Annotated in this window: 50 protein-coding genes, 1 tRNA gene and 1 pseudogene (2 of these 52 cut by a window edge); 23 read left to right on the forward strand and 29 right to left on the reverse strand. The window is 58.9% G+C overall.

All coding sequences use genetic code 11. The features are described from left to right. The 5 genes from J9789_RS01645 to J9789_RS01665 all read right to left on the reverse strand — a co-directional run. Nucleotides 1-70: the start of a hypothetical protein gene (locus J9789_RS01645; RefSeq protein WP_209341601.1), read on the reverse strand. 851 nt of this gene lie to the left of the window's left edge; only the first 70 of its 921 coding nucleotides appear in the window; the start codon lies at nucleotides 68-70; its stop codon lies off the left edge, out of view. A gap of 20 nt (nucleotides 71-90) precedes the next feature. Continuing rightward, nucleotides 91-909 carry a hypothetical protein gene (locus J9789_RS01650; RefSeq protein ID WP_209341603.1) on the reverse strand — a complete coding sequence of 273 codons (819 nt, stop codon included), beginning with the start codon at nucleotides 907-909 and terminating at the stop codon, nucleotides 91-93. Next, nucleotides 875-1,114, reverse strand: coding sequence for a DUF2442 domain-containing protein (locus J9789_RS01655; protein ID WP_209341605.1), 240 nt, complete (start codon nucleotides 1,112-1,114; stop codon nucleotides 875-877). The genes J9789_RS01650 and J9789_RS01655 overlap by 35 nt, the downstream gene beginning before the upstream one ends. Nucleotides 1,115-1,208: 94 nt before the next feature. Next, complete coding sequence (locus J9789_RS01660) at nucleotides 1,209-3,680, reverse strand: LuxR C-terminal-related transcriptional regulator (protein WP_209341607.1); 2,472 nt, start codon at nucleotides 3,678-3,680, stop codon at nucleotides 1,209-1,211. Between the two features lie 139 nt (nucleotides 3,681-3,819). Beyond that, nucleotides 3,820-4,977: a hypothetical protein gene (locus J9789_RS01665; protein WP_209341609.1), complete on the reverse strand. Its 1,158-nt coding sequence runs from the start codon at nucleotides 4,975-4,977 to the stop codon at nucleotides 3,820-3,822. A gap of 277 nt (nucleotides 4,978-5,254) precedes the next feature. Here J9789_RS01665 and J9789_RS01670 point away from each other — a divergent pair, with 277 nt between their 5' ends. Both J9789_RS01670 and J9789_RS01675 read left to right on the forward strand, forming a co-directional pair. Next, nucleotides 5,255-5,575 carry a DUF6809 family protein gene (locus J9789_RS01670; RefSeq protein WP_209341611.1) on the forward strand — a complete coding sequence of 107 codons (321 nt, stop codon included), beginning with the start codon at nucleotides 5,255-5,257 and terminating at the stop codon, nucleotides 5,573-5,575. Next, a complete protein-coding gene (locus tag J9789_RS01675) occupies nucleotides 5,572-6,036 on the forward strand; it encodes a DUF6550 family protein (RefSeq protein WP_209341613.1) in 465 nt (154 codons plus the stop codon). The genes J9789_RS01670 and J9789_RS01675 overlap by 4 nt, the downstream gene beginning before the upstream one ends. A gap of 44 nt (nucleotides 6,037-6,080) precedes the next feature. Here the strand turns inward: J9789_RS01675 and J9789_RS01680 are convergent, their stop codons facing one another. Both J9789_RS01680 and J9789_RS01685 read right to left on the reverse strand, forming a co-directional pair. Next, nucleotides 6,081-7,040, reverse strand: a complete 960-nt coding sequence (locus tag J9789_RS01680; RefSeq protein ID WP_209341616.1) for a sigma factor — start codon at nucleotides 7,038-7,040, stop codon at nucleotides 6,081-6,083. Between the two features lie 17 nt (nucleotides 7,041-7,057). Beyond that, nucleotides 7,058-8,173 carry a DUF6076 domain-containing protein gene (locus J9789_RS01685; protein ID WP_209341617.1) on the reverse strand — a complete coding sequence of 372 codons (1,116 nt, stop codon included), beginning with the start codon at nucleotides 8,171-8,173 and terminating at the stop codon, nucleotides 7,058-7,060. A 194-nt stretch (nucleotides 8,174-8,367) separates the two neighbouring features. On the opposite strand from J9789_RS01685, the gene J9789_RS01690 reads away from it, so the two are divergent. The 6 genes from J9789_RS01690 to J9789_RS01715 all read left to right on the forward strand — a co-directional run bounded on the left by J9789_RS01690 (nucleotide 8,368) and on the right by J9789_RS01715 (nucleotide 14,714). Then, the gene (locus J9789_RS01690) at nucleotides 8,368-9,390 is read left to right on the forward strand and encodes an AAA family ATPase (RefSeq protein ID WP_209341619.1); all 1,023 of its coding nucleotides are present in this window, start codon (nucleotides 8,368-8,370) and stop codon (nucleotides 9,388-9,390) included. Nucleotides 9,391-9,814: 424 nt separating this feature from the next. Continuing rightward, nucleotides 9,815-10,120, forward strand: coding sequence for a MobC family plasmid mobilization relaxosome protein (locus tag J9789_RS01695; RefSeq protein ID WP_209341621.1), 306 nt, complete (start codon nucleotides 9,815-9,817; stop codon nucleotides 10,118-10,120). A 5-nt stretch (nucleotides 10,121-10,125) separates the two neighbouring features. Continuing rightward, nucleotides 10,126-11,451 (forward strand): relaxase/mobilization nuclease domain-containing protein, encoded by a 1,326-nt coding sequence (locus J9789_RS01700; RefSeq protein ID WP_209341623.1) that lies wholly within the window; start codon nucleotides 10,126-10,128, stop codon nucleotides 11,449-11,451. Between the two features lie 48 nt (nucleotides 11,452-11,499). Beyond that, nucleotides 11,500-11,676, forward strand: a complete 177-nt coding sequence (locus tag J9789_RS01705) for a hypothetical protein (RefSeq protein ID WP_209341625.1) — start codon at nucleotides 11,500-11,502, stop codon at nucleotides 11,674-11,676. A gap of 81 nt (nucleotides 11,677-11,757) precedes the next feature. Continuing rightward, a complete protein-coding gene (locus tag J9789_RS01710) occupies nucleotides 11,758-13,416 on the forward strand; it encodes a recombinase family protein (protein WP_209341627.1) in 1,659 nt (552 codons plus the stop codon). 14 nt (nucleotides 13,417-13,430) lie between these two features. Beyond that, nucleotides 13,431-14,714, forward strand: coding sequence for a recombinase family protein (locus J9789_RS01715; RefSeq protein ID WP_209341629.1), 1,284 nt, complete (start codon nucleotides 13,431-13,433; stop codon nucleotides 14,712-14,714). On the opposite strand, the gene J9789_RS01720 is transcribed toward J9789_RS01715, so the two are convergent. Together J9789_RS01720 and J9789_RS01725 are read right to left on the reverse strand one after the other, a co-directional pair. After that, a complete protein-coding gene (locus J9789_RS01720; protein ID WP_209341630.1) occupies nucleotides 14,699-17,236 on the reverse strand; it encodes an SIR2 family protein in 2,538 nt (845 codons plus the stop codon). The two genes, J9789_RS01715 and J9789_RS01720, sit on opposite strands and share 16 nt — an antisense overlap. A gap of 123 nt (nucleotides 17,237-17,359) precedes the next feature. Then, nucleotides 17,360-17,444, reverse strand: a tRNA-Leu gene (locus tag J9789_RS01725). Between the two features lie 432 nt (nucleotides 17,445-17,876). Here J9789_RS01725 and J9789_RS01730 point away from each other — a divergent pair. Then, nucleotides 17,877-18,716, forward strand: a complete 840-nt coding sequence (locus J9789_RS01730) for a pyridoxamine kinase (protein WP_209341631.1) — start codon at nucleotides 17,877-17,879, stop codon at nucleotides 18,714-18,716. Between the two features lie 71 nt (nucleotides 18,717-18,787). On the opposite strand, the gene gap is transcribed toward J9789_RS01730, so the two are convergent. Then, nucleotides 18,788-19,801: a type I glyceraldehyde-3-phosphate dehydrogenase gene (gap, locus tag J9789_RS01735; RefSeq protein WP_209341632.1), complete on the reverse strand. Its 1,014-nt coding sequence runs from the start codon at nucleotides 19,799-19,801 to the stop codon at nucleotides 18,788-18,790. A 258-nt stretch (nucleotides 19,802-20,059) separates the two neighbouring features. Between gap and J9789_RS01740 the strand changes: the two genes are divergently transcribed. The 6 genes from J9789_RS01740 to J9789_RS01765 all read left to right on the forward strand — a co-directional run bounded on the left by J9789_RS01740 (nucleotide 20,060) and on the right by J9789_RS01765 (nucleotide 27,097). Next, nucleotides 20,060-20,848, forward strand: coding sequence for an ATP-binding protein (locus tag J9789_RS01740; RefSeq protein ID WP_209341634.1), 789 nt, complete (start codon nucleotides 20,060-20,062; stop codon nucleotides 20,846-20,848). Between the two features lie 154 nt (nucleotides 20,849-21,002). Then, nucleotides 21,003-22,178, forward strand: a complete 1,176-nt coding sequence (locus J9789_RS01745) for a cation diffusion facilitator family transporter (RefSeq protein ID WP_209341635.1) — start codon at nucleotides 21,003-21,005, stop codon at nucleotides 22,176-22,178. Between the two features lie 143 nt (nucleotides 22,179-22,321). Beyond that, entirely contained in the window at nucleotides 22,322-23,017 is a 696-nt protein-coding gene (locus tag J9789_RS01750; protein WP_209341637.1) for a response regulator transcription factor, read from the forward strand. Next, nucleotides 23,014-24,471: a HAMP domain-containing sensor histidine kinase gene (locus J9789_RS01755; protein ID WP_209341639.1), complete on the forward strand. Its 1,458-nt coding sequence runs from the start codon at nucleotides 23,014-23,016 to the stop codon at nucleotides 24,469-24,471. The genes J9789_RS01750 and J9789_RS01755 overlap by 4 nt, the downstream gene beginning before the upstream one ends. A gap of 64 nt (nucleotides 24,472-24,535) precedes the next feature. Beyond that, a complete protein-coding gene (locus J9789_RS01760) occupies nucleotides 24,536-25,777 on the forward strand; it encodes a trypsin-like peptidase domain-containing protein (RefSeq protein WP_209341655.1) in 1,242 nt (413 codons plus the stop codon). Nucleotides 25,778-25,942: 165 nt separating this feature from the next. Continuing rightward, a complete protein-coding gene (locus tag J9789_RS01765) occupies nucleotides 25,943-27,097 on the forward strand; it encodes an amidohydrolase (RefSeq protein WP_209341657.1) in 1,155 nt (384 codons plus the stop codon). A gap of 47 nt (nucleotides 27,098-27,144) precedes the next feature. On the opposite strand, the gene rpiB is transcribed toward J9789_RS01765, so the two are convergent. The 7 genes from rpiB to hrcA form a co-directional block, all read right to left on the reverse strand. Beyond that, on the reverse strand, nucleotides 27,145-27,570 hold the full coding sequence (rpiB, locus tag J9789_RS01770) for a ribose 5-phosphate isomerase B (RefSeq protein WP_087188855.1): 426 nt from the start codon (nucleotides 27,568-27,570) through the stop codon (nucleotides 27,145-27,147). Between the two features lie 14 nt (nucleotides 27,571-27,584). Next, nucleotides 27,585-28,376 carry a histidinol-phosphatase HisJ family protein gene (locus J9789_RS01775; RefSeq protein ID WP_209341659.1) on the reverse strand — a complete coding sequence of 264 codons (792 nt, stop codon included), beginning with the start codon at nucleotides 28,374-28,376 and terminating at the stop codon, nucleotides 27,585-27,587. Between the two features lie 11 nt (nucleotides 28,377-28,387). Then, nucleotides 28,388-30,505 carry a glycosyltransferase family 39 protein gene (locus tag J9789_RS01780; protein ID WP_209341661.1) on the reverse strand — a complete coding sequence of 706 codons (2,118 nt, stop codon included), beginning with the start codon at nucleotides 30,503-30,505 and terminating at the stop codon, nucleotides 28,388-28,390. Between the two features lie 64 nt (nucleotides 30,506-30,569). After that, nucleotides 30,570-31,730 carry a molecular chaperone DnaJ gene (gene dnaJ, locus J9789_RS01785; protein ID WP_209341663.1) on the reverse strand — a complete coding sequence of 387 codons (1,161 nt, stop codon included), beginning with the start codon at nucleotides 31,728-31,730 and terminating at the stop codon, nucleotides 30,570-30,572. A 270-nt stretch (nucleotides 31,731-32,000) separates the two neighbouring features. Continuing rightward, nucleotides 32,001-33,860, reverse strand: a complete 1,860-nt coding sequence (gene dnaK / locus J9789_RS01790) for a molecular chaperone DnaK (RefSeq protein ID WP_209341665.1) — start codon at nucleotides 33,858-33,860, stop codon at nucleotides 32,001-32,003. Nucleotides 33,861-33,933: 73 nt separating this feature from the next. Continuing rightward, nucleotides 33,934-34,473, reverse strand: a complete 540-nt coding sequence (grpE, locus tag J9789_RS01795) for a nucleotide exchange factor GrpE (protein ID WP_209341667.1) — start codon at nucleotides 34,471-34,473, stop codon at nucleotides 33,934-33,936. A gap of 16 nt (nucleotides 34,474-34,489) precedes the next feature. Continuing rightward, entirely contained in the window at nucleotides 34,490-35,542 is a 1,053-nt protein-coding gene (hrcA, locus tag J9789_RS01800; RefSeq protein WP_209341669.1) for a heat-inducible transcriptional repressor HrcA, read from the reverse strand. A gap of 225 nt (nucleotides 35,543-35,767) precedes the next feature. Between hrcA and J9789_RS01805 the strand changes: the two genes are divergently transcribed. After that, a complete protein-coding gene (locus tag J9789_RS01805; protein WP_209341671.1) occupies nucleotides 35,768-36,235 on the forward strand; it encodes a GNAT family N-acetyltransferase in 468 nt (155 codons plus the stop codon). Nucleotides 36,236-36,268: 33 nt separating this feature from the next. On the opposite strand, the gene J9789_RS01810 is transcribed toward J9789_RS01805, so the two are convergent. Genes J9789_RS01810 through J9789_RS01820 form a run of 3 tightly spaced genes read right to left on the reverse strand, consistent with a single transcriptional unit; the run spans nucleotide 36,269 to nucleotide 39,561 of the window. After that, nucleotides 36,269-37,030, reverse strand: coding sequence for an MBL fold metallo-hydrolase (locus J9789_RS01810; protein ID WP_209341672.1), 762 nt, complete (start codon nucleotides 37,028-37,030; stop codon nucleotides 36,269-36,271). After that, nucleotides 37,027-38,424: an MATE family efflux transporter gene (locus J9789_RS01815; RefSeq protein WP_245184988.1), complete on the reverse strand. Its 1,398-nt coding sequence runs from the start codon at nucleotides 38,422-38,424 to the stop codon at nucleotides 37,027-37,029. Before J9789_RS01815 ends, J9789_RS01810 begins: the two co-directional genes overlap by 4 nt. Before the next feature lie 12 nt (nucleotides 38,425-38,436). After that, nucleotides 38,437-39,561 (reverse strand): cysteine desulfurase family protein, encoded by a 1,125-nt coding sequence (locus J9789_RS01820; protein ID WP_209341673.1) that lies wholly within the window; start codon nucleotides 39,559-39,561, stop codon nucleotides 38,437-38,439. Between the two features lie 199 nt (nucleotides 39,562-39,760). Here J9789_RS01820 and J9789_RS17230 point away from each other — a divergent pair, with 199 nt between their 5' ends. Beyond that, complete coding sequence (locus tag J9789_RS17230; protein ID WP_280842565.1) at nucleotides 39,761-41,131, forward strand: rubredoxin; 1,371 nt, start codon at nucleotides 39,761-39,763, stop codon at nucleotides 41,129-41,131. 68 nt (nucleotides 41,132-41,199) lie between these two features. Here J9789_RS17230 and J9789_RS01835 read toward each other — a convergent pair whose 3' ends face one another. The 9 genes from J9789_RS01835 to J9789_RS01875 form a co-directional block, all read right to left on the reverse strand. Beyond that, nucleotides 41,200-41,676 (reverse strand): hypothetical protein, encoded by a 477-nt coding sequence (locus J9789_RS01835; protein WP_209341674.1) that lies wholly within the window; start codon nucleotides 41,674-41,676, stop codon nucleotides 41,200-41,202. 106 nt (nucleotides 41,677-41,782) lie between these two features. After that, nucleotides 41,783-42,970, reverse strand: a complete 1,188-nt coding sequence (locus J9789_RS01840; RefSeq protein ID WP_209341676.1) for a hypothetical protein — start codon at nucleotides 42,968-42,970, stop codon at nucleotides 41,783-41,785. Further along, complete coding sequence (locus J9789_RS01845; protein ID WP_209341678.1) at nucleotides 42,967-43,455, reverse strand: RNA polymerase sigma factor; 489 nt, start codon at nucleotides 43,453-43,455, stop codon at nucleotides 42,967-42,969. Before J9789_RS01845 ends, J9789_RS01840 begins: the two co-directional genes overlap by 4 nt. Nucleotides 43,456-43,562: 107 nt before the next feature. Then, nucleotides 43,563-46,010 carry a glycogen/starch/alpha-glucan phosphorylase gene (locus tag J9789_RS01850; protein ID WP_209341680.1) on the reverse strand — a complete coding sequence of 816 codons (2,448 nt, stop codon included), beginning with the start codon at nucleotides 46,008-46,010 and terminating at the stop codon, nucleotides 43,563-43,565. Nucleotides 46,011-46,124: 114 nt separating this feature from the next. Continuing rightward, nucleotides 46,125-47,561 (reverse strand): glycogen synthase GlgA, encoded by a 1,437-nt coding sequence (glgA, locus tag J9789_RS01855; protein WP_209341687.1) that lies wholly within the window; start codon nucleotides 47,559-47,561, stop codon nucleotides 46,125-46,127. A 104-nt stretch (nucleotides 47,562-47,665) separates the two neighbouring features. Further along, entirely contained in the window at nucleotides 47,666-48,781 is a 1,116-nt protein-coding gene (glgD, locus tag J9789_RS01860) for a glucose-1-phosphate adenylyltransferase subunit GlgD (protein WP_209341688.1), read from the reverse strand. Further along, nucleotides 48,778-49,986 (reverse strand): glucose-1-phosphate adenylyltransferase, encoded by a 1,209-nt coding sequence (locus J9789_RS01865; RefSeq protein ID WP_209341689.1) that lies wholly within the window; start codon nucleotides 49,984-49,986, stop codon nucleotides 48,778-48,780. Before J9789_RS01865 ends, glgD begins: the two co-directional genes overlap by 4 nt. A 62-nt stretch (nucleotides 49,987-50,048) precedes the next feature. Next, the gene (gene glgB, locus J9789_RS01870; protein WP_209341691.1) at nucleotides 50,049-52,253 is read right to left on the reverse strand and encodes a 1,4-alpha-glucan branching protein GlgB; all 2,205 of its coding nucleotides are present in this window, start codon (nucleotides 52,251-52,253) and stop codon (nucleotides 50,049-50,051) included. Between the two features lie 255 nt (nucleotides 52,254-52,508). Continuing rightward, the gene (locus J9789_RS01875; protein ID WP_209341693.1) at nucleotides 52,509-53,660 is read right to left on the reverse strand and encodes a D-alanyl-D-alanine carboxypeptidase family protein; all 1,152 of its coding nucleotides are present in this window, start codon (nucleotides 53,658-53,660) and stop codon (nucleotides 52,509-52,511) included. A 135-nt stretch (nucleotides 53,661-53,795) separates the two neighbouring features. Here J9789_RS01875 and J9789_RS01880 point away from each other — a divergent pair, with 135 nt between their 5' ends. The 6 genes and pseudogenes from J9789_RS01880 to J9789_RS01905 all read left to right on the forward strand — a co-directional run. Next, nucleotides 53,796-54,383, forward strand: coding sequence for a molybdenum cofactor guanylyltransferase (locus J9789_RS01880; protein ID WP_209341695.1), 588 nt, complete (start codon nucleotides 53,796-53,798; stop codon nucleotides 54,381-54,383). A gap of 78 nt (nucleotides 54,384-54,461) precedes the next feature. Beyond that, nucleotides 54,462-55,310 (forward strand): transporter substrate-binding domain-containing protein, encoded by an 849-nt coding sequence (locus tag J9789_RS01885; RefSeq protein ID WP_209341697.1) that lies wholly within the window; start codon nucleotides 54,462-54,464, stop codon nucleotides 55,308-55,310. A 72-nt stretch (nucleotides 55,311-55,382) separates the two neighbouring features. Continuing rightward, nucleotides 55,383-56,021, forward strand: coding sequence for an amino acid ABC transporter permease (locus J9789_RS01890; protein WP_209341699.1), 639 nt, complete (start codon nucleotides 55,383-55,385; stop codon nucleotides 56,019-56,021). Between the two features lie 13 nt (nucleotides 56,022-56,034). Continuing rightward, a complete protein-coding gene (locus J9789_RS01895) occupies nucleotides 56,035-56,820 on the forward strand; it encodes an amino acid ABC transporter ATP-binding protein (RefSeq protein ID WP_209341701.1) in 786 nt (261 codons plus the stop codon). 66 nt (nucleotides 56,821-56,886) lie between these two features. Further along, entirely contained in the window at nucleotides 56,887-57,237 is a 351-nt protein-coding gene (locus J9789_RS01900; protein WP_209341703.1) for a hypothetical protein, read from the forward strand. Between the two features lie 44 nt (nucleotides 57,238-57,281). Beyond that, nucleotides 57,282-57,671 (forward strand): annotated as a pseudogene (locus J9789_RS01905) (peptidoglycan recognition family protein) (its annotated part continues 138 nt past the right edge of the window); the annotation flags it as partial.

Below are 57,671 nucleotides of genomic sequence, written 5' to 3' on the forward strand. Positions count from 1 at the left end.
CGGTGTCGCCGCAGGCGGCAAGACTCAGACACAGCGCCAGCGCCGTCAGGAGCGAAAAAAGCTTTTTCATGCGTTCCTCTTTCCGCGGCATTACGCCATCTTCTGATAGTAGTCGTATTCGCCGCCCCAGTAGATCACATCGTCGCCGACGAGGGTGAAGTCGTAGACAACATCTTCATACACGGCGGAAGCGGCAAAATACTGTCCGGCACCGTCCTGATTTACCTCAATGGTACCGCAGTCCACCACAGTGGGGTCACCGTCGCCGCCGGGCCGCTCCAGCAGCTCCCAGCTGCCGGAGGCGTCGAACGTAAGGATGCTGGCGGCACCGGGCTCGGCATCCTGATACCATGTACCGGCAAGGTATCCGTAATCGCCGTCGCCGATGTTCTCGCCCGGCGCATCGCCGGTCACCTTCGTAAATGTGCCAAGCTCGGCCACGTACAGTGCGCCGACCTCATCGAACCAACTGCGGTAGGCCACACCATCGTGCTCGTTGTAGAAATAATCACAGTCATGCTCCGGCACGAACTGAATAAAGCCGCTGGCGGTCAGCTCTTCGCCGACATCATACAGCGCAAAGCGCACCTCGTCACCCTCATCATTGTTGGCGATGATCAGCCTGCCACCGTCCTCGCCCGTCCATGCGCCGCCGAAGATATACAGGTTCGCCATCTGTTCGCTGTCCTTGACCAGTCCCTCAAAGGAATCTGGAGCATCGTAAAAATTGCCGTCGCTGCCGTCGTTGTCATCATAGTCGCCGCCGCTGCTGCCGCAGGCGGCAAGACTCGTACATAGCAGCAGCGCCAGTGCAAGCGCCAGATATTTTTTTAAGTGTTTCATCGCATTCTTCTCCTTTTTCAGATAAACAGTGTCAATGCTCCTGCTCCGCCATGGACAATATCTCATCGTGGCTCAACTCCACATCGCCGAAGCGGACAAAGATGCCGTTGGTCACAGCGCTGTTCCAGACCCGTGCATCGGCAAGCGGGCGAAACCGGATCTTATCAAGATACGGCTTCATGTCCAGCAAAAGTCGGCTGCCGGATACAAAATCCACCTGCAAAACATGGTCGGGCAGCGGTGTGACGGCTGTGAGATACCTTCGGTTCAAGTGTGCGTCCTCCTTTCTGCAAAAATAAAAATCCACCGTACAAACATTGTACGGTGGATCCTATGGGATAACCATTAACCAAAGGTTAGGCCTTTTATCTGAGCAGCTCGGCAAGCTGCTTTCGTTTGGTTCGGGTGTCGCCCTCGATATGGAGCTTGGAATAAATCTGATTGACATACTGCTTGACGCTCCCCTCGGAGAGATAGAGCTTTTCCGCAATCTCGCGGTTGCTGAGGCGCTGCGCCATCAGCTCCACGATCTCAAATTCCCGCGGTGTCAGCACGTCGAAGGCTGCCGGGCGAGTGCCGGCTGCGTTTCGCGCTGTTGCCGCTTCGCCAAGCTCAATGATTTTTGAGATCAGGTCATTTTTTATCTCCCGTGCCAACAGAGGCTTCAGGATATCATAGTTTTCTACAAACGGCATCACAAGACCGTCCGGAGCAGCGTCGGAAAGTGCTTTTTTCAGCCATGCGTGGGCTTCCTCACTCTTGCCCAACCGCTCATAGGCTGCCGCTGTCTGGATGCGTAGGTGCAGCGCCACCAGCGCATAGTGCATGGATTCGCAGACCGGCAGCAGTTCTGCGCTATACCCCACCACCCGGGCATAAGCGCCTTGGGCAAGATACACCTGATTTTCGATCATTTCCATCATAGGCTTACCCGGCGCAAGCATATTGATATCAGAGAGCCGGTGCTGCGAAAAGATTTCAGGGATACTGTCCGTTTCACCCCGCAGCGCATGGTAATAGGCACTGGTGGCGTTCCAAAGGTTGATCCATGAGGCGTCGTGATAGCGCAGCAGCGCCGCGTATCGCTCCTCAAAGGTATAGCGCTGCTCCACATCGGTATAGCGCGAGAGCCGCCATGACAGAAAGTCGCAGCAGAGCGCCATGTTGATTTGCCCGTTATTCTTCGCCTGCGCATAGGCGCGCTCCAGTTCGATGTGCGCATCGGTGAAACGTCCTTGACAGAGCAGGGCCTCCGCGCGCATGATGGTCTCCGCACCCTGCCCGTGGTGGTTGGTGACCTTATAGTAATGGGGCATACACTCGTCCATCTCGGCAAGCTCGCTTTCGAGTTCTCCCGGTGCGCGGTAGAACATCATCAGAACGGACGGCGAGCCAAAGGTCCAGCCGCCGCTATTCTGGATGCTGATGGCGGGGCGGGACATCTGCTTGCTGGCGCTGCGGTGCAGGCGGCTCATGGCGCTGATGTCGTTGTAGCAGAGAAAACTCAGAATGAGGTCGCACTCGCCCAGCAGGTTGCCGCGCTCTTCTTCGGAAAGCTCCGGGTGCTCCTCAATAGCTGACAGTAGCCGTGCCTTCAGCTCCAGCATTTTCGGAATCTGCCGCCATGTGAACATCCGGCGCATCAGCACCAGAATGGCGAAGGGATAGGCCTTGAGCGTTTCGGCGGGGCACTTATCCAGCGCCTCCAGAACGTCCTCAGGCTTTAGCGACGCCAGCAGGATGCCCGCATCACTGCGGATGACCCGCAGCAGCGCATCGTAATTCTCGCTCTTCCTGTAGGCGGCGATGGCATGGAGATACTGCCGATGCTCTTCATACCACAGGCCGAAGCGCTCCCAATAGAGCCGCTGTGTTTCAGCTTTCATTGCCAAGAAGCAGCGCTCGGCGCACTCCTTCATCATGTGGTGGAAGCGATAGGTCGCGCCATCCGGCAGTCGCGTGACAAAGGCATTCTGCTCGGTCAGCAGGGAGAGAATTTGCCCCGCATCCGCATCGCCTGTGATATACTGCGCCATTTCGACGGTAAATTCGTCGGCAAGCCCCATGACCGCCAGAAACTCCCGCTGCTGTTCCGGCAGCGGATCGATCATGGCGGCGGTAAAGGTGGCGTAGATGTCAGAATCGCGGCTGGGCAGCACGCCGCGCTCGGAGAGCGTCCGCAGATTCAGATATACGGCGGAGAACCAGCCCTCGCTGGAATAGAGAAGGCTTTCGATCTGTGCATCGGAAAGTTCTGTGCCGCAGCGATGGGCATAGACGGCAAGCTCCGTGTGGTTCAGGCGCAGCTGCTCCGTGCCGATCTGATAGACCTTTGCTCCCAGCCGCACCGTCTGTGCAGCAGGCAGGAAACGATCCCGGCTGGCGATGATCAAATGCACATTGATGGGCAGACGGTTTGCGAGCATACAAAGAAACAGCGAGGCGCGCTTGTCCGTCAGCAGATGAAAATCGTCAACAAAGATATAGCAGGGGGCTTTGCCTGCCAGCGCATGGCAGAGATCGTCCACCAGCAGCCCACCGCCCGCGGCGTCCGTAGGGCAGGGATACTCCCGCAGGAAGGGGAACCCTGCGCGGGCAAACGCCTCCTGTACGCTTTTCCAAAAAATCGCAAGGTTGTTTGAATATACACTGATGCGGATGATGTGCAGTGTCTCTGCTTTGGCGCGCTCACCCAAATACCAGTTCACCGCCGTGGTCTTTCCGTAGCCCATGGGCGCGACCACGGTCGTCATGGCGCAGCGGGAGACGGGCCGCAAGCTCTCTTGCAGCCGCTCAGATATGTAAACGGTGTTCAGGTTCCGTTTCGGTTTTGGCATGGTCAACACCTCCGCACGAGTAACAATCTGTGCAAATATTATAGCCGCATATGCAACCATAGTTCCCAAAATACATCATGGAAATATTATGCATACCATCAAAAGTGTGGCAATTATTCTTTTTCCGTTTTTTCTCCTTCTATCCAGCAATCTGCTGAACATAGACATTATCCCTGTCGAACAGGTATGCCGCAGGCTTGTTGTAGAGATCGTTAACCGCCCGGATATTTTCAACAAACGGAAGTGTCACGCCCATGCGTGTCTGCGCAAGTCCTTCCAATGCTACAGTAGCGCGTTTCTCCCCGTGACGACCCAGTCTGCCGCCTGCCTCGATCAAGTTCTCATCCAACTGGGATTTGCTGATAACCGGCACTTTGGCAATGGTTTCACCCATGAACTTGCTTGCCACAGCTAAACCGCTTAACATCCCGGACTGGATAGAGGACTTAGAGTAATCTTCCATCAGGGAGTAGCACTCAGTATATATGGATCGGTACTGGAAGGAATACTCCGAGATACGCTGCTCGACACTGTCCAGGTAGCCTTCGCTGAAGTTCCCCAAGAGCATTACTTCCAGGAAAGTGGAATAGGAGTACAGATATAGCGCCAACTGATAGTCTTTGAACTGCGCCTGAAGCTTCTTCAAGGTTCCCTTGACCTCCTGATCACTGTGGATCAAGGAGCGCTTTTTCAACTTTTTGGCAATCTGATCACGGTACAGAATAATACTTGCCTCGGCTTCTTTCTTAATTTGCTGAACGAGGATGTGTTTATTCGTCTTGTATGTATCGTTATTCCAGTTGTACTTAAAATTGCTCATAACATCGCCCAGAACATTGAGGTTTCCCTGCAGAACCGCACGCTCTTTTTCCTCCAAGAACTCCAGAATCTCCTCCTGAGTTTCCTGAATGGCATCAAGCTTCTTCTCAATATTCATCAGCGCAGCGGCCATGAACAGCATTGTAGGATCGCAGGCAAGTGCAGTCATTCGCGCCTGACCGCCGCCGACTGTTCCGGATGCAGTCTTCAGGGAGCCGATAAATCCCTCGCTGGTTGAAAACATCTGCATGCCTTTGGTGTTGACATAGTAAAGGCCAGATCCACCGCCGCCAGTGACTGCTGTCTGAATCGCTGTAGTAAGCGGCTGGAAGGCAACTCCGAGTGCGGACAGATTTGCCAATGGGATCTTTGTGGCATTATTCATAGCAAGGTCGAGATCCGGCATAGCCGGAAGACATTCGACATCCATCATGGACTGCAATGTTGTGTCACGTTTTTTATCAAGTTCGTTACTCATAATGGTTAGTCTCCTCATTTGTTAATTAGATATTTCCATAAGAGGATTTGTAAAAATCGCGAAAAGCAATCCGCTGCAACGTTTATGCCTTTGGCAGGCATTGTTGCAGGACACTGCTACCTGGATACAATTTTCTATGTTAAATAATAACATATTCTGCCGAAAAAGTATAGTTTTGCTGTAACCATATCAGAACATTTGCGGAAAAGAGAAAAAGTTTCAGTAGCTTTCCAAGCGGTTGTGTGGTAATGTGTGTTGCTACCAGGAGGTGCAATACATGAACAAACTACTCAAAGACCTGTACGATTGCTTCTATACTCCGCCAGAGCTCCTGGCACAGAAGAAGGAAATCGAGGAATGCCACCAAGCCCTCATCGAGGTTCTGGAAAAACCGGAACGGCGGCTGGTGCTACAAATCATCGACGCCAAAGACCGCATTGTGGAGGACACATCCATCGACAGCTTTATCTCTGGATTTGAGCTGGCGTGGCGGCTCTCTATGGAACTGAATCAACATGAAAAAGAGCGCTCAGTCTCTCGCTGTACGGCGAAAAGATTGGGCGCTCTTTCCATGTCCAGAAAGGAAGAAGCAAAATGAAGAAGCTAATCATTACTGTAGCCGCATCCGCCGCCTGTCTGGCCCTGTGTGCCGCTATGTGGCCGCAGAACGAGCCAGCCGTGGAAACATCCGCGCCGCCCACGCCGCCCGCCGTAATCGCCGCTCAGCCCGAAGTTCCGGAGATGCCAGAAATTGAAGAAATCATAATGCCAGAGGAAGAAAAGTCGGATGTAACGCAACCGGAGCCAGTCAAAGAAGCTGCCACTGCACTGGGGTCATCGCCTATTCAAGCGCCTCCGTCGGGTGAAGTACAGGCTTCCCCTGAACAGAATGCCACACCACCGCAAGAAACGGAGCCTGCCCCGGCATCACCTGACAGCGCTCCGGACAACATGGTCTATGTGCCGGGCTTCGGCTGGATAGAAAGTCAAGGCCCCAACCATGTTGAATACGCCGAGGACATGTACGAGAACGGCAATAAAATCGGCATCATGGGATAAACGAAAAGCAGTACGGTATCAGACCAAGCCTGGTGCCGTACCGCTCATTCTGTTTCCTTCTCCAATGTGTCACTGAAAATCTCATGGACACGGATCAACGCAGCGACCTCGCAGATAAACCGCACCACTAACTCCTTTTCATCCAGCCAAGTCCTCTGCGGCATTGTGTATTGCCCCGCGTCCTGCTCTGCTTCCACTTTGGCGGCGCGGATGGCCTTCTGCGCAGAGAGCCACCGACCGTAGGCCCCGCCATACAAGTCCTTCTTCAGTTTCCGCAGCGCGGACTTGTACGCCTTCTCCGCTCCGCTGGGGCCGTTGTAGTTGAGATAGATCGCCAGCTCCTGAAAGGTCATGCCGACCTTGTCCGGCTGACCGATGCCGAGGTAGCTTCGCACCAGATTCAGCTCTCTGGGCGTCAGCACCTCCTCCATCCGCTGCATCAGCAGCGTCCGGCGCATGAGACGGTCATAGGCAACAGCAGGATTGCCGCCGCAGCTGACGGAGAACATATCGTCACCTAACTGCCGGACGCAAAACAGCGTCCGGTATTCTTTTATCAACGCCCCAGCTACCTTGGCAGATACATTCAGTTCTCCGCACACCACCTTGACCAACTCAGCATCAGATGAGTCCCATCCCTCGGCACAGAGGTATGCCACCCTGCGCAGCTGATTGTACCGGCTGACGGGAATGGACAGAGAGGAAGAATACCGTGCGGCGTAGTCGGACAGTGTTGCTTCTATCGCTGGCGTCGCATAGGTTAGCAGCTTCGTTCCGTAGGCGGGGTCAAAGCGCCCAGCCGCGTCCAGCAGCGCCAGCGCCGCCTCCTGCTTCAAGTCCTCCAACTCACACCATGGTGTGTACGCCCGCGCCAGTTCGGTGAGGTAGCCCTCGTTCTGTGCGATGAGCCGCTCCGCGGCGTTTTTGTCTCCGGCTTGCATCCGCAAAGCCAGTTCTTCGTTGCAGGGGCCGTCCCCGGCAACGGTGTACATATTTTTCGGCACAGGAACGCCCCCCTTCCTCATTTCAGCCGCTTTTCCGCCTCCGCGTAAATGTGTTCCAATTCCATATCTCGCGCATATCCGTCAGCGGCATAGCCGTTGTCCATCAGCGCCTTGTCCCGATAGCTCTCCGCAAGATAAAGAGCCTCCCGCCGCAGGTCATCGGAGATTTTTCTTCTCTGGTGATGCTTGCGGATCGTCCCGGTTCGGGTATTGAACAGGCGGTAGACCGGGTGCTGTTTGTTCTGCTCCTTCTGGTGCATCATCGCGCCGTACTGCCGGCAGGTATAGCGGCTGTCCTGCGGGGCAACGCCGTCGCAGTATTTTGGAATGTGACCGTTGGTGGTCAGAAAATATTTCCCGCAGCCTTGGCACTGGCTGGGTGCGTGGCCGTGGTGCAATCCGTTCATCAGGTCGAATACATAAAAGTCAATGGCACGCTTGCAAATCACGCGCTGCGCCGTTTTCCATTTTTCCTCATTGTTCTCATCCTGAAAATATTTGAATCCTGTGATAACTCTTGGATAAGAGAAAAATTCCTCCACTCCGCCAAACGGCATTTGCTCCAGCAGGATCAGAAAGCTGTCATCCTCATCAAAGCACTCATGCGCCGCCTTTGCGAAGGCGTCTGCATTACGCCGCTTCAATCTGCGCAGATATTTCTTCTCGAATGCGCGGATGAGCAGGCAAAAATTATAGATCGCCACCAAGATTCTCAGGATCGGCTCGCAAAAGGAAAGCGCCAAGTACGGAAGATGCGCCTCCTCTTCCTCATAGTCCCGATCGAGCCGCTCCTCGCTCAAAGCATGTTCAAGAGCCTCATACGCGCGTTGCTCTTCGCAATAGCAAAACGGAGGGCAAGTATACAGCCAGGAAACCGTGTCATGCAGCAGCGGTTTCAATTGTGCCGCAATATCATGGCGCTTGCTCTTTTCGGCTGTGCTCAAATCGTCCACAAGCGCCGTCAGCACAGTGATACGCTCCAGAAGAGAATCGTGGATCTCTCCGGCAAAGTTCAAAATCTCCGCCGCAAAATATCCTGCCGGAAACTCCTTTCCCTCGTAGTACAAACGGTCATTCCAGCAGTCCATGGTCATGGTGTCAAACGTGTTATACTGATCCGTTCCGATCTTCAAAAGCCCGCCCCCCCTGTCCCATATCTGTTTTATGGCTGTCCGGTGATATTCTCATTCTATCAAAAAATACAGAATAATCAAGTGAAAGGGTTAGAACCTCGACTGCAGCGAGGTCTCTGCCCTTATCTTTTTATCCGGAGGAACAAAAATTGAAAAATGAAAACCGATTGCTGACCATCGACGGAGAAACGCTGATGAGTCAGCCGCTCACGCCGCTGAACTTCGTGGTAGATACGCTAATCTCTCAAGGTCTGCACATCCTCGCGGGCTCTCCCAAGGTGGGAAAGTCCTGGCTGGCGCTGTGGCTGGCCGTCACGGTGGCAAAGGGCGATCCCGTCTGGGGTATGGGCGTGAAGCAGGGCACCACGCTCTACCTCTGCCTGGAGGATTCCACCCTCCGCATCCAGAACCGCCTGTTCGAGATCACGGAGGACGCCCCCGCCAACGTCCACTTCTCCACCAACAGCGACATCCTTGGCAAGGGCTTGGAGGAGCAGCTCCGCGCGTTCCTCTCAGAGCACCCCGACACGGTACTGGTTATCATCGACACGCTGCAAATGATCCGCGGAGCCGGTTATGACAACACCTACGCAAATGACTACCGTGACCTCTCTGTGCTGAAGCACATCGCGGACACCCACGGCATTGCCATTCTGCTGATCCACCATCTGCGGAAGGAGCTTGCCGACGATGTGTTCAGCCGCATCTCCGGCACGACGGCTATCAGCGGCGCGGTGGATTCCAGCTTCACGCTGGTGGAGGACAAGCGCGGCAGCGGCAAGGCGACACTCTCCTGCATCGGGCGCGACATCGAGTACCGGGAACTGACGCTGGAGCGCAACGGTGAAAATGTGTGGGCGCTGGTGTCGGACAGCCGGACGCAGCCGGAGCTGCTGGGCAGCCGGATCGTCATTCTTCTCTCTGAGCTGATGCGTGACCGCGCGGAATTTGTCGGCACTCCCACGGAGCTGTCCGCGCAGATCGACCCTGCGGGCAGCGAGGGCATCACGCCGAAAAAGGTATCCCGCCTGATCCTGCAAAGCGTTGATACTCTAAGGGAAATCGGCATTTCCGCCGTGGTGCGCCGCAGCAACGGCAAGCGGCTCATTGAGCTGCGCCGTGCCGAAAGTGACGATGCGCAGGATACCCAAGCTGTTGACCCTATCGACCCTGCCGATGTCTCAGGCGGTGAAAACGCCCCGTGTTTCGCCCTGTGAGCCGCTGTGTGCGCGGTTAGGGGAACGGGTGGCGTGTGTACCCGCTGAGGGGATATTTTACCCACACGGGGCGAGCACCGCAGTGGCGCGACACAGAGAGCGAGTCCTGCCGCTTGCGGCGGGACGAGGGATTCGCCGTCCGCTCGGACGACGGCGAGGGATTCGCCGTCCGCTCGGACGACGGCCAGCATCGCATTTGTCTGGTCTGCGGCGAAGCCGCTGCCCTGCCAAACGCACTGGGCGGGGCATGGCCCCACACCCCATTTTCGGGCAGAAGCCCACACCCACCAAGCTGCGAGCGTTTCTGCGGAAACGCTTTTACCCGCCTCCGGCGGCGCAGCTTCAAAGGGGGACCAGTCCCCCTTTGAGGAACCCCCAGCTCTCCGAGGGGACGAGAGAAATCATTTCAGAAAGGTCATTGATTATGAAAAAAGATATCAAATTCAGCACGCGCATGGCGTCCACTGACCGCGAGAAGATCAGGGCGCTGGCGGCGAAGGCCCACATGTCCATGAGCGACTACGTCACCGCCTGCTGTCTCGGCAAGCGGATCGTCGTCATCGACGAACAGAAAGAACTGCTCCGCCAGCTCAAGGGCATCGGCAGCAACATCAACCGCCTCACCGTCCTCGCCAACATGGGCAAGGTGCAGGTTATCGGTCTCGACAAGGCTGCGCAGGAGCTGTCCGAAGTCAGCGCCGCCCTGCGGTCAGTCATGGAAGGTCGGTGAGCCGTATGGCCATCGTACATTTTGTGAACTACAAACGGGGCACACAGTCCCGCGCCGCCATGCGCGGCGTGATGCTCTATGTCATGCAGGAGAAGAAAACCGCATGGGAGGACGAACCGCTCATCAGCGGCATCAACTGCCAACCGCAAAGCGTCTACGACGATTTCCTGAACACCAAACTCCTCTACCACAAGGACGGCGGCGTGATGTTCTATCACATGGTGCAGAGCTTTCCGAAGGGCGCGGCGATTGATCCCCGACAGGCCCACGAAGCCGCTCGGCGGCTGGCGGAGTATTTCGATGGCTGTGAGGTGCTGGTCTGCACCCATGTAGACCGCGAGCACATCCACTCCCACTGCGTCATCAACTCCGTTAACTTTGAGACCGGCAAAAAGCTGCACATGGCGAAAGAGCAGATCCAGGAACTAATGCGGCGCAACGATGCGATCTGTCAGGAGATGTGCCTGCCGGTCTTTGAGTCGATCACGCAGCAGGCCCACGGCATGGGCGGTGCGGAGTACCACACGGCGCTGAGGGGCCAAAGCTGGAAACTGCGGCTCATGAACACCATTGATGAGTGCATGAAATACGCCGCCGACAAGGACGCCTTCGTTTCCCTGATGGCGTCCGAGGGCTACGCCGTCCGCTGGGAAAGTGGGCGCAAGTACATCACCTACACTACCCCGGACGGCTTGAAATGCCGCGACAACAAACTGCACGAAGAAAAGTATTGCAAGGAGGCCATGGAACGTGAATTCAGAATCAGAGCAGAGATTGTCTCTGCAAGAACTCAAGCAGCGCAACCCTCGGCAGACAGAACTTACGACGCCGACACCACCTCACGAAGCGTGTCCCTCGAAAACAGACTGGGAGCGAATGATGAAAGATCTGGATACACTGTGGTACCATGCGGATCGGCAGACGGATCTGTTGGAGCGCATCAGCAGGCAGATGTCGCGGCTTCCCACACGGACGCAGCTGGACGATCTTCTGAAGACGGTACGGCATCTGGAGCAGATGAGCGAACAGGCTGGGAAACCGAAAGAGAACTCTTTTTCTCTGCACAGAATCAGACTTCCCAGACTGCATCTACCACACATCAGTATTCAGGCATTGATCTTTCTGCTAATGGCGGCGGCAGCACTGCTTCTGCTCTGGTGGGGCTTGGGCACCGTCTGGAGCAGCTCCAGTCTGCTGCCCCTGTGATGCCCGTACAGCACCACACCGACAGAAAGGTACTGCAAAAAGAACGCGAAAAGAAGATTGCCCTCGGTCACAAGGCAGATGACCACGAGGACGAGGTGAGTTATGACTGGCAGCAGACCATGTGAGGTCTGCTATTTTTATTGCCCGAATTGACTTCGGGAGAAAGGAACGCTATGGGTAGAAAGAGAAAAGAATCCAATATTGCAAGCGTCATGTACTCCTATGTGGGTACGGACGATCAGTTTGATGATTTTCTGAAAATGATGCTCCACGACTATCTGTCTGTGGATAATCCGTACACAAATCAGGCCCCGGATTTTGTTGGTAAGGGAGAAACTGAAGTTGCCTGATTTGTTTTGATAGCTATTCAAAAACTTGCGTGCTATGGTGTGTCGTGAATAATCGGCACACCATAGCGGAAAGGAACGATTATGAAAGTCTGGCTCTATTACCGGCTGTCCAGAGATGAGGACGAAGAACTCAACTCTCTGAATAACCAGAGAAAAATCATATACAACTTTGCTGTCAGCAACGGTCACGAAGTAGTTGGCGAATCCTTCGATGACAATGTCAGCGGTATGCACTTCAACCGTGAGGGCATCGACAAAATCTATGAGGTGGTCGAAGCGGGCAAGATCGAAGCGATTATCGTTAAAGACCTGTCCCGCCTGGGCCGTCACCGAACGCAGACAGCACTCTTTATTGACTACCTCCGAGAACATGATGTGCGGGTCCTGTCCGCAACGGAAAATATCGACACCTTCAATGAGAACGATGATCTCATCATCGGATTCAAAGGATTGGTCAACGACTTCTATGCTCGCGACGGCAGCCGCCGTGTGCGGACCGGTTACCGGCAAAAGCAAAAGGAAGGTATTGTGACCATCCCACCCTTCGGTTATTTCAAGGATAAGAACACAAAAAAGGTCGTTGTCGTAGAAGAAGCCGCCGAAACGGTCCGGCTGATTTTCTCCGCCTATGTCGGCGGCAGCGGCATGAAAGCCATTGCCCGTACATTGAACGAGCAGAGAAGAAAAACGCCCGCGCTCATGCAGATGGAGCTGCTAAACAAGCGGCTGCCTAATACGCAGGATGGGATACTCAAGAAATATCTGTGGGACGCGACGATGGTTGGTCGTATCCTTAAGGATGAGAGTTACATCGGTACGCTGATCTGCCACAAGAGCGAGCGCAATAAAATCAATAAGACCTTCCGCTTCACAGACCCGGAGGAGCAGTTCCGCCACGAGAATTATCTGCCAGTGATCGTGACCTGTGAGATATGGGAGCAGGCTCAAGCACTCCTTGCAGAGCGCAAAGAGAAAAATGTCCGTGCGGGTACCAACCGGGGCATCCTCCGGTACGGGGGATTACTCCGCTGCAAGGATTGTGGCCGAACCTTTATCGGGAAACGAATCAAGCTGAAAAGCGGGGAACGGGTCGCCTATGTCTGCGACACCTACCATCGGTATGGCAGGGAACACTGCTCCTCTCACATGGTAGACGAGGAAACATTGGACAGATTGATCGGCGCGGAGATCCTGCGAACAAAGAAAATGTATGAGGAAAACTGGTCGCGGATGGAATGGCTCATTGATAAATGGACGCCAAAGGCTTCCGTGGCCAGCTCTAAAATAACTAAACTGAAAGAACACATTCTCCTGCTGGAGGAAGAAGTAGAGGTGATCCTGATGGAACGCATTCGGGATAAGGCCAACGCGGAACGCTACGACCGCATGATCGCCAAGCGCGAGGAGCAGATCGCGGAGGCCAAAAAGCAAATCGAAGAATTGCAGAATATTTCAGAAATGCTCCGCAGCCGACAGGCCAAGCTGAAGCGGGACATCAGCCTGATCGACGACATCCTGCGAGAGGGCAAAATGTCAGAAGCACATCTGAGGATGCTGGTGGAGAAGATCCTCGTTCATGAGGAGGACGGCAGGCTGGATTTGGAGATCCGGCTGAAAGCACCCTTCCGTGACCATCTGGATATCTTCGAAAACGGGGCGCAGACAGATTGCTTCCCCTCCGCAGATTTTGACTATGACAGGTTGGGAGCGGTGATCTACGGCGATTACTATGCGGGGTAGGTGATAACTAACAGATGCGGGTATGGCTTTATGCGCGGCTATCAAACGATGATGACCAAGAGATGAACTCTTTGCTGAATCAGCAAGAAATCTGCCAGGCGTTTGCTGATCAGCACGGGTACATCATCGTGGGACAATCATTCGATGACAATGTAAGTGGCATGAAGTTCAACCGCCGTGGGCTGGACGAGCTCACGGCGGCTGTGGACGCTGATAAAATCGATGCTGTCATCGTAAAGGACTTGTCACGACTTGGCCGCCACAGGACCCAGACCGCACTGTTTATTGATTATCTGCGGGAACATCAGGTGCGGGTGATTTCCGCGACAGAAGGGATCGATACCTTCCGCGACGAGGATGATTTGATCATCGGCATCCGTGGCCTGATGAACGATTACTACGCCAGGGACATCAGTAAAAAGATTCGGGCCGGGTATCGTCAGAAACAGCGGGAAGGTATTGTGATCACACCGCCTTTTGGCTATCGGAAAGATCGCAACACCAATACGATTGAACTCCACCCGGAGGCGTCGGAAACTGTGCGGATGGTCTATTCTCTCTACTTACAGGGGCTTGGTCAAAAAGAAATTGCCCGCAGGCTCAATGCGCTGGGACGAAAGACGCCGGCACAACTCCGGGCGGAGCAATGCGGCAAAGAAGTCTGTGCGGCAAGCAAAACCAGTGATGGGCGCTATGTGTGGACGTATGCCAGCGTAAAAAACATCCTGGTGGAGGAGGCCTATACCGGGGTGCTGATCAATCACCGGTCTGAAACCAACGGCGGCAAGGCAAAGCGATTGGAGCAGGCGGAGTGGTACCGGCACGAAAACTTCTTTCCTGTCATAATTGAGCGTGACATTTGGGAGAAGGTTCAGCAAAAACTGAAAGCGCAGGCCCGTCCGGCCAATGGAAACAAGGCGAAACATCGCTACGCTGGACTGATTCTCTGCAAAGAGTGCGGCAGCCCCTTTGTGCCGATGATCCGGTATTGGAACAGCAAGCGGCGTGTGGAGTATGTTTGTAAGGGCTACCATCGGAATGGGAAAAGCTATTGCAGTTCTCACCGTGTCCATGAGGAGGTGCTGGATGCAGCGGTGCAGGAGTTTGCCCAGACCGTGCGGATCAGGATGGCCGAGGAGCAGAAGGAACTGAAGCAGAAGCAAAAAATGTGGGCGTTGAGGAAACCGGTCCTCGATGCCCACATTTTTACTCTGCAAGGGAAAATCCAACAATTAGAGGGGGAAATAGATGATATGACATTAGAGTTGTTGAAAAACCATAATCATTCAATTTCATAGGTTTCTTTTTCAACATGAAAGCGCTCAGGAATCTTGTAAACTTTCTTTAGGCTTGGAACCAACTCTCTCATCTCATGATTTTCACAGTAGGTGATGAATTGCTTGATTAAACTACTCAGTCTATTATCTAATGGGTGATCGAATAGTTTTTCTAACAGTGCAGCACATTGTTGAGCAGTGCGTTTGTTTAATATACGATTTGTTGCTTTTGAATGCTCAAGCCACATTCTTACATATGAATGAACGGAGTACCGATAGCTTTTAGAGAATTTTCCATCCACTGCTATTTCATACATAGCTTCGGCACCGTGCAAAAATTTAGAATCTCCATCACCAAGATTTTGGCTTAATAGATGAATGCCCCACACCATTTCGTTGTTGGCCAGAGCGTGGTTAACTTGGTAAGAATGAGGACGCATGGATTTTGCGTAGCGCAAATGATTGCTGGCATCCTCAAATTCACCATTGATTTGCGCAGCAATTCCAAATTGAACCCAAAAATAGCTAACATGTTTGCAGGGTGATTCAAGCCCTTCCAACAATGTGAGGATATCGTTCTTTGATAAAAGTCCAGAGTTTCGAATTCGTTTTACACTAATAGCTCGTTCAAAAATTGATGTTCTTTCGTCATGTCTCCCTTCATTAGCTGGAACTGCGTATATTGCCGCTTGCTGTAAGGTTTGAATAATCAATTCGGGATCATTCGCACCAATTAGGGTGCTAAGAATTCTGCCTCTGTGCAGTCGCAACCAACCAGGGGAGACACTGACAACATCAGAGTATTTTTTTACAAACGAAGACAACTGAAACCCTCTGGATTGCAGCTGCCCTATTTTCGCCACGAGCGGATTAGGAAGAGCGGCAATTCCCAAGCGATTTAGATAGCACAAACTATATAAAACTTTTTTGTCTGTATCTGATGCGTTTTTGGTTAACCAACGCGAATAGTGTCGTTGAAACGGCTCACCTTCCGTAGAATAATAAAGGGCGTCGATAATATCATTTTCCTTCATTATCTGGGATATAATTTTCTCTCGAGCTTGCCGTGAAAACGGATTTTGTTTTTTGGGTAATAAGTCCAAATACTTATTGAGACGATTGTTGCGCGAAAGCTTGTCGAATATTTTTTGGGCATAACCTGCATCCATTTTTACTGAAACAAAATGCAATGAAGAATCGGGGTCATCAAGTAAAAGATATTCTTTCCCTTGATGATTTGCAATAGTGTCCTCTAAAAGTAAAATCAGCCTTTCAACATTAGAGGGACACTCTTTTTTTAGTTCAAGAAATTGACTATAGTAGTAGGATGCGTTATCCGCATATATGGCCACCTTTGTCTTATTGGGTAGCATCGATAAATATTGAATAAGAATTTCAAAAATATTTTCATCCAAGCGATTTAACTGAATAGCAGTATATTTCTCGTCTGCAAGATCCACTAATAATCTTTTAATAAAACAAGATTTTCCAATATAACTTTCGCCAAAAAAAGCCATTAATATATGGCCTTTTGAAGATGATATTTCTTCCTTCCATTGAGAAAGTTGAGTAGATGATATATCTGCATTATGAAAAAAGTCGGCATATACAGTTTGCTTTCCTTTATACAAATCATAAGAAGATGGAGTGTTTCTGTTGAGCTCGTCAAGGAACACTGCTCCCACTTCGCGAAGAAAGCTTTTTTCTCTATTGGGAACGGCTATTTTTTCGTTCAATTGTTCCAAAAAAGTCTGTGTGTCACCTTTAATCCATATGTTGTTTGGGGAACTCTGAAGCTGCAGCTTTAACTTTCCGGACAAGTTTGGCAAAATAAAGAATCTATAAAACGGGGTTTGGGAATATCCGCTTCGCTCATAAATATCTAAGACGGCTTTTAAATCTTCTTCTTGAAATTGTGTGCCAATTAATATTAAATCATGTTGTAGTGCTTGGTGGGCAAATTCTTTAAGAAGTGAATCCCCGTCAATGGAAAAGTCCCGATACTCTTCACTGTCAAACACATATCCTTTTTGAGGGACAGTAACCGAGCCATGTAATTTAATTAGATTAGTAGTAGCATTTGTGCTGTTGCCGTTTAAATGCGCTCGATCCCAAACTGACAAGGGAATGCCGGCTCTTTTGTATATGGATTCGACTAAGTCGTCAATGTTAAGAGTGAAAATATAATCCCACTCATAGTTAATTAATTTTTCGTGAAAACCGTCACAAGATGGTTGACAATGTTGAAAAGATTGCGTCAAGAAAGCGTCCCGTTCAGAACCCTTATTTAGCAATCGTAAATAGGTGCATATCTCTTTTAAATCATCTTTTTTGTTTGCAATCTCTTTAGAAATTTCAGGGTCAAGATCATCAACTACGCCGTTCTCAAAAAAATGGTTGTATAAATTTTGAGATAATCTCCATCCAATGGGAAGAGGCTCGCCACTCCCGTTTTTGGCACCAGCGGAAAAACCTGCGCCGAGTAGTAAGACTGGGCGGTTTTGCTTCATGCGATCAAGTAAAAATTTGAAGTCTTTTTCCATTTTCTAACCCCTTCCTTTAATTGTAAACAAGCATGCTGATACTTACACTTTTGAATAGTATATGATAGGTTAAAAGCTCAGTCAAAGACTGAGCTTTTAAGTGGAGAATATTCTGTTCTGTTTTGGTACGGGTAGTGGGGGTCGAACCCACACGCCTTGCGGCACAGGAACCTAAATCCTGCACGTCTGCCAATTCCGTCATACCCGCATATTCAGTTTCCCTCTATTTTTACTCGGCGATGGGATACCCGAGGCGGAGCGTTACACTTGACCCGCGTCTATAAAAACAGGTCAGTCCTGCCTTTACCTGATTGACGAAAAATCCTTCACTGTGGTGACACCACCTAAATCTCGCATGTCTACCAATTCCATCATGCCCGCATATGAGCTGCATTCTTATATCAGCTGTTTATTATATCATAATCACGCAATTATGCACCAAGAAAAACCTACACTGAGGTGACATCACCTAAATCTCGCATGTCTACCAATTCCATCATGCCCGCAGAAATACTTGTATCAGTTTAGCATCGGTAGGGGGAAAAGTCAATTCTTCCGATGGAAATCGAAGCAATTTGACTTGGAAGGGGAGGGTCGGTATAATAGGGCTGTGAATTTATGTTTCGGGAGGATACACACAATGGAAGTTGCGCCCCGGATTGCTGCCATACAGGATATTTCAGGCTTTGGCCGCTGCTCTATGACGGTGGTGCTGCCGGTGCTGTCCGCTATGGGGAGCCAGTGCTGCCCCCTGCTCACCGCCAGCCTGTCCGCTCACACCGCTTTCCCGCCCAGTGACAAGGCTACCTTTCTGGACCTGACCGACCAGATGGAGCGGACCACCGCCCACTGGGCCGAGCTGAAGGTCAGCTTTGACGCCATCTACAGCGGATTTTTGGGCTCGGCGGATCAGATCCGCATCATTGAGCGCTTCTATCAGCAGTTCCGGGGGGAGCACACCCGGGTGCTGGTAGACCCGGTGATGGGGGACCACGGCAAGCCCTACCGCACCTATACCCCCGACCTGTGCGCCAAAATGCGGGAGCTGGCCGACCAGGCCGACTGCATCACCCCCAACTGGACGGAGGCCGCCCTGCTGCTGGAGGAGGACTATGCCGGCCGTCCCACAGAGGAGACGGGCATCCGGAGCTGGCTGGAGCGGCTGAGCCTGGACGGCAAGCGCTCGGTGGTGCTCACCGGCGTTAGCCTGGCGGAGGGGCAGGTGGGCGCGGGCTATTTTGACCGCATCACCGGCACCACCGGTTTTGCCATGGCCCACCAGGAGCCCGCCCACTTCCCCGGCACCGGCGACCTCTTTGCCAGCGTGCTGCTGGGCGCCCTCATGCGGGGGGACGAGCTGCCCGGCTCGGTGGAGCAGGCGGTGAACTTTGTCCAGCGGTGTGTGGCCCACACCCTCAAGGTGGGTACCCCGCCGGTGGAGGGTGTCCAGTTTGAGCCTATGCTGAAAGAGCTGGTATAAGCGCCTATAAAAAATAAAAGCAAAAAAAGGGACGCTGCAAATGCAGCGTCCCTTTTTCGGATTCAAGTATCTTACTTGTGGTCCACGGAATACATATGAGCGATGAGGTCCAGCACCTTGTTGGAGTAGCCGATCTCGTTGTCGTACCAGGACACAACCTTCACGAAGGTGTCGGTCAGAGCGATACCGGCGCCGGCGTCGAAGATGGAGGTACGGGTGTCGCCCAGGAAGTCGGAGGAAACAACAGCGTCCTCGGTGTAGCCCAGGATGCCCTTCAGCTCGCCCTCGGAAGCGGCCTTCATGGCGGCGCAGATCTCCTCGTACTTGGCGGGCTTAGCCAGGTTGACGGTCAGGTCGACCACGGACACATCCAGGGTGGGAACACGCATGGACATACCGGTCAGCTTGCCGTTCAGCTCGGGGATAACCTTGCCCACGGCCTTGGCGGCGCCGGTGGAGGAGGGGATGATGTTGCCGGCAGCAGCGCGGCCACCACGCCAGTCCTTCTTGGAGGGACCGTCAACGGTCTTCTGGGTAGCGGTGGTGGAGTGAACGGTGGTCATCAGGCCGTCGGTGATGCCCCAGTTGTCGTGCAGAACCTTGGCGATGGGAGCCAGGCAGTTGGTGGTGCAGGAAGCGTTGGACACGAAGTTCATGTCGGAGGTGTACTTGTCCTGGTTGACGCCCATAACGAACATGGGGGTGGAATCCTTGGAAGGAGCGGACATGACGACCTTCTTGGCACCGGCGTCGATGTGAGCCTGGGCCTTCTCCTGGGTCAGGAACACGCCGGTGGACTCCAGGACGTACTCAGCACCCACCTCGCCCCAGGGAATGTCCTTGGGATCCATGCAGGCAAAGAACTTCACGGTCTTGCCGTTGACAATGATGGCGTCATCGGTGTACTCGATGGTGCCGTCGAACTGACCGTGCATGGTATCGTAACGGAGCATATAAGCCATGTAGTCGGGGGTCATGAAAGGATCGTTGATGCCGACGAACTCGATGTCAGAGCGGTTGATGCCGGCGCGGAACACCAGACGACCGATACGGCCAAAACCGTTAATACCCACTTTAATGCTCATAGTGAATCTCTCCTTTGTTCTAAATAGCCTCTTAATACATCTTTCTTTGGCGCGACTACATTATAGACTAATCTGCCTGGAATGAAAAGAGGAAAAATGCAAAACTTACTGGGGAAACTGTATAAATTTATGCGCGGGTTATCGGTAAACGTGGCAGTTTCGACGTTGTACGACATTATTCCTTGAGATTCGACAAAATATTTGCTATACTGACTTTAATTATAGTCCCTCTGGGGCGCAGGAAGGGGAGAAGGACCGATGGAGCCCGTTTCCGAGGATCTGGGGCTGCTGCTGGTGGAGCAGTTCCGGGAACAGATGAACAATCTGGCGGCGGCAGTGCAGCTGCTGACGCCGGTGGTACAGGAGAAGGCAGGGGAACAGTATGAGCCCTATCTGGCCATCCTTCACCAGAGCATGTACCGCATGATGCGCATGCTGGGCAATCTGGAATACCTGCAGCTGCCGGAGGAGGAGCTGAAGGTGGAGCCGGCCAGCCTGGATATGGCGGGCCTGTGCCGTACCCTGGGGGAGCAGGTGGCCTCTCTGGCGGGGCAGGCGGGGCTGGAATTCTCCTATGAGGAGGAGAAGGGCAGTCTCATCACCACCGGGGATGCCCCTCAGCTGCGGCGGATGCTGCTGGGCCTCATCTCCAACGCCTTCCGGGCGGCGGGCAAGGGCGGACATACCGGACTGCGCCTGGCGGTGCGGGAGGACCGGGCGGTGCTTACCGTGTGGGATGACGGCCCCGGCCTGCTGCCTACCCAGCCCGCGGAAGAGGAGGACCTGCTCCGTCGGCCGGAGGGTCTGGGGCTGGGACTGCGGGTGGCCCGGCGCATTGCCTCCCTCCACGGCGGGGCCATCGTATTCGAGCAGCGGGAGGACCGTGGATCCCGGTCGGTGGTGTCTCTGCCCATCCGGCTGCCGGAGGGCGGCGTGCTGCGCACGCCCGGGACGGACTGGGACCGGTCAGGCGGGTTTTCCGACTTGATGGTGGAGCTGTCCGCCGTACTGCCCTACGAGGCCTTTCTCCCGGCGGATCTGGAATAAGAAAGAACAAGACCAAGGAGCGGCGCACGTTGCGTCGCTCCTTTATTATATAATAAGAGGAAAGATCATAGGGAAGGCACGGCGACGTGCTTGACGTTGGGGTTCTTCCGTGGGATAATAATTAGAATCTGTTTTGGGATTTGGAGGGACATATATGACGGATTTTTTGGTCCGGCATTTGGTACGGGACCATGAGAACGTACAGGATCCGGCGGTACGGGAGCGCTACGGCGTGCTGTCCGGCGGCGTGGGTATTTTTCTCAATCTGCTGCTGTCGCTGGGAAAGTTTCTGGCCGGTGTGCTCACCGGCTCCATCGCCGTGACGGCCGATGCCTTCAACAACCTGTCTGACGCCGGCTCCTCGGTGGTCACCCTGGTAGGCTTCAAGCTGGCGGGGCAGAAGGCGGACGACGGACACCCCTTCGGCCACGGCCGTATCGAATATCTGGCAGGCCTGTTGGTTTCCCTGCTCATTTTGATGGTGGGTGTGGAGCTGGGCAAGAGCTCCATTGAGAAGATCATCCACCCAGAGGACGTGACCTTCTCCCTGGTGACGGTGGTCATCCTCATCTGCTCCATTCTGGTGAAGCTGTGGATGAGCCTCTTTAACCGGAAGCTGGGCAAACGCATCAATTCGGCGGCCATGCAGGCCACCGCCACCGATTCCCTGTCTGATGTGGTGGCCACCTCCGCCGTGCTGGCGGGTACCCTGATTGGCCACTTTGCCCAGGTGAGCATCGACGGCTGGATCGGTGTGGTAGTGGCTATCTTCATCCTGCGGGCGGGCTGGGAGGCCGTTAAGGACACCCTTAACCCCCTGCTGGGCACCGCCCCCGAGCCCGAGCTGGTGAATGCCATCCAGCAGCTGGTGCTCTCCCATGAGCAGGTGGTGGGGATGCACGACCTGGTGATCCACGACTATGGCCCCGGCCGGCGGATGTGCTCCTTCCACGCCGAGGTACCCGAGGACGAGGACATCATGGCCGCCCACGACGCCATCGACCACATCGAGCGGGAGATCCAGGAGAAGTTCGGCATTGAGACCACCGCCCACATGGACCCCATTGCCACCGGCGACAGCGAGGTGACCCGACTGCGGGACCAGGTGCGGGATCTGGTGAAGGAGATCGACGAGGATATGAGCATCCACGATTTCCGGGTGACCCGTGGTCCCCTGCACACCAATCTGATCTTTGACGTGGTGGTGCCCCACCGCTGCCGGCTTAAGGACGAGGAGATCCAGGAGCGCATCACCCAGGCGGTGCGCGGAGTGGTGCCCGACTGCTATGTGGTGCTCCAGCTGGACCGGTCCTACGTTGGAACAAAATAGGCGGTCGATTTACAAATTGTTCACCTCACCGGGGCCTTTTGGGCGTATAATAAAAAGGAGTGGAACCTTGGTTCCCATTTGCTTGCATAACCGGAGGGACCGGAAGAATATGATTCAGATTAGTCTGAAAAGGACGGTGTACTATGGCTAAAAAGGTCCTCATTGTGGAAGACGATTCCAATATTGCGGAGCTGCTCCATCTCTATCTGGAGAAGGAGGGCTTTGAGACGGCGGTGGCCGGCGACGGCGGAAAGGGTGTGGAGCTCTTCCGCTCCTTCCGCCCCGACCTGGTGTTGCTGGATATCATGCTGCCGGTGATGGACGGCTGGTCGGTGCTCAAGAAGATTCGGGAGAACGACAAGACCCCTGTCATCATGCTCACCGCCAAGGGCGAGACCCAGGACAAGGTGGCCGGACTGGAGGGGGGCGCCGACGACTACATCGTCAAGCCCTTTGAAATGAAGGAGGTGCTGGCCCGCATCCACGCGGTGATGCGCCGCTTCGGCGGGGACGAGAACGGCACCGGGGAGAAGAAGCTGTCCTTCGACAAGCTGGTCATCAACCTGGACTCCTACGAGCTGCTGGTGGACGGCAAGCGGGTGGATACGCCCCCCAAGGAGCTGGAGCTGCTCTATCATCTGGCCGCCTCCCCCAACCGGGTGTTCACCCGCAACCAGCTGCTGGACGAGGTGTGGGGCTTTGACTACTTCGGCGATTCCCGCACGGTAGACGTACACATCAAGCGCCTGCGGGAGAAGCTGGAGGGGGTCAGCGACCAGTGGTCCCTGAAAACCGTGTGGGGCGTGGGCTACAAGTTTGAGGTTGTGACCGGCGGATGAGCAGTCTGTATAAACGACAGTTTGTCCTGACGGCAGGGATGATCCTGGTCTCCTTTGCCCTGCTGGGAGCCGCCTTCTTTACCCTGTCCTATCAGTACACCATCCGGCAGACCCGGGACTCCATGGAGCGCAACGCCGACTATGTGGCCAACTTCACCGCCTCGGTCCGCTCCATTGGCTACGGGGTGGAGGACGAGGTGTATATCACCATGGTGGCCACCATTGCCCGGATCTCCAATGCCGTGGTGCTCATCACTGAGGCCGACGGCGAGATGGTAGTATCCACCGACGGCAGTACGGTCCAGGGTTATAAGGATCTGGGAGGCCGCTACCTGCCCAAGTCGGTGTCCGACACCGTGGCCCAGACCGGCGGCTACACGGGCATGAGCGATCTGGGAGGCTTCTTCTCAGAAAAACGCTATGTGGCGGGCACTCCCATTACCATCAAGACGGTGGATGTGACCACCGGCCAGACCCGGCAGAACCTGGTGGGCGTGGCCTATGTGGCCGTCGAGGCCTCCAGCCTGACGGAGCTGTGGCGCGCCTTTACCACCATCTTCTTCTTTACCGCCGTGGTGGTGCTGTGCATTGCCTTCCTCACCAGCTCGGTGACCTCCCTGAAGCAGACCAAGCCTCTGAAGGAGATCGCCGAGACTGCCCGGAAATTCGGACACGGAGAGTATGACGTGCGGGTTACCGGCTACGAGGACCGAAGGGACGAGGTGGGAGAGCTGGCGGAGGCCTTTAATGCCATGGCCGACTCCATCGCCAAGAGCGAGGAGCGGCGCTCGGAATTTGTGGCCAACATCTCCCATGAGCTGAAGACCCCCATGACCACCATTGCCGGCTTCTCCGACGGCATTCTGGACGGCACCATCCCGCCCGAGCGGGAGCGGGCCGCCCTCCAGACCATCTCCTCCGAGACCCGGCGGCTGTCCCGCCTGGTGCGGCGGATGCTGGACCTGTCCCGGCTCCAGTCGGCGGAGAATGTTACCGCCCAGGAGCAGTTTGATGTCTCCGAGATCATGCTGCGGGTGCTGGTGAGCCTGGAGACTAAGATCAACGCCCGCCAGCTGGATGTGGATACCCAGCTGCCCGACGATCCGGTGATGGTTTGGGGCGACCCAGACGCTATCACTCAGGTGTGCTACAACCTGCTGGACAATGCCATCAAGTTCTCCGAGCCGGGGAGCACCATGGGAATTGCCATCACCACCAAGGCCAGCAAGGCCCATGTGACGGTGCGCAACACCGGCCAGACCATCCCGCCGGAGGAGCTGGCGATGATCTTTGACCGGTTCCACAAGAGCGACAAATCCCGCAGCGTGGACCGGGAGGGCGTGGGTCTGGGCCTGTATATCGTCAAGACCATTCTCAACAACCATAAGGAAAACATCACAGTGACCAGCCAGGACGGTGTGACCGAATTTGACTTCACCCTGACGCTGGCCTGAAACCGGCATCCCGGCAGTGCGGAGCATTCTCTGCCTGCCGGGAGCCGCACTACGGGAGGGACCCATGCACGGCTATTACTATGACCAGAACCGGGTCTACCCGGAGGAGATGGGCGGCACCGGCCGGAAAAAGGGCCGCCGGCCCAGAAGGCCGGGCCGGGCGGTGCTGCTGTTCTGCGCCGCACTGGTGCTGCTGATCATCGCGGCGGTGGTGCTCCACTGGGTGGGTGACACCCTGGAGCACCGGGACACGCTGTCCCGGCCCTCGGGCAGTCAGCAGGAGGGCCAGGGCGGCGCTTGGGAGGAAGAAGAGGAACGGGGCGAGACCACGGTGGAACGGGCCCCTCTGGGAGACCAGGTCACCATGACCCTGAACGCCCGCCCTCAGACCGAGCCTCACACCCTCCAGACCATCTATGAGGAGAATATCCAGTCCATCGTCTCCATCTGGGGAGACGCGGGGAGCTCCTATTCCTACGGCACCGGCGTGGTGCTGACCGCCGACGGCTATATCATCACCAATGCCCATGTGATCGAGGGGTGCAGCCAGGTGGAGGTCATCCTCCAGGACGACCGCAGCTATGAGGCGCTGCTGGTGGGGATGGATACCCCCACCGACCTGGCGGTGCTCAAGGTGGACGCCCAGGATCTGCAGCCCGCAGTCTTCGGTGACTCCGACCAGCTGCAGGTGGGGGACACGGTGGCGGCCATCGGCAACCCCCTGGGCCAGGAGCTGCGGGGCACCATGACCGACGGCATCATCTCGGCCATCAACCGGGATGTGGACGTGGACGGGTACAACATGGTGCTCATCCAGACCACCGCCGCCCTTAACTCGGGCAACTCCGGCGGCGCCCTCATCAACGCCTACGGGCAGGTGGTGGGCATCACCAACATGAAGATGTACGCCTATGACGACACGGTGGAGGGCCTGGGCTTTGCCATTCCCACTACCACCGTCAAGACCGTGGTGGAGGATCTGATCCGCCAGGGTTACGTCAGCGGGGAGCCCACCATCGGCATTACCTGCTATACGGTGACCGAGGAAATGATGGAGGCCTACGGCATGCCTGCCGGCGTGTGCGTCAAGAGCGTGCAGGAGGGCTCCGACGCCAAGACTCAGGGCGTGTTCCCCGGGGACGTGATCGTGGAGGCCAACGGCCAGAAAATCACCACCATAGAGGAACTGCTGGCGCTGAAAGAGAGCCTGTCCGCCGGGGATGTGATCTCCTTCCGCCTGTGGCGCAGCGGCGCCTACCTGGAGCGGGAGGTCACCCTGATGGAGCAGTATGTGCCCCAGTCATAACGAAAAAATGGGCGTCTCCGTCAGGAGACGCCCAATGTGTGCGTGAAGAATGGAATGAATCATTTGATGGATCGCACTTGTACCTCGCATGAGCTGCGAATATAAAATACCATAATTTACTTAAAATGTCAAAGACAACGTTTGTCGAAAGGGGTCGGGGAGAAGATGATACTTGTAAACGGAGTGGTCCATACCATGGAGGGGCCGGTGATCGACCGGGGCTATGTGACTTTTGCGGATGGAAAGATCACCGCGGTGGGTCCCATGGCGGAGCTGACGGAAACCGGGGACCAGACCCTGGACGTCCAGGGCGGGCACATCCTGCCCGGCTTTATCGACGCCCACTGCCATCTGGGGCTGTTCGGGGATTCCCTGGGCTTCGAGGCGGACGACGGTAACGAGTCCACCGATCCCTGCACCCCCCAGCTGCGGGCCATCGACGGGGTGAATCCCCTGGACCGCTGCTTCCGGGAGGCCCGGGAGGGGGGCGTCACCACGGTGCTCACTGGTCCCGGATCGGCCAATCCCATCGCCGGGCAGTTTCTGGCCATGAAGACCGACGGACGCTGGGTGGACCAGATGGTGGTGAAGGCCCCGGCGGCCATGAAGTTTGCTCTGGGTGAGAACCCCAAGTCGGTGTACAACGACCGGAAGGAGACCCCGGTGACCCGCATGGCCACGGCGGCTCTCATCCGGGAGGAGCTGTCCAAGGCCCTGGAGTACCAGGACAAGCAGGACAAAGCCGACCAGGACCCCGATGAGGATATGCCCGACTTTGACGCCAAGCTGGAGGCCCTGACGCCGGTGCTGCGGGGAGAAGTTCCCGCCCACTTCCACGCCCACCGGGCAGACGACATCGCCACGGCGGTGCGGCTCAGCAAGGAGTTTGGGCTGAAATACGTTATCGTCCACGGCACTGAGGGCTATCAGATCTCCGATCTGCTGGCCGCCGAAGGGGCGGCGGTGATCACCGGTCCCTGCCTCACCGACCGCTCCAAGCCGGAGCTGGTGGGCCAGACCCTGGAGAATCCCGCCCTGCTGGCCAAGGCCGGGGTGAAGGTTGCCATCTGCACCGATCACCCGGAGACTCCCATCCAGTACCTGCCCCTGTGCGCCGCCATGGCAGTGCGGGGCGGTATGGAGGAGGAAGAGGCCCTGGCGGCCATCACCCGCAACCCGGCTGAGATCGCCGGGATCGACCGCCGGGTGGGTACCCTGACCCCCGGCAAGGACGCCGATATCGTGGTCACCCAGGGCCACCCCTTTGACTGGAACGGCAAGGTTCAGGCGGTGTTCCTGGAGGGAAAGCAGATCAAATAAGCAGCAAAAAGGCGCGCCATACGGCGCGCCTTTTTTCATGGAAACAGTCAGGGCTCCAGCTTGTCCACACGGCGCTGGTGACGGCCGCCCTCAAACTCGGTGTTGAGGAAGGCATCCAGGATCTTGTCGGCCATGTTGTTGCCGATGAGACCGCCGCCCATGGCCAGCATGTTGGCGTTGTTGTGCCGACGGGTCATCTCGGCGGACAGGGGTTCGCTGCACAGGGCGCAGCGGATGCCCTTCACCTTGTTGGCGGCAATGGAAATGCCGATGCCGGTGGTGCAGATGACGATACCCCGGTCACATTCGCCGGAGGCCACTGCCTCCGCCGCCGCCCGGCCGAAGTCGGGGTAATCACAGCTGTCGGACGTGTAGCAGCCGTAATCCTTGTAGGCCAGCTGATGCTGGTCCAGGTAGTCCATGACATGGCGCTTGAGAGCCAGTCCTCCGTGGTCAGAACCCAGTGCGATCATAATGCATCCTCCTCTTACAGTGTATGAAATACAGGTTTGCGTTTTTCGTAGGTGGCCAGGTAGCGGAAGCCCGCCTCCGCCAGCAGCTGGCAGGCCTGGGCACAGCCCTTGCCCACGCCGTCGGTGGTATGGGCGTCGGAGCCGATGGTGACGATCTCGCCGCCGCAGGCTTTGAACTGGCGGAGCACCGGCAGCCACTCCTTCAGGGTGCGGCCCCGCCAGGTGTTGATCTCAATGCCCCGGCCCCGCTCTGCTGCCGCCCGGAAGATGCCGTCCAGCACGTCGTGGTAGCGGTCCAGGGAGATGGGCATGTCCATATAGCGCAGGGGGTAGATAATGTGGCTGAGCACGTCATAGAAGTCGGTGACCGCCAGCTGGGTCATGGACTGAAAATAGTCGTCCAAGGCGGCGTAGCAGGCCGACGGATCGGGATAGTCCACGTAGTAGAAATCGGTGCCTCCCTTTTCCGGGCACAGGTTATGGAGAGAACCCAGCACAAAATCCAGCTCCGGCCGGTCCAGAATGGTGCGGCTTAGCTTGGGATTCAGGTGGGCCATGCCGAACTCCAGCCCCAGACGGATGGTCAGCTTCCCGGCGTAGCGGGGGGCGGTCTGGGCATACTGCTCCAGGGCTGGGGGCCAGTCGTAGTGGTCCACCGGCTCGCCGTAAAGCTCCAGCAGGTCACAGTGGTCGGTGACGCACAGCTCGTTCAGGCCCGCCGCCACAGCGGCGTCCGCCATATCGGCCAGGGGCACACTGCCGTCAGGGGAGAGCTTGGTGTGGGTATGGTAGTCGGTCAGATACATAGCAGCCTCCTTTAAAACGGCCAGGCGGGGAACCATTTTAAGATGCAGGTTCCGTACCAGGTGGGGTAGGTGATGCCCACCAGCACCGGATAGAACAGGGCATACAGTGCCGCCGCGCCGCCGGTGACGGCGTACATGGCGGGCTTCCAGCGAATCATGCCCTCCTTCTGGGACAGGGTGTGGAACACATAGCACAGGGCCAGGATGAGGAAAAGCACCGAGGGGAAGTAGTGGTAGGCGAAGGTGATGCGCCCGATGAGGAACCAGGGCACCAGCTGGGCCAGATAGCCGATGAGAATGAACAGGGCGATGGGGGAGGACTGCTGGAAGGCCCGGCTGGCAAACCAGCCCAGCATCAGGTAGAGGATCAGGCAGGCCGCGATGAGCAGCAGACTGAGCAGCCGGGTCTGGGCATCGGTCTCCCCGTCAAAGACGCCGGTGACCCAGGCGGCGGAGGCGGCGGCCCCCAGCCCGGACACCAGGAAGAAGGTCAGCTTGGCCCACAGCGCGCGGAAGGCCTGGGCGGCGCACATGAGCATGGCGGCCAGACCGCCCCAGCACACCACCGGGTTGAGGAAGGCGGCAAAGCGGGTGGTAACCCCGCTCACCGAGTTGTCCATATAGTACAGGATGGGCCGGGCGTTGACCAGCCACTGATACCAGCGGGAGGAGTAGGGATGGGAAGCGGTAACGCCCTGGTGGTAGGTGAGCATATACTTCTGGTTCTCCCACATCTCCTTCAGCAGGTTCCCCAGGGACAGGTCCCCGGAGGCCGATGCATAGGGCAGGTAGGACAGCACATAGATGATGGCGGGGATGATGGCAAAGACCAGTACCGAGAAGGCCAGGATCTTCACCGTCCAGCCCAAGCGCTCGTGGCGGCTCTCCTCCGGCCAGCGGCGCAGCTTGACCACCAGACCGATAAAGTAGAGGGCCACCAGACCGGTGCAGCCGTAGATCACCGTCCACTTGGAGGCGGCGCCGATGCCCCAGAACAGCCCCGACAGGAAGAGAGGCAGGGCGCACTGCTTGAAGGTGGCGCCATCCGGCAGGGTGAGGTACCGGTACATGAAGTAGTACATCAGCAGGATGAAGAAGAAGGCGTAGGTGTCGATGGTGGCCAGCCGGGTCTGGGTCAGATGCATGAAGTCCACTGCCAGCAGGATGGTGCCGCAGGTGGCGATGGAGGTGCGGCCGAAGACATTCTTCAAAAACAGATAGAGCAGGGGGATCATAGCCACCCCGAAGAGGGTGCCCATAAACCGCCAGCCGAAGGGGGTCATGCCGAAGAGGGCAATGCCAATGCTCATGATCAGCTTGCCCAGAGGCGGGTGGGAGATCTCGTAGGGCTCGATGTTCCGCAGGTGCTCATAGGCAGTGCGGGGATGATAGATCTCGTCAAAGTAGGCGGAGTTCTCAAAGGAGATGGTTTCGGGCACGGTGTCCGCCTCGTCAAAGAGAGGATTGGTGCTGTCGCTGATCCAGATACGCGCCCCGTTCTCGTCAAAGAGGGCCAGCTCATTCAGCTCCAGCAGGCCTTTATTGGCCTGTCCTGTAATCCGAATATAGCGAATATACTGGGGGTTATCGAATGTGATCTCATTCCATTTGAACAGCTGGTTGTAATTCTGAGTCATGGCATAGCTGGCGCCGTAGCCGGTGCCATCGGCCCAGTAGTAGCCGGTGATCTCATCGGGGTCGTCGGCGTTGTCCTTCCGCTGCCACAGGGACAGCCAGTTCACGCCGTCGGAGGAGATCTCCACCTGGTACTTGCCGGTGCCAAGGCCGGAAAAATACCACAGCTTGGAGACCAGGTATTCCTCCGAGAGAACAAAGGTGGCCTCCTTCTCGTCGCCAAAATCCCAGGGGTTCTGGGGGGCGGTGGTGGAGCCCAGGTTGAAGAAGGCGGTCACGGCGTAGGCGATGGTGATAAGCACCATGGGGATGGCGTCCTTTTTCACCAGGGGGTGGCACCGACCGGCAAAGGTAAAGGGCTTTTTCTCCGGCATGGGGGCGATTTGCTGGGCCAGAGGAGCCCGCATGGTCTGCCAGTACCACAGGAAGAAGCCCAGCAGGGCGGCTATGGTCAGGATGGGGAAAAGGTATACGATGTATCGAATGGGACCCATAGGAGCACCTCACTGATCGGGGTAAAAAGTAAGAGGACGAGTACAGCATACTCGTCCTCTTATTTTATTTCTTCTTCTTGCGTTTGTCAAAGAAAGATTTCACGCTGTCCGCCGGACTGGCTGGAATTTCGCCCATGGCTTCGCCATAGGCACGCAGCGCCTCCTTCTGTTCGTGGGTCAGGCTGGTAGGAACCTGGACCTTCACGGTAACGTATTGATCGCCTCTGCCCCGTCCGTTGACGGAGGGGATGCCCTTGCCCCGCAGGCGGAAGGTGGTGCCGGGCTGAGTACCGGCAGGCAGGGTCCACTTCACCTTGCCGTCGATGGTGGGGATCTCCAGCTCGGCGCCCAGGGTGGCCTGCAGGAAGGTGACCGGGTGCTCCAGGAAGACCGATGTACCGTCCCGCTTGAAGAACTCATGGGGACGGACGGTGACGCTGATGAGCAGGTCACCGGCGGGACCGTCGTTGCGGCCCGCGCCGCCCTGACCGCGCAGGGAGACGGCCTGACCGTTGTCGATGCCGGCGGGGATGCTGACGGTGATCTTGCGCTGCTTGCGCACGTTGCCGGTGCCGCCGCAGTCCTTACAGGGCTGGTGAATGATCTTGCCCTTGCCGCCGCACTTGGGGCAGGTGGTGGTGGTGGCGAAGGTAAAGGCGCCGCCGCCCCGCTGGATGCGGATGGTGCCGCTGCCGTGGCAGTCGGGGCAGACCTCCGCCGTGGTGCCGGGGGCGCAGCCGGACCCCTTACAGGAGTCGCAGGTCTCGGTGCGGTTGAGGGTGATCTCCTTCTCGCAGCCGAAGGCGGCCTCCTCAAAGCTGATGGTAACGGAAGCCCGCAGGGTCTCGCCCTTCATGGGGCCATTGTTCCGACGGCTGGAGCCGCCGCCAAAGCCGCCGCCGAAGAAGGAACCGAAGATATCGCCCAGGTCGATGTCGCCCATATCGAAGCCGCCAAAGCCGCCGCCGCCGAAACCGCCGGCCCCGAAGTTGGGATCCACGCCGGCGTGGCCGAACTGGTCGTACTTGGCCCGCTTCTCCTTGTCGGAGAGGACCTCATAGGCCTCATTGACCTCTTTGAACTTGGCCTCGGCTTCCTTATCGCCGGGGTTCAGGTCGGGGTGATATTTCTTGGCCAGCTTGCGGTAGGCCTTTTTCAGCTCGTCCTCGCTGGCGGTCTTGGCCACGCCCAGGACTTCATAATAATCTCGTTTCTGTTCAGGCATTGGTGTTCACCTCTGTTTCAAAGTGGAGCGCGGAGAGTGAAGCGTGGGGAACGGCCTTCCACGATCCACCGTCTGGAAGAAAACGCAACGGAGCGCAGGCGGGGGACAAGCCCCCGCCCGCGTGTTTGCTCTCGTATTTTCACGCTGCGGCGGCTACGCGACGGCGTGTAAGCCCCTCCGACTGCGCAAGCCGGTCCGAGGCCCCTTGGGGGCCTCCGGTCCGTTCGCTCCGCTTCGGGTCTTGCCCGCCTGCTCCGCACGCCTTCGCGCTTACTTGTTGTCGTCGTCCACGACCTGGTAATCGGCGTCCACCACGTTGGGGTCGGTGTTGGCGCCGCCGGTCTGGCCGCCGAAGCCCGCGCCGCCCATGTCAGGGCCGGCCTGGCCGCCCTGGGGGTTGGCCTGCTGATACATCTTCTCAGCGATGGGGTAGAAGGCCTTGGAGGCCTCCTCGGTGGCGGTCTTGATGGCCTCAATGTCGGTGCCCTTCATGGCTTCCTTCAGCTTGTTGATGGCGGCCTCCACGTTGGCCTTGTCGCCGGCGTCGATCTTGTCCTTGGCATCCTCCAGAGCCTTCTCGGTCTGGTAGATCACCTGGTCGGCCTGGTTGCGCACGTCAACCTCTTCCTTGCGCTTGGCGTCCTCGGCGGCAAACTGCTCGGCCTCCTTGACGGCCTTGTCGATGTCCTCCTTGGACATGTTGGTGGAGGAGGTGATGGTGATGTGCTGCTCCTTGCCGGTGCCCAGATCCTTGGCGGACACGTTCACGATGCCGTTGGCGTCGATGTCGAAGGTGACCTCGATCTGAGGCACGCCGCGGCGGGCGGGAGCAATGCCATCCAGGTTGAAGCGGCCCAGGGTCTTGTTGTACTGAGCCATCTCACGCTCGCCCTGCAGCACGTGGACCTCAACGGAGGTCTGGTTGTCGGCGGCGGTGGTGAACACCTGGCTCTTCTTGGCGGGGATGGTGGTGTTGCGCTCGATGAGCTTGGTCATGACGCCGCCCATGGTCTCAATGCCCAGGGACAGAGGAGTCACGTCCAGCAGCAGCAGGCCCTTCACGTCGCCTACCAGAACGCCGCCCTGGAGAGCAGCGCCGATGGCCACGCACTCGTCGGGGTTGATGCCCTTGAAGCCTTCCTTACCGGTCAGCTTCTTGACCATGTCCTGCACGGCGGGGATACGGCTGGAGCCGCCCACCAGCAGCACCTTGGACAGCTCGCCGGAGCTCAGGCCGGCGTCGCTCATGGCCTGACGGACGGGGCCGGCAGTGGCCTCCACCAGGTGAGCGGTCAGCTGATCGAACTTGGCGCGGGTCAGGGTCAGGTCCAGATGCTTGGGGCCGGTGGCGTCAGCGGTGATATAGGGCAGGTTGATGTTGGTGGAAGTCACGCCGGACAGCTCGATCTTGGCCTTCTCAGCGGCCTCCTTCAGGCGCTGCATGGCGACCTTGTCGCCGGTCAGGTCGATGCCGGAGTCCTTCTTGAACTCAGCGGCCATCCAGTCCATGACGGCCTTGTCGAAGTCATCGCCGCCCAGACGGTTGTTACCGGCGGTGGCCAGAACCTCGATGACGCCGTCGCCGACCTCCAGCACGGACACGTCGAAGGTGCCGCCGCCCAGGTCGTAGACCATGATCTTCTGGTCGGTCTCCTTATCCACACCGTAAGCCAGAGCGGCGGCGGTGGGCTCGTTGATGATACGCTTCACGTCCAGACCGGCGATGCGGCCGGCGTCCTTGGTGGCCTGACGCTGGGCGTCGGTGAAGTAAGCGGGAACGGTGATGACAGCCTCGGTGACAGGCTGGCCCAGATAGGCCTCGGCGTCCGCCTTCAGCTTCTGCAGGATCATAGCGGAGATCTCCTGAGGAGTGTAGGCCTTGCCGTCCACGTTCACCTTGTAGTTGGAGCCCATCTCACGCTTGATGGAAGCGATGGTGCGGTCGGGGTTGGTGATAGCCTGGCGCTTGGCCACCTGGCCCACCATGCGCTCGCCGTCCTTGGAGAAGGCCACGACAGAGGGGGTGGTGCGGTTGCCTTCCGCGTTGGCAATAACGACGGCCTCGCCGCCTTCCATAACGGCGACGCAGGAGTTAGTCGTACCGAGGTCGATACCAATAATCTTAGACATAATCAATTCCTCCAATATATCGTAAATTGTTTTTTAACATTGGGATGTGGGGCGCTGTGGGCACCCCGCTGTATTAGTTGGCCACTTTGACCATGGAGAAGCGGATCACCTTTTCTCCGGTCCGGAAGCCGGCCTGGAATACCTCAACAATGGTGTTCTCCCCGGCCTTCTCATCCTCCACGTGCATCACTGCGTTGTGAAGGTTGGGGTCGAAGGTCTCGCCCAGGGCGGGGATCTCTTCGATGCCCAGCTTGGAGAGGACCTCCTTCAGCTGGGTCATGGTCATCTCCACGCCCTTCTTGTAGGCCTCGTCGGCGGTGTCCTGCTTGAGGGCCCGCTCCAGGTTATCGTACACCGGCAGGAAGGCGGCGGCAGTCTCCGCCTTGGAATCGGCCCAGGCCGACTCCTTTTCCTTCTGACTGCGGCGGCGGTAGTTGTCATACTCGGCGGCCAGGCGGAGGAATTTGTCCTCCTGGTCGGTGAGGTTCTGCTTCAGGGCCTCCAGCTCCTCCAGCAGGGGATTGGGGGCGTCCTCCGCAGCCTCAGGGGCGGCGGCCTGCGCGGTCTGCTCCTCGGGGATGACCTCTTCGGGCTGTTTCTCTTTCTTACTCATGGGATGCACTCATCTCCTATTTATGATCGTCGCTGCCGCCCGGCAGCTCGCCCTGCCCGAACAGCCGGGTCAGTCCCTCGGCCAGATAGGAAAGGCGGGCGGTGATTTTGGCATAATCCATACGGGTGGGTCCCACAACTCCGATCACGCCCCGCATGCCGTCGCCGATGTCATAGCTGGCCACCACCACGCTGGTATCCTTCAGCGCGTCGGCCACGTTTTCCGGGCCGATGAGGATCTTGGTGGCGGCGTCCTTGGGGACGGGGAAGCGGGCGGGGTCGGCGTCCTCGGAGAGGTAGCTCAGCAGGGGCTGAGCCCGCTCCAAAGACCGGTACTCAGGCAGCTCCAGCAGATGGGCGATGCCCGAGGTGTGGACGGTGCGCTGCTCCAGACTCTCCAGAACCTCCATGGCGAAGGAGACCACCAGGCTGATCAGCCCGTAGGCCTCGCCGGCGGCGTGCTGGGCCACCCGCATCAGCTCCGGCGTGATCTCGTCCAGAGGCAGGCCGGTGAAGGTGGCGTTGAGCAGGGTGTTGAGCATCTGCAGCTGAGCCTCCGTCAGATCGGAGGGCAGCCGGATCAACCGGTTGCGCACCACGTTGGTGTCGGTCATGACCACGATAATGAAGGCGTTGTGCTCCACCATCAAAAGATCGAACCGGCGGATGGTCACCCGGCTCATGCCGGAGGAGAGGGCAAAGGCGGGATAGTTGGTCAGCTGGGATACCACCCGGCCAGCCTGATCCAGCACCCGGTCCAACTCCTGCATCTTCATCCGCAGGGCCTGGTTGATGCGCTCGGTTTCCTGAAGGGAGAGCTTGTGCTCCTCCATCAGCTCGTTGACGTAGAACCGGTACCCCTTGGGGGAGGGGATGCGTCCGGCGGAGGTGTGGGGCTTTTCCAGCAGCCCCAGAGATTCCAGATCCGCCATCTCGTTGCGGATGGTGGCGGAGGAGATCTCCATACCGATGGAGGAGGCGATGGCCTTGGAACCCACCGGCTCCGCCGACTGGATGTAGCTTTCAATGATGGCGCGCAGGATCCGCTTTTTTCGTTCCGTTAAATCCATTGCAGCCACCTCGCTTTCGATTTAGCACTCATACTCTCTGAGTGCTAAAGATAATGTAGCACCGTCCGGGAAAAAAGTCAATAGGCAGGGTTGTAAATTAAATGTGAACGTGGAAAAGATAGCAGAGTTGGGGGCAGAATGCAAATTGCAGCGGTTGACGCGGGGGCCGTTCAATGGTATTCTATCCAATAAGGAGAAAGACTTACAAACAGGAGGGGTGACTCTGTGGACAGTACGGTGCCCGTGGAGATCATAGATTACGAGGATCGCTACAAGCAGGATCTGGAGGATATCTCCCTGCCCTGGCTACTGGAGTATGACCTGCTGGAGCCGGTGGATCTGGAGATGCTGGCAGCCCCCCACCGATTTGTGGCCGACGGCGGCCGGGTACTGCTGGCCCGCTGCGGTCAGGAGATCGCGGGTATGGTGATGCTGGAGATCCAGGGCGATGGTGTGTGTGAAGCCCTGAAGTTCGGCGTGAAAGAGTCCTACCGGGAGCGGGGGATCGGCACCGCCCTGATGGAGGCGGCGATCCAGGCCGCCCGGGATGCGGGCCAGAAGACCATGGTTGTTACCTCCCACCACAAGCTGAAGGCCGCCCTGCGGATCTATGAGAAGCTGGGATTTGAATACGTCACGTATTCCGACAAGTGGTTTCAACTTTCCGATATCCGAATGGAACTGGAATTGTAAGAAAAAGGACGCGCTTTGCAGCGCGTCCTTTTTTTAATCGGCAAACTCGTATACCGCTCCGGCGGTGAGGTGGTGGAGCCTGTCTCCCAGCTCCTCCTCCAGCAGGGCGTAGGCGGGGGTGCCGGTACAGTGGCCGGTGTAGATATCCTGTACCTTTAAATCATCCCGCAGGGCGGCGGCCATGACCCGCACCTTCTCCGGCGCGGGGCCCAGGGTGGTCACGCCCTCCTTGCCCATCAGGTGGAAGCCGCCCAGCACCGCCCGGATGGGTGTCTGGGGGAACTGCTCCTTCAGTTGGGTGAGGATCTTTACCACCCCGGCATGGCAGCAGGAGTTGAGGACAATAAGTCCCTCCGAGGTCTCGGCCACCAGGGACTGCTCGTGCTTCACACGGTCGGGGATCAGGTGAAGCCCCTCGGCCAGATCCCGGGGCCCCTCCGCCAGATCGAAGCGCTTCTCATGGCGGCAGAACATGCCCATGTTGACGCCGATATACTCCTTCTCCGCCCAGATCTCCGGATCGGTGATGCGGGGCCGGGCGTATACCGGTGCGGAATCGTTGACCGCAAAGAAGGCGTTGAAGCCGTCGGCGTGGTCGTAGTGCCCGTGGGACAGGGCGGCCTTGTCCACTTTGGACAGGTCCACCCCCAGCCGAGCGGCGTTGTAGACCACCGCGCCGCACTCTCCGGCATCCAGCAGGTAGCGGCCGCCCCGGTATTCCATATAAAAGGAGAGTCCGTGCTCAGGGACCAGGCCCTCCTGGGCGGAGTTTTCCATCAGGACCGTGATTTTCATGGGGAGACCTCCTCCTTTTGATATTGGGTCACGTCATTGATCCAGGCACGGGAGCGGAACCGGGGCACGCCCACGATGAATTTGGTAATCTGCTCCATGATGACGCCCACGTACACCCAGAAGATGCCCCACTTCAGCACCAGACCGAAGACGGCGGACAGGGGAAGGGCCACCAGCCACAGGGGGCACACGTCGATGAGGGAGGCGGCCCGCACGTCGCCGCCGCCCCGGAGCACGCCCACGGTATTGACCGAGTTGAAGGCCCGCAGGGGGAGACAGACGCCGATCATGGTGAGCATCATGGTGGTGATGTCGCTGGCAGTCTGGGACAGGTGGAAGGTGGGGTAGACCCACATGGGGAAGATGGTGTGGGCACAGGTGACCAGCAGGGTGCCGATGACCAGACCGCAGCCGGTGGCCAGGGTATCCAGGGTGGCGGCCACCTCATAGATGTGCTCCCGCTGGCCTGCGCCGATCTCCCGCCCGATGATGATGGCGGTGGTGCCGCCCACGGCGAAGATGGCCACGGTGCACAGGTCCTCAATGTTGCCTGCCAGAGCCCGGGCGGCCAGAATCTCGGTGGAGTTTTCCATGTGGCCCATGACCACCTTGTGCATGGAGGTGCCCAGACCCCACAGGGTCTCATTGAGGACCACCGGGCCGGAGTAGCGGAAGAACTTGGCCAGCAGCACACCGCCAGGCCGGAGCAGGGAGGCGGGCTTCAGGCGGAACCGGCGGTTGGTGCAGGCGTAGGTCATGGTGATGACGAACTCCAGCACACGGGAGAGCAGGGTGGCGATGGCGGCGCCCTCCACCCCCAGGGCGGGCGCGCCCAGGTTGCCGAAGATAAGTACCCAGTTGAGGAAGGTGTTGGTGCCCATGGAGATGGCAAAGACGGTCATGCCCAGCTTGGGATTCTCCATGGAGCGGTGGGCGCCCACATACACGCCGGTGATGCTGTTGAACAGATAGGAGGGGCCTACGATGCGGGCGTAGTCGGAGGCCAGGGGGATGAGCTCCGGGTTGTCGGTGAGCATGCCCATGAGCTGGGTGGGGAAGAAGCACATAATGGCGGCAAAGAGAGCGGCGATGGCGCCCGCCACATAGCAGCCGATGCCGATGACCCGGTTGATGGCGTCGATGTCTTTTTTGCCCCAGAACTGGCTGATGAGCACCGACGAGCCGCTCTGCAGCCCGAAGATCACCAGCTGGATGACGAACACCGGGGTGTTGGCCACCTGTACCGCCGCCAGGGGAGCCTCCCCCAGGGCGCCTACCATAAAGGTGTCCACCAGGCCCAGAAGGGTGGTGCACAGGTTTTGCAGCAGGATGGGCAGGGCCAGCAGGACCACGTCGTGATAGAAGGCCCGGCCCCGGTTCATATAGGAAAACAAATCCTCACCTCATTACTTCATTGCAATTCGGGTCTGCGTGATTTCCGTCAGAGCGGCGGCCAGAGCGTCGGCGTCCTCCTTGACGCTGTCGGGGGAGAAGGAGATGCGCAGCACCCCCATGAGGGTACGCTTGGGCAGCCCCAGGGCGGCAAAGACGTGGCTGGGCTTGCCCTTGTGGCAGGCCGAGCCGGAGGAGACGTAGATCCCCCGGTCGGACAGGTCCCGCACCAGCATCTCGCTGGGGTAGCCGGGGAGGGCCACGGCGCAGATGTGGGGGGCGTCGCCGGCATTGATGATCTCCAGACCGGGTACGGTGGCCAGCACCTCCAGGGCGTGGGCCTTCACCGCCGCCATGCGAGCGGGAGCGTCGGGGTCCCAGGCGGCGCAGGCGGCGGCCAGGGCCGCCAGCTGGGCGGTGGGCTCGGTGCCGGAACGCAGGCCGTTCTCCTGTCCGCCGCCCAGCAGCAGGGGCTTCACATCCAGCCCCTTGCGGATGTACTGGGCGCCGATGCCCTTGGGGGCCCGGATCTTATGGCCGCTGATGGTGAGCAGATCCACCCCCAGCTCCTTGGGGATGAAGGGGACCTTCAGAAAGGCCTGCACCGCGTCACAGTGGAGCAGAGCGGGGCAGCGGGCGTCCTTGATGGCCTGGGCGGCCTCCTTCACCGGCTGAAGGGTGCCCAGCTCGTTGTTCACCAGCATCATGGACACCAGCACCGTGTCGGGCCGCAGGGCGGCCTTTAGGTCCTCCACGGAGACGTGGCCGGATTTGTCCGGCTTCAGATAGGTGACCTCGTAGCCCTGGGCGGCCAGGGCGCGGATGGGCTCCAGTACGGCGGAGTGCTCAATGGCGGTGGTGATGATGTGCTTTCCCGTCCGCTTTCCGTGCTCCACCGCCGCTCGGATGGACCAGTTGTCACCCTCGGTGCCGCAGGAGGTGAAGGTGAGCTCCTCCGGCAGACAGCCCAGCTTGTCCGCCACGGCCGCCCGGTATTCCTTTACCTTGGCGGCGGCGGCCTGACCGATGGCGTAGCCGGAGGAGGGATTGCCGTAGCCCTCCGTCATGGCCTCATAGGCAGCCCGGGCCGCTTCCTGGCAAACCGGGGTGGTTGCTGCGTTATCCAGATAAATGGGCATGGACAGTCACCTCAGACAAAAAAAGTACGATTTCGCAATTCTCCATTGTAGCCTTCTACAGGAGGAAAGTCAAGGCGGCAGAACCACAGGAAAACATACGTGACAGTTTATCCCACAGCGCTTGACAAGCGGGAAAGAGGATAATATACTGTGACCTGCTAGGAAATATTTTTTGAGTAATTGAAAGGGAGAAAGCGATATGAGCGCGATCAAGCTGCGTGAAAACCTGTGGTCCGTTGGCGTCCTCAATCCGAGCCTGCGGGTCTTCGACATCGTGATGGAGTCCAAGTACGGCACCTCCTATAATGCCTATCTGCTGACGGGCGAGAAGAACGTCCTCATCGAGGCGGTCCATACCGATTATTTTGACGAGTATCTGGACAACATCCGCCAGGTCATTCCTGTGGAGGATGTTGATTACCTTATTATGAATCACAACGAGCCCGACCACTCCGGCAGCGTGGCCAAGCTGCTGGAGGTGTGCCCCAAGCTGGAGGTCATTGCCACCAAGGCGGGCAAGAAGCACCTGCAGGACATCACCAACCTGGACCTGCCCTGCCGCACCGTGGCCGCCGGTGATACCCTGGACCTGGGCGACCGGGTGCTGGAGTTCATCCCCGCCCCCATGCTCCACTGGGCCGACTCCATGTTCACCTGGGACAGCAAGGGCAAGACCCTCTTCACCTGCGACTTCTTGGGCGCTCACTTCTGCGAGCCCACCATGCTGGACAAGAACATCCACGCCAAGGAGGCCTATGAGGGCGAGTTCGCCTACTACTACGCCGGTATCTTTGGGCCCTTCAAGCCCAGCGTGCTGACCGGTCTGGACAAGATGCCCGCCGACGTGGAGCTGGTGTGCCCCAGCCACGGTCCCTGCCTGACCGAGACCCTTGCCAAGGCCAAGGAGCTCTACCGCACCTGGAGCACCCCCGCCCCCAAGACCCAGCGCACCGCCTTCGTGGTGTACGCCTCCGCCTACGGCTGCACCCGCACCCTGGCCGAGACTGCCGCCAAGGCCCTGGAGGACGAGGGCTACGCCGTTACCACCGCCGATGTCACCGTGGTGCCCTATGCCGAGTGCGTGAAGCTGGCCCACGAGGCCGACGTGCTGCTGGTGGGCTCCCCCACCATCAACCGTGCCGCCCCCAAGGCGGTGTGGGACGTGCTCACCTCCATCGATCCCATCAACCTGAAGGGTAAGGCCGCCGGTGCCTTCGGCGCCTACGGCTGGAGCGGCGAGGCTGCCCCCATGCTCCACACCTTCCTGAAGGGCCTGCGCTATGCCGGTCCCGAGGCCCCCTTCCGGGTGCTCTTCACCCCCACTCAGGCCGACCTGGACGCCATGGCCGACTACGCCCGCAGCGTGGCCGCCCTGTGCACCGTGCCGGTGGACGCCCCCAAGACCGAGGGCGGCAAGTGGGTGTGCGCCCTGTGCGGCTACATCTATGATCCCGCCGAGGGCGACCCCGCCCACGGTGTGGCTCCCGGCACCCCCTGGGAGCAGGTGCCTTCCACCTGGTCCTGCCCCCTGTGCGGCGTGGACAAGGATATGTTCAAGAAGGCCGACTAATCTGTATACAGAAAAACGCAGGCTGCGCATTTCGCGCAGCCTGCGTTTTTCTTTGGGGGGAAACCGACTCAGGCGGGCAGTGCCGTCAGAGCGGCGGTCAGTTCCTTTACCACGCCCAGGGGAATGGTGTAATAGGCGTGGGCCTTGGTGCTGTGGCCGGAGTAGCCGTCGTAGAAAGAGGCCTTGCCGTCCGACCACAGAGACAGCTCATAGAGCTCCCCGAAGTGGACCACCAGATCGGCGGCATCCGTCTGAAAGGCGGAGGTGGAGCTCCACTGGTCGGCGTGGAGCAGCTGGCCCAGATCGGCCTCGTCCGGTACCACATAGCTGGTCTCCTGCCAATAGATGGTGGCTCCGGCGTCCAGCTGGAGTTCGGCGCTCTGGGGGGCCAGGGAAGGATTGTCCTTCCGCATGAACTCCGGGGGACCAAACAGGCTGCACCACATCCAGAATATGGCGGCTCCCAGCAGGACTAGAGAAATCAAAGTTGCAATCAGGGCGATGAGCGTCCTGCGTTTCAGGGTGCGTGCGTAATCTTCCGTCATGATGCATCCCTCCTTTGTGTCCAGTATAACAGAGGAATGGGTGGGATGGGTAACAGGGGGGTTACATCTTTCTGACGATTTCCTTTCAAAAGGGAGAAGAAGCGCTTTAGGTCAGATCCTCCGGGGTGTGGTGAGCCAGGCCGTCGTTGAAATACCGTCGGTAGGGTACCTCATCCTGGTATTCCGGGTCAATGGCGGGGACGTAGGCGATTCCCACGCCGGTGAAGGGGGAGGGGTCCACCCCGTCAAATATCCGGTCGGCAATAACTTCATCCCAGTAGTCCTGGGTGTACAGGATACGGTACACGGGCTGGAAGTAGGGTTGGCCCTCGGTGGTGTCATATTCTATGGTGACCTGTAAGATCTCCGCCTGTTCCGGGTGGCTGGTGTAGTGGGCACCCCAGTAGTCCCCGGAGCGGAAGGAGGCCACAGCGTCCTCTTCCGAACGGAGGGGGAAGACTGGTTTGTCTGAAGGCTCCAGCATACCGGTGGAGGAGACGGCCTGATGGATGTTGCCGCCCTCCAGGGTGTAGCGGTTGAAGAAGGAGTAAAAATAGAGCTGCATCCCCAGGCCGACATCCGGAAGGGAGGCAAAGATGGAGCGGACGGTGTGAGGGGTACCGTCAAAGTTGTATACCTCCAGGATCTCCTCCTCCGCTGTAAAACCTTTGGAAGAAGCACGGATCGTTTCACACAGCTTTGCCCAGAGAGCCTCCGGATCAGAAGCCGGATAAATGCTCCGGTAGTTTACGCCGTGGAGGACGATTTGGGTGTTGTCGGTGCAGTTCAGTGTCAGCCAGGGCATATCGGTCCCAGCCTCAAAGGTATAACTGCCGGGGGTTAGTCCCACGGACTGGGCAATGGCTTCTGCTATATCGTGCATGAGTTCCTCCACCTCATCGCTGGCCGCTATGTTGGGGTTCTCATACACCGGCAGCTCGGTCAGCTCATCCAGACGTCCGGCGGTGGGGTTTTTGCCCATGAGCTGGCTGGGGTCGGTGACGATGGCAAAGTTTTCATTCCAGGCTTCCGGAGAGGTGGGGGTAGGGGTCACCACCGGCTCCGGGGTGCGGGCGGTGCCGGGGCCGTCCGGGTCCACTTCGGTCCGGCTGGACAGCCACACGCCGCCGGTGACCGCCACCGCCAGGACCGCCGCTGTAGCCGCTACCGCCAGAGGTCGGCGGACAGGATGCTTCTTCTCCTTGGCCGCCTCCATGGCGGCCAGGGTGCGCGCCCGCCAGGCGGGGGAGGGGGTCACGCCGCCCAGAGTGCTGCGGTAATCCTTGCTGTTCATGCCCATTCCTCCTTCAGCGCGTCTTTCAGTTTGTCTCTGGCCCGGCTCAGCCGGGAGAGCACCGTGTTCCGGGAACAGCCCAGCAGCTGCCCGATCTCAGCGGCGGTGTATCCCTCGATGTAGTGAAGGTACACCGGCCAGCGGTATTTAGGGGGCAGGGCGGCCACCGCCTCCAGCACGCCGCCGCCCTCCGGCGGAGGTACAGCCCCGTCCCGGCTGTCCTCCAGGGGAACCACCCGCCTGCGCCAGGGGGAGCGCCCCCAGCTTTTGCAGCGGTTGGCGGTGGCCCGGATGAGCCAGGCCCGCAGGTGGGTATCGTCGGTAAAGGCGGGGTCACACCGGATGAGGCTCACAAAAACCTCCTGGGCCACGTCCTCGCCGTCGGAAACGCTGCCGGTGCCCTGGATGGCCAGGCGATAGACCAGCGGGCCGTAGCGGTCCAGGATCTCCTCGCAGGAGAGGGAAACTCCGTTGAGACTGGGCATACCATTCACTCCCTTCTGTCAAGTAAGCGCCGGAGGGGGACGGATGATTGCAGGAAAGGTAAAAAAAGCGGGCGGCCAGCAGGCCGCCCGCAGAATTTGGGCTGTTTTTACTTGATCTCCCGGACGGGCACGTTCCAGATATCCTTGGCGTAGTCCCGGATGGAGCGGTCGGCGGCAAAGATGCCGGACCGGGCAATGTTCATCAGGGACATCTTGTTCCAGCGCTTGGGATCCAGGTAGGCCTGACCGGCCCGGGCCTGAGCGTCCCGGTAGCTCTCAAAGTCGGCCAGCAGCAGGTACTCGTCGGCGGGGCCGCCCTCGCCGAAGAGCAGCCGACGGGCGATGTCGTCGTAGCTGATGCCGTCGCCGAAGCCCAGGTTGAGCTGCTCGATCACAGAGCGCAGGTCGGGGTTGTGGATATAGTACTCATAGGACTTATAGCCGTTGTGCTTCAGCTCGGCCACCTCGTTGGCCTTCAGGCCGAAGAGGAAGATGTTCTCGTCGCCCAGCACCTGGTGCATCTCCACGTTGGCGCCGTCCAGGGTACCGATGGTGACGGCACCGTTGATCATGAACTTCATGTTGCCGGTGCCGCTGGCCTCCTTGCCGGCGGTAGAGATCTGCTCGGAGAGCTCGGAGGCGGGCATCAGCTTCTCGGCCAGGCTCACCCGGTAGTTCTCCAGGAAGACCACCTGGAGGCGATCCTTGCAGATGGGGTCCTTCTCGATCATCTGAGCCACGGAGTTGATGAGGCGGATGATCCGCTTGGCCACGGCGTAGCCGGGGGCCGCCTTGGCACCGAACAGGTAGGTGCGGGGAGTGAAGTCGAAGTGGGAATCGTTCTTCATCCGCTGGTACAGGTAGATGATGTGCAGCACGTTGAGCAGCTGACGCTTGTACTCGTGGAGCCGCTTCACCTGCACGTCGAACATAGCGTCGGTGTTGAGGAAGATGCCGTGCTCACGGGCCACCCAGGTGGCGAAGGCCTTCTTGTTGGCGGTCTTGATCTCGCCCAGACGGGCCAGCACGCCGGCGTCGTCCTGGAACTTCTCCAGGTCCTTCAGGGCGTCGGGCTTGAGCAGGTACTTGTCGCTCTTGCAGCAGTCCCGGATCAGCTCATCCAGGCGGGGGTTGCACTCGCCCAGCCAGCGGCGGTGGTCGATGCCGTTGGTTACGTTGGTGAACTTGTCGGGGGTGCGCTGATAGGCGTCGTGGAAGACGTCCTTCTTCAGAATGTCAGAGTGGAGGGCGGACACGCCGTTGATCTTGAAGCAGGCGCACACGCACAGGTTGGCCATGCGCACCTCGCCGCCCCAGATGATAGCCATGGGAGCCACCTTGGACAGGTCGCCGTGGAAGTAGTCGGTGAGCACCTTCTGGTACCGGTTGGAGATCTCCACGAGGATCTGCCAGATCCGGGGCAGCAGGGTCTCGATGAGCTGCTGGGGCCAACGCTCCAGAGCCTCGGCCAGCACGGTGTGGTTGGTGTAGGCGATGGTGTGGGTGGTGATATACCAAGCCTCGTCCCAGCCGTAGCCCTCCTCGTCCAGCAGAATGCGCATCAGCTCAGGGATGGCCAGAGTGGGGTGGGTATCGTTGATCTGGATGACGTGCTTCTGGTGGAAGTTGCGCAGGGTGCCGTACTCCGTCCGGTGCTTGCGCACGATGGACTGGATGGTGGCGGACACGAAGAAGTACTGCTGCTTCAGACGCAGGGACTTGCCCTCGTAGTGGTTATCCTCGGGGTAGAGGACCTTGGAGATGGACTCCGCCATGGCCCGCTGCTCCACGGCCTTCAGGTACTGGCCGGAGGAGAACAGGTGCATATCCACCGGCGTGGGGCTCTTGGCGTCCCACAGACGGAGCAGGTTGGCGTGGTCGGTGTGGTAGCCGGAGATCTCCATGTCCTTGGGCACAGCCAGAACCACGTCGTAGCCGGTGTGCTTGATGCGGTGGTGGCCCAGCTCATCCCACTCGTCCTCCACCTTGCCGCCGAAGCGGACCTCCTCGGTCTCATCCATCTTGGGGATGAGCCAGGCGTCGCCCAGGCCCAGCCAGTTGTCGGGCAGCTCCACCTGCTGGCCGTCCACGATCTTCTGCTTGAAGATACCCAGCTCATAGCAGATGGAATAGCCGGTGGCGGGAATGTCCAGGGTGGTCATGGAGTCCAGGTAGCAGGCAGCCAGACGGCCCAGACCGCCGTTGCCCAGACCGGCGTCGGGCTCGGTCTCGAACAGGTCGGGGGCAGAGAAGCCCAGACCCTCAATGGCCTCCTTCAGGGGCTCCAGCACGCCTAGGTTGTAGGCGTTCTTCATCAAGGAGCGGCCCATGAGAAACTCCAGGGACAGATAGTGGACCTGGCGCTGATGCTCGGCGATTACCTTGTCCTCAGACTTCATCTGGCGCTCGGAAATGATATCACGCAGCACCATGGCACAGGCCTTGAACATATGCAGACTGGTGGCTTCCTCAACATCACGGCCGAAATTGCGGCGCAATTTGCCGGTAATGAGGGTCATCAGTTCTTTTTTGGTGTAGTTATGCAATGCAGACATCTCCTATACAGTTAGGATAGCAACAAAATAAGCACTCCGCAGGGAAAAACCCCCTGCGGAGCGGCATTTTATCACAACGGACTTCTATTTGTCAAGAGAAGGAAGACCTTCCCATTACTTCCCGGTGACCCAGCCGTAGATCTCCAGATAGGCCGCCGCGGAGCGGGTCCAGGAGAAGTCGGTGGACATGGCGTTTTTCTGCAGGCCCTTCCAGGCCTTCTTATCGTTGTGATAGAGGTTCACCGCGTCGGCCAGCACGCCGGTCATCTCGTGGGCGTTGATGTTGGCGAAGGAGAAGCCGGTGCCCTCGCCGGTGAACTTGTTGTAGGGGATCACGGAGTCCCGCAGGCCGCCGGTCTCACGGACCACGGGGATGGTGCCGTACCGCATGGCGATCATCTGGCTCAGGCCGCAGGGCTCGGCGATGGAGGGCATGAGGAAGATGTCGGCGCCGCCGTAGATGGCGGTGGACAGGTTGGGGGAGTACATCATGTGGGCGGCGAAGCGGCCGGGGTACTGGTTCTGAGCCTGGCGGAAGGCCTCCTCAAAGTTCCAGTCGCCGGTGCCCAGCACGATCATCTGCACGTCCATGCCCATAATGTCGTGGATGGCGGCGGTGACCAGATCAAAGCCCTTGTGCTTCACCAGACGGGACACGCAGGCGATGATGGGGGTATCGGGATTTTCCCGCAGGCCGGACATCTGCTGCAGGGCGGCCTTGCAGTTCTTCTTGCCCGCCATCTGCTTGACGGAGAAGAACTTGGTCAGACCCTTATCCCGCCAGGGATCGTACACCTCGGTGTCGATGCCGTTGAGGATGCCGCGCAGCTTGTGGCGGTTGTCAGCAATGACGCCTTCCAGGCCGTGGGCGTAGAAGCTGTACTGCAGCTCGTCGGCGTAAGTAGGAGACACGGTGGTGACATAGTCGGCGGCATAGATGGCGCCCTTCATCAGGTTCACGTCGCCGTGATAGGCCAGCATATGCTCGTTGAAGTAGCCGTCGTTCAGGCCGAACAGATCCTTCAGGGTCTGGCTGCCGTAGCGGCCCTGATACTCGATGTTGTGGATGGTGAACACGCTCTTGGTGTCATAGAGCTGGGGAATGCGGTGGCGCTCTTCCAGCAGATAGATGGGCACCAGAGCGGTTTGCCAGTCGTTGCAGTGGAGCACGTCGGGGTGCCAGTTGAGCCAGCCCACCGACTCCACCACGGCACGGGAGAAGTAGGCAAAGCGCTCGCCGTCGTCATAGTGGCCGTAGATGGAGGAGCGCTTGAAGTAGTATTCGTTGTCCACGAACCAATAGGTGACGCCGTCCCGCTTCAGCTCAAAGATACCGCAGTAGGGGGTGCGCCAGGCCACGGTCACGTGGAAGCACTGCAAAAAGGTCATCTGGCTGCGCCATTCCTCGCCGATCCCCTCATACAGGGGCAGGATGACACGGACGTCGTGGCCCTCCTTGGCCAGAGCCTTGGGCAGGGCGCCGGCCACGTCGGCCAGTCCGCCGGTCTTGATGAAGGGAGCGCACTCAGAGGTGGCAAACAGGATATTCATACATTACCTCCAACCATAAAATTACATTCCAATGGGGCAGGTGATCCGGGAACGCTGTGGGAAAGGGAGGCGGCGGCGTGGAGCCGCCGCCTCCCCGAGTAGGGTCAGACGATCTCGTTCTTGGCAATGGCCAGGGGATAGGTGCTGTGGCCCATCAGCATCCGGCCGGGGTTGACCCGGACGTTCTTGTCGGTGATGGCATATTTCAGCACAGCGCCCGCCTGGATGGTGGTGCCCTGCATCAGTACACAGCCGGAGACCTTGGCGCCCTTCTCCACCCGGACACCGCGGAAGAGGATGGAGTTTTCCACCTCGCCCTCGATGATGCAGCCGTCGGCCACCAGGGAGTTGTAGGAGCGGGAGTCGGGGCCGTAGTAGGTGGAGGGGTCGGAACGGTCCTTGGTGCGGACGGGGCGGTCGGGCACGAAGAGCTGCTCCCGGACCGTGGGGTCCAGCAGCTCCATGCTGCGGGCAAAGTAGCCCGCCACCGACTGCAGCCGGGCAGCATAGCCGTCAAACACGTAGGGGACGATCTTCAGCTGGCCCACCATGGCCTGGAGCACGCCAGTGCTGAAGGAGTGGATGTTATGGGCGGCGCAGTGGTCCACCAGGGAGAGCAGCAGCTCCTTGGAGAGGATGTACACCTCCAGGGACTCGCAGCCCTGGGCAATGGGAGGATGGACCAACACGTCGGTGATCCGTCCGCCGGCGCCGATGGTGAAGTAGCAGCATCCCTTGGGGTCGCCCTTGGGGTGACCGGTGCACACGGCAGTGATGTCGGCGTCGTTGCGAATGTGGGCCTCAAAGATGTCCCGCAGGGGGAGGCTCACCGCCAGGTCGCCGCCGGCCAGCACCACGTGGTCCTGCCGGATATTCTGCAGATAGGAACGGATACCCGCCAGGGCGTCCATGCGGCCCCGGTACATGCCTTCCCGCCGGCCGGAGTAGCTGAAGGGGGGCAGAATGCGCAGGCCGCCGTGCTTGCGGGACAGATCCCAGTCCTTGCCGGAGCCCACGTGGTCCAGCAGGGACTGATAGTTGGCGTCCACGATCATACCCACATCAGAGACGCCGGCGTTGACCATGTTGGAGAGCATGAAGTCGACGATCCGATAGCGGCCGCCGTAGGGGATGGAGCAGGTGTTGCGGTTCTGGGTCAGCTCCCGCAGGTCGGGGTTGGAAAGGTAGGAGAAGATGATGCCGTGCAGTTTGTTCATCATTTCACCCCACCTCCTTTCACATTACGAGTAATCATGGCCTTGGGAGAGACCACAGCGTCGGGGCCCACGGTGAGGTTCTGGGCCACAACGGCCACGCCCCACTCCTCGGTGCCGTCGGGGGAGGTACCCACACGGGCCCGCTCACCGATGACGCTGTTCTCCGCGATGATGGAGTACTCCACCACAGCGCCCGCCTTGACCACGGTGCCGGGCATCAGGATGGAGTAGCGCACCACGGCGCCCTCCTCCACGATGACGGAGTGGAACAGGACGGAATTTTCTACCGTGCCGTAGACCTCGCAGCCGCCGGTGACCATGGAGTGGTCCACCTTGGCGTCCTTGCCCATAAAGTGAGGGGGCTTGGTGGGGGTGCGGGCAAAAATGGGCCACTCGGAATCGTACAGGTCGATGCCGTTGTCGGGAGAGAGCATATCCATGTTGGCGTCCCACAGGGAGTCAATGGTGCCCACGTCCTTCCAGTAGCCCTTGAAGCGATAGGCAGTCAGCTTCTCGCCGGCGTCCAGCATGGCGGGGATGATGTTCTTGCCAAAGTCGTTGGCGCTCTTCTCGTTCTCCTCGTCGGCGATCAGGTATTCCCGCAGTTTCTTCCAGGTGAAGATGTAGATACCCATGGAGGCCAGATTGCTCTTGGGCTTCTTGGGCTTCTCCTCAAACTCATAGATGTCGTCGTTCTCGTCGACATTCATGATGCCGAAGCGGGGCGCCTCCGCCATGGGCACCTCCAGCACGGAGATGGTGCAGGCGGCCCCGGCCTCCTTGTGGCGGCGGAGCAGGTCGGCGTAGTCCATCTTGTAGACGTGGTCGCCGGACAGGATGAGCACATAGTCGGGGTCGTAGGTGTCCAGGAAGTTGATGTTCTGGTAGATGGCGTTGGCGGTGCCCTTGTACCAGGTGCCCTTTTCACCCTCGCGCATATAGGGGGGCAGGATGTGGACGCCGCCGTAAGAGCGGTCCAGATCCCAGGGTTCGCCGTTGCCGATGTAGGCATTGAGTTCCATGGGGCGGTACTGGGTCAGTACGCCCACGGTGTCGATGCCGGAGTTGATGCAGTTGGACAGGGGGAAGTCGATGATGCGGTACTTGCCTCCGAAGGGGACCGCGGGCTTGGCCACGTGGCTGGTGAGGGCGTGCAGGCGGCTGCCCTGCCCGCCGGCCAGCAACATGGCGACACATTCCTTTTTCATTCTATCACCTCAGAGTTTGAACTGAAACTAAACGTCGGGACTCCGGACGGTCCGGAGGGAGATCAGGGCTGCTTTTTGCCCTTTCGCACGGCGGGCTTGGGAGCGGGCTCCTTCACCGCGGGAGCGGCGGCTTTTTTCCGCACGGCGGGCTTGGGAGCGGGCTCCTTCACCGCGGGGGCGGCGGCCTTTTTCCGCACCGCGGGCTTGGGGGCGGGCTCCTTCACCGCGGGGGCGGCGGCCTTTTTCCGCACGGCGGGCTTGGATGCGGGGGCCTTCACCGCGGGAGCGGCGGCCTTCTTGCGCACGGCGGGCTTGAGGGCTTCCTCCTTGTCCGCCTTCTTTTTGCGGACGGGGAACTTGCGGGTACACTTATAAATCACCGCGCTCATGGGCGGCAGGGAAATGGTGATGGACTGCTCCCGGCCCTGGCTCTCCACGTAACGGCTGCGGACCGGGTCATGGTCACCGCCGCCCTTACCGCCAAAGTCGGGATCATCGGAGTTGAAGATGCAGGTGTAGACGCCGGGGACGGGCACGCCCACGGTGTAGCCGGTGCGGTCCACCGGGGAGAAGTTGCACACGACCACCAGAGCGTCCCCCTTGAAGTCCTTCCGCAGGAAGGCCACAGTGTTGGCCTGGTTGTCGTTGGCCTCGATCCACTCAAAGCCCTCCCAGGAGAAGTCCAGCTCCCACAGCTCGGGGTGGGCCAGATAGAAGGCGTTGGCCTGCTTGAAATACTGCTGCAGCTGGCGGTGGGGCTTTGCCCACTCCTGATCGGGGTCCAGCAGATGCCAGTCCAGAGAGTGCTCATAGTGCCACTCGTTCCACTGGCCGAATTCGCTGCCCATCATCAGCAGCTTTTTGCCGGGATGGGTGAGCATGTAGGTATAGAAGGCCCGCACACCGGCAAACTTCTCCTCATTGGTGCCGGGCATCTTGTTGATGAGAGAGCCCTTCATGTGCACCACCTCGTCGTGGGACAGGGGGAGCACAAAATTCTCCGAGAAGGCGTACATCAGGGAGAAGGTGATGTCCTTGTGGTTGAACTGACGGAAGTAGGGGTCCAGCTTGATGTAGTGGAGGATGTCGTTCATCCAGCCCATGTTCCACTTCAGGTTGAAGCCCAGGCCGCCCTCCAGGCCGCCCTCGCCCACCGGGTGGGACACCTTGGGCCAGGCGGTGGACTCCTCGGCGATCATCATCACGTCGGGGTGGTCCTTGAAGATCTGCTGGTTGAGCTCCTGGATGAAGTCAACGGCCTCCAGATTCTCGTGGCCGCCGAACATGTTGGGCACCCACTCGCCGCCCTGGCGGCCGTAGTCCAGATAGAGCATGGAGGCCACCGCGTCTACCCGCAGGCCGTCGATGTGGAACTGCTCCAGCCAGAAGAGGGCGGAGGAGAACAGGAAGGAGCGGACCTCGTGGCGGGCGTAGTCGAACACACGGGTGCCCCAGTCGGCATGCTCACCCTTGCGGGTGTCGGCATACTCGTAGCAGGGCTCACCGTCAAACTCGTACAGACCGAAGGCATCCTTGGGGAAGTGGGCGGGCACCCAGTCCAGAATCACGCCGATACCGGCCTGATGGAGCTGGTCCACCAGCCACATGAAGTCGTGGGGCGTGCCGAAGCGGCTGGTGGCGGCGAAGTAGCCGGTGCACTGATAGCCCCAGGAGGCGTCCAGAGGATGCTCGGTGATGGGGAGCAGTTCCACATGGGTGAAGCCCATCTCCTTCACGTAGGGGACCAGGTACTTGCCGATATCCCGGTAGGAGAGCATCTCGTCCTCGCCGGTGCGCCGCCAGGAACCCAGATGAACTTCATAAATATTCAAAGGTTTCTGGTAAATGGGATTCTTTTTCCGGTAGTCCATCCAGCCGTCGTCCCCCCAGCCGTAGCCGGACAGATCGTACAGCTTGGAGGCGGTGCCGGGGCGGGTTTCCGCGTGGAAGGCATAGGGGTCTGCCTTGGCCAGGACCCGGCCGGAGGTGGTGTGAACGGCAAATTTATAGCTGTCAAACTGCTTCAGGCCGGGAATAAAAGTCTCCCAGACGCCGTCGCTCAGCAGCTCCATGGGATGGTCGGAGTCGTTCCAGCCGTTGAAATCGCCCATGACGGCTACGGACCTGGCATGAGGAGCCCAGACCCGGAATACCCAGCCATCCTGCCCGTCTCGGACTTCGGGGTGAGCGCCCAGAAATTCCTGGGCCCGTACCGCGTGTCCCTGGGAGAAGTCATGGAGGATCGTATTCGGTTTGGTGGAAGCCATAGGTATCCTCTCCTTGTTGGAAACGTCCCCAGATGCGCTGGAATGGCGTAAACTGGGGGTTCTTGTCATTGGTAATAAATAAAATCCGTAATATGCGGATTTTATTTGTGTAAAGTATACAACGATATAACGAGATAGTCAAGACACGGATTACCAATCCAGATGTAAAATTTCCAGCAATATACGTAATTCCTTTTGTAAAGAACGCGCAGGGGCAGCCGTAGATTACCTGCGGCTGCCCCTGGGAAAACCATATTAACCTGCCATCAAAAGGGTGCGCATCAGGCGCAGGAAGATGCCGGGGGCGCTGAGCCGTTCCACGGCCTGGTCGGCCACGATGGGGATCTGAGCCAGGACTTGGTCACCGGCTGTAACCGTCATTTTGCCTAAAGTCTGTCCCTGCTCCACCGGCGCCTCTACGTCCTCACACAGCTCTAGCTGGGTCTCCACCTGATTGACCATGGACCGGCTCACCAGAATGCGGGTGGGCTGGGCCAGCACGGGCTGGACGGTCTCGCTCTGGCCCAGCAGCACGCTCACCGGGGGCAGGGCCTGGGACGGATAGACATCCATCAGGGTGTAGTTGGCGAAGCCGTAGTTGAGCAGGGTCTGGGCGGCGGCGGTCCGGGTGTCCTTGGTGGAGGACTTGAGGATGACGGCGATGAGCTCCATGCCGTCCCGCTCCGCTGTGGCGGACAGGCAGTAGCCCGCCGCGTCGGTGGAGCCGGTCTTCAGGCCGGTGGCGCCCTCATAGAACCGGATCAGCTTGTTGGTGTTGGCCAGCTGGAACTGGCCGTCCCGCAGGGTGTCCATCCAGATGGTGGTGTAGTCCCGGATGGAGGGGTGGTTGAGGATGAGCTCCCGGCTCATCAGGGCAATGTCGTAGGCGGAGGTCAGGTGGCCCGCTGCCGGCAGGCCGGTGCAGTTGACGAAGCAGGTGTCCTCCATGCCCAGCTGGGCGGCTCGCTCGTTCATCTTGGCTACAAAGGCTTCCTCACTGCCGCACAGGTGCTCGGCCAGGGCCACCGAGGCGTCGTTGCCCGAGGCCACCGCCACCGCCTTGAGCAGATCGTTCACCGTCATCTGCTCCCCTTCCTTTAAATACACCTGAGAGCCGCCCATGGAGGCGGCGTAGGCGGACACGGTGACCAGATCGTCTCGGGACAGATTGCCGCTGTCAATGGCCTCCATCACCAGCAGCAGGGTCATGACCTTGGTAACGCTGGCGGGTTCCAGCTTGTCGTGGGCGTTTTGCTCGTACAGAACGGTGCCCGTCTCCTTTTCCATCAGCACGGCTCCCGCCGCGTCCACGGTGGGCGCGCCGGTGGTGGATGGAGCGGCCTCGGCGGCCTGGACGGGCAGAGCCAGTAGGGTGGCGGCCAGCATGGCCGCGGCCAGTTTTTTCATCGTCTGTGACGCCTCCAATGCTCAAATGCTCTGTTGGAGAGGATATGGAGCGGAAAAGGCTTCTATACGGTTTTTGACGGGGGTAATTTTTTCTGGTACAATGGCAAAATCAATCAGAATCAAGGGGGAACGGATATGGAGCGCGCCATTGCGGTTATTTTGTCCGGGGGACAGAGCCGCCGGATGGGTCGGGACAAAGCGGGGCTGACTCTGGAGGGGCAGAGCTTTCTGGACCGCATGACGGAAGGCCTGGCCCCTCTTTTTGACCAGGTATATGTATCGGTGGACCGGCCCGGGCGCTATCCCGGCCGGCAAGAGCTGCCCGACCTGCGGCCGGGCCAGGGCCCTCTGGCAGGCCTGGAGACCGCCTTTCTGCGCACCGGGGCGGAGGAGGTGTTCCTGGCTGCCGTTGACCTGCCCTTTGCCAGCCCGGATCTGGCCCGCCGGGTGGTGGCCGCGGCGGGAGACGGGGACGCCTGCGTCATCCGGCGGCGGGACGGGGGCGCGGAGCCCCTGTTTGCCCTGTACCGCCGCAGTTGCCTGCCCGCCCTCACCGCCTGCCTGGATGAGGGCCGCCGGGCGGTGAAGGCCCTGCTGGAGCGGGTGGACTGCCGCTGGCTGGAGGAGGACGCCCTGGGTGAGATTGACCTGGAGCGGGCCCTGTGGAACATTAACACCCAGGCGGATTTCAGCCGGGCGGCGGAGCGCCGGGAAGAAAAGTGAAAATTCCTCTTTACAACAGCGCTTTAGTGTGGTAATATACGAAAGCAACCACGACATACATGGTTTGGAGGAATGTACATGAAACGCAGACTGACCGCTCTGGCCCTTGCGCTGGGCCTGACCTTTTCCCTGACCGCCTGCGGCGGCACCGCCGGTACCGCCAATACCCCTGGCGGCGGCAGCGAGAGCCCTGCCGGCAACTCCGAGACTCCCGCCGCTGAGAGCGACCTGGCCTACATCAAGGAGAAGGGCGTTCTCACTGTGGGCATGACTGACTTTGAGCCTATGGATTATAAGGATGAAAACGGCGAGTGGATCGGTTTTGACGCCGACATGGCCAAGGCCTTTGCCGAGAGCCTGGGCGTGGAGGTGGAGTTCCTGGAGATCAACTGGGACAACAAGCTGATGGAGCTGGACACCAAGGGCATCGACGTGATCTGGAACGGCATGACCATCAATGAAGAGGTGGAGGCCGGCGCCTCCGTGTCCGAGCCCTATTGCCGCAACGGCCAGGTGGTGGTGGTCCCCGCCGACAAGGCCGAGGATTATCAGACCGTGGACAGCCTCAGCGGCCTGAACTTCGCCGTGGAGAACGGCTCTGCCGGTGCGGAGCAGCTGGACCTCCTGGGCCTGAACTACGTGGCCAAGACCACCCAGGCCGACGCCCTGATGGAGGTGGCCTCCGGCGCCTCCGACGCCTGCGTCATCGACCTGCTGATGGCAGGCGCTATGATCGGCGAGGGCACCAGCTATCCCGAGCTGACCTACACCGTGCAGCTCAACGACGAGGAGTACGGCGTGGCCTTCCGCAAGGGTTCTGACCTGACCGAGGCCTTCAACAGCTTCTGGAAGGAAGCCTATGACGCCGGCACCGTGATGGAAGTGGCCACCACCTATGGTGTCCAGGAGTCCGTCATCGAGAAGTAAGATCATTCTGAGGGAACAGGCAGAGAGTTGTATGGCTCTCTGCCTTTCCCCGGTCCAAGAGAGGGAAACGATATGCTGATGTCTGTTACGCTCACCCTGCTGGAGGGGTTTGTGGTCACTCTGGAGCTCTTTCTCCTGACCCTCCTGTTTGCCCTGCCTCTGGGTCTGGTGATCTCCTTCGGCTCCATGAGCCGGTGCGCCCCCCTGCGGTGGGTGGTCAAGACCGTGGTGTGGATCATCCGGGGCACTCCTCTGATGCTCCAGATCATGGTGGTGTTCTACGGGCCGGGCCTGATGTTCGACCTGCTGCTGCTGCCCCGCTTCACCGCGGCAGTGGTGACCTTCGTCATCAACTACGCCTGCTACTTCTCCGAGATCTACCGGGGCGGCATCCAGTCGGTGCCCCGGGGCCAGCAGGAGGCCGGTCTGGTGCTGGGCATGACCCGCAGCCAGATCTTCTTCAAGGTCACCCTGCTCCAGGTCATCAAGCGCATCGTACCCCCCATGGGCAATGAGTTCATTACCCTGGTGAAGGACACCGCCCTGGTGCGGGTCATCTCGGTGTACGAGATCATCTGGATGGGCGAGTCCTACATCAAGAAGGGCATGATCTGGCCCCTGTTCTATACCGCCGTGTTCTATCTGGTGGCCAACGGCATTCTCACCCTGCTCTTCGGCTGGTTTGAGAAGAAGCTGGACTATTTCAAGTAAGGAGGCCCGCTCCATGCCTATTTTGGATGTACAACACATTGAAAAGCACTTTGGAGCCACCCGGGTGCTGGAGGATATCAGCTTTTCCCTGGAGCAGGGCCAGGCTCTGGCCATCATTGGCTCCTCCGGCTCCGGCAAGACCACTTTGCTGCGGTGCCTGAATTTCCTGGAGTCCCCCAATCAGGGCAAGATCCTGGTCAACGGCGAGACCCTCTTTGACTCGGACGACCCCGCTACCCAGCGGGAGGCCGAGGTGCGCAAAAAGCGGCTCCACTTCGGTCTGGTGTTTCAGTCCTTCAATCTCTTTCCTCAGTATACTGCCCTGGAGAACGTGACCCTGGCGCCCCGGCTGCTGGCCCAGGAACGGTCCGACTTCAAGCAGAACAAGAAGGCCATTTTAGAGGAGATCCAGGCCGAGGGCCATAGCCTGCTGGGGAAGATGGGCCTGTCCGACCGGGCGGACCACTACCCCCACCAGCTCTCCGGTGGTCAGCAGCAGCGGGTGGCCATCGCCCGTGCCCTGGCCCTGAAGCCGGACATCCTGTGCTTTGACGAGCCCACCTCCGCCCTGGACCCGGAGCTCACCGGCGAGGTGCTCAAGGTCATCCGCTCCCTGGCCGAGCAGAAGACCACCATGATCATCGTCACCCATGAGATGGCCTTTGCCCGGGATGTGGCCGACCAGGTGATCTTCATGGACGGCGGCGTCATCGTGGAGCAGGGTCCCGCCCGTCAGGTCATCGAGCAGCCCCGGGAGGAGCGTACCCGTCAGTTTTTGGCCCGCTATTCCGAGAATTGAAAAGGCTTGCAAAGCGTGGTATCATAATTTGGATACCACGCTTTTCAGCTGCAAGGAGTTGACGCCATGGACGATACCATGTTTTTGCCGGTGCTGTCCCACTTTGAAAACGACAATTTCTGGACCGCCAGCGCCGGACGGATGCGCTACCGGGTAGATCCGGTGAAAGGCGGGGAGGACAATCCCCCGTCCCTGACCGCCCAGGTGTGGGAGGGGCCGTGGCGGCTTCAGGACAGTACCGTGGAGGAGACCACGTCCTTCCCCATGACCGAGAAAGGAATTGAGGAGCTGCGCGCCTGGGCGCTGGCCTGGCAGGAGACCATCAACGCCCGCCCTCCCAGAAGCCTGAAGGAGACCCTCCAGGCCAGAGACGCCCGCCGGGCGGAACTGGAGGCGGCCAAAGCCGAGGGAGAATGACCGATGGTGTGTGATGGGCATAGGATGACCCGGAGGGGTTGCCAATGCACATCACAGAGCATATTCTTACCAACAGCGATTGCTACAAGGCCGGACGGACCATCAAGCCCAAGGGGATCATGGTCCACTCCACCGGTGTGGCCCAGCCCGACGTCAATGTCTTTCTGAAGGCCTGGGACAAACCGGGGGTAAACGCCTGCGTCCACGCCTTTGTCCATCGGGGCGGCGTCACCGAGACCCTGCCCTGGAACTGGCGGGGGTGGCACGCCGGCGGCGCGGCCAACAACACTCATATCAGTTTTGAGATCCTGGAGCCTGCCGGACACACCTATAAGGGCGGCACCATGATCGGATACGACCCGGTGAAAAACGGGCCCTATTTCCAGCAGGTATACAACACGGCGGTGGAGCTGTGCGCCTACCTGTGTGAAATC

The sequence above is a fragment of the Flavonifractor sp. AGMB03687 genome (assembly GCF_017811815.1).
In the GTDB taxonomy this organism is placed as follows: Bacteria; Bacillota; Clostridia; order Oscillospirales; family Oscillospiraceae; genus Flavonifractor.

Coding starts and splice junctions, on each gene's coding strand:
- J9789_RS01650 (WP_209341603.1), bottom strand. CDS start 909: ATGAGATATTGTCCATGGCGGAGCAGGAGCATTGACACTGTTTATCTG.
- J9789_RS01660 (WP_209341607.1), bottom strand. CDS start 3,680: ATGCCAAAACCGAAACGGAACCTGAACACCGTTTACATATCTGAGCGG.
- J9789_RS01665 (WP_209341609.1), bottom strand. CDS start 4,977: ATGAGTAACGAACTTGATAAAAAACGTGACACAACATTGCAGTCCATG.
- J9789_RS01670 (WP_209341611.1), top strand. CDS start 5,255: ATGAACAAACTACTCAAAGACCTGTACGATTGCTTCTATACTCCGCCA.
- J9789_RS01675 (WP_209341613.1), top strand. CDS start 5,572: ATGAAGAAGCTAATCATTACTGTAGCCGCATCCGCCGCCTGTCTGGCC.
- J9789_RS01690 (WP_209341619.1), top strand. CDS start 8,368: ATGAGTCAGCCGCTCACGCCGCTGAACTTCGTGGTAGATACGCTAATC.
- J9789_RS01695 (WP_209341621.1), top strand. CDS start 9,815: ATGAAAAAAGATATCAAATTCAGCACGCGCATGGCGTCCACTGACCGC.
- J9789_RS01700 (WP_209341623.1), top strand. CDS start 10,126: ATGGCCATCGTACATTTTGTGAACTACAAACGGGGCACACAGTCCCGC.
- J9789_RS01705 (WP_209341625.1), top strand. CDS start 11,500: ATGGGTAGAAAGAGAAAAGAATCCAATATTGCAAGCGTCATGTACTCC.
- J9789_RS01710 (WP_209341627.1), top strand. CDS start 11,758: ATGAAAGTCTGGCTCTATTACCGGCTGTCCAGAGATGAGGACGAAGAA.
- J9789_RS01715 (WP_209341629.1), top strand. CDS start 13,431: ATGCGGGTATGGCTTTATGCGCGGCTATCAAACGATGATGACCAAGAG.
- J9789_RS01720 (WP_209341630.1), bottom strand. CDS start 17,236: ATGGAAAAAGACTTCAAATTTTTACTTGATCGCATGAAGCAAAACCGC.
- J9789_RS01730 (WP_209341631.1), top strand. CDS start 17,877: ATGGAAGTTGCGCCCCGGATTGCTGCCATACAGGATATTTCAGGCTTT.
- gap (WP_209341632.1), bottom strand. CDS start 19,801: ATGAGCATTAAAGTGGGTATTAACGGTTTTGGCCGTATCGGTCGTCTG.
- J9789_RS01740 (WP_209341634.1), top strand. CDS start 20,060: ATGGAGCCCGTTTCCGAGGATCTGGGGCTGCTGCTGGTGGAGCAGTTC.
- J9789_RS01745 (WP_209341635.1), top strand. CDS start 21,003: ATGACGGATTTTTTGGTCCGGCATTTGGTACGGGACCATGAGAACGTA.
- J9789_RS01750 (WP_209341637.1), top strand. CDS start 22,322: ATGGCTAAAAAGGTCCTCATTGTGGAAGACGATTCCAATATTGCGGAG.
- J9789_RS01755 (WP_209341639.1), top strand. CDS start 23,014: ATGAGCAGTCTGTATAAACGACAGTTTGTCCTGACGGCAGGGATGATC.
- J9789_RS01760 (WP_209341655.1), top strand. CDS start 24,536: ATGCACGGCTATTACTATGACCAGAACCGGGTCTACCCGGAGGAGATG.
- J9789_RS01765 (WP_209341657.1), top strand. CDS start 25,943: ATGATACTTGTAAACGGAGTGGTCCATACCATGGAGGGGCCGGTGATC.
- rpiB (WP_087188855.1), bottom strand. CDS start 27,570: ATGATCGCACTGGGTTCTGACCACGGAGGACTGGCTCTCAAGCGCCAT.
- J9789_RS01775 (WP_209341659.1), bottom strand. CDS start 28,376: ATGTATCTGACCGACTACCATACCCACACCAAGCTCTCCCCTGACGGC.
- J9789_RS01780 (WP_209341661.1), bottom strand. CDS start 30,505: ATGGGTCCCATTCGATACATCGTATACCTTTTCCCCATCCTGACCATA.
- dnaJ (WP_209341663.1), bottom strand. CDS start 31,730: ATGCCTGAACAGAAACGAGATTATTATGAAGTCCTGGGCGTGGCCAAG.
- dnaK (WP_209341665.1), bottom strand. CDS start 33,860: ATGTCTAAGATTATTGGTATCGACCTCGGTACGACTAACTCCTGCGTC.
- grpE (WP_209341667.1), bottom strand. CDS start 34,473: ATGAGTAAGAAAGAGAAACAGCCCGAAGAGGTCATCCCCGAGGAGCAG.
- hrcA (WP_209341669.1), bottom strand. CDS start 35,542: ATGGATTTAACGGAACGAAAAAAGCGGATCCTGCGCGCCATCATTGAA.
- J9789_RS01810 (WP_209341672.1), bottom strand. CDS start 37,030: ATGAAAATCACGGTCCTGATGGAAAACTCCGCCCAGGAGGGCCTGGTC.
- J9789_RS01820 (WP_209341673.1), bottom strand. CDS start 39,561: ATGCCCATTTATCTGGATAACGCAGCAACCACCCCGGTTTGCCAGGAA.
- J9789_RS17230 (WP_280842565.1), top strand. CDS start 39,761: ATGAGCGCGATCAAGCTGCGTGAAAACCTGTGGTCCGTTGGCGTCCTC.
- J9789_RS01835 (WP_209341674.1), bottom strand. CDS start 41,676: ATGACGGAAGATTACGCACGCACCCTGAAACGCAGGACGCTCATCGCC.
- J9789_RS01840 (WP_209341676.1), bottom strand. CDS start 42,970: ATGAACAGCAAGGATTACCGCAGCACTCTGGGCGGCGTGACCCCCTCC.
- J9789_RS01845 (WP_209341678.1), bottom strand. CDS start 43,455: ATGCCCAGTCTCAACGGAGTTTCCCTCTCCTGCGAGGAGATCCTGGAC.
- J9789_RS01850 (WP_209341680.1), bottom strand. CDS start 46,010: ATGTCTGCATTGCATAACTACACCAAAAAAGAACTGATGACCCTCATT.
- glgA (WP_209341687.1), bottom strand. CDS start 47,561: ATGAATATCCTGTTTGCCACCTCTGAGTGCGCTCCCTTCATCAAGACC.
- glgD (WP_209341688.1), bottom strand. CDS start 48,781: ATGATGAACAAACTGCACGGCATCATCTTCTCCTACCTTTCCAACCCC.
- J9789_RS01865 (WP_209341689.1), bottom strand. CDS start 49,986: ATGAAAAAGGAATGTGTCGCCATGTTGCTGGCCGGCGGGCAGGGCAGC.
- glgB (WP_209341691.1), bottom strand. CDS start 52,253: ATGGCTTCCACCAAACCGAATACGATCCTCCATGACTTCTCCCAGGGA.
- J9789_RS01875 (WP_209341693.1), bottom strand. CDS start 53,660: ATGAAAAAACTGGCCGCGGCCATGCTGGCCGCCACCCTACTGGCTCTG.
- J9789_RS01880 (WP_209341695.1), top strand. CDS start 53,796: ATGGAGCGCGCCATTGCGGTTATTTTGTCCGGGGGACAGAGCCGCCGG.
- J9789_RS01885 (WP_209341697.1), top strand. CDS start 54,462: ATGAAACGCAGACTGACCGCTCTGGCCCTTGCGCTGGGCCTGACCTTT.
- J9789_RS01890 (WP_209341699.1), top strand. CDS start 55,383: ATGCTGATGTCTGTTACGCTCACCCTGCTGGAGGGGTTTGTGGTCACT.
- J9789_RS01895 (WP_209341701.1), top strand. CDS start 56,035: ATGCCTATTTTGGATGTACAACACATTGAAAAGCACTTTGGAGCCACC.
- J9789_RS01900 (WP_209341703.1), top strand. CDS start 56,887: ATGGACGATACCATGTTTTTGCCGGTGCTGTCCCACTTTGAAAACGAC.